The sequence below is a fragment of the Sphingobium sp. S6 genome, assembly GCF_905120495.1.
GTDB classification, from domain to species: domain Bacteria; phylum Pseudomonadota; class Alphaproteobacteria; order Sphingomonadales; family Sphingomonadaceae; genus Sphingobium; species Sphingobium agri.
Genome location: NZ_CAJHOG010000011.1, coordinates 1 through 57671 on the forward strand (window position 1 = coordinate 1; position 57671 = coordinate 57671).

46 protein-coding genes, 1 tRNA gene and 1 pseudogene are annotated in these 57671 nt (G+C 55.9%); 30 read left to right on the forward strand and 18 right to left on the reverse strand.

What is annotated here, in order from left to right; translation table 11 throughout:
* From SPHS8_RS17675 to SPHS8_RS17695, 5 genes and pseudogenes are all read left to right on the forward strand, one after another.
* Positions 1–877 (forward strand): annotated as a pseudogene (locus SPHS8_RS17675) (integral membrane-like protein); the annotation flags it as partial.
* A gap of 138 nt (positions 878–1015) precedes the next feature.
* Complete coding sequence (locus SPHS8_RS17680) at positions 1016–1312, forward strand: hypothetical protein (RefSeq protein WP_201516649.1); 297 nt, start codon at positions 1016–1018, stop codon at positions 1310–1312.
* Positions 1313–1400: 88 nt separating this feature from the next.
* Positions 1401–2288, forward strand: coding sequence for a replication initiator protein A (locus SPHS8_RS17685; RefSeq protein ID WP_201516650.1), 888 nt, complete (start codon positions 1401–1403; stop codon positions 2286–2288).
* A 485-nt stretch (positions 2289–2773) separates the two neighbouring features.
* Entirely contained in the window at positions 2774–3622 is an 849-nt protein-coding gene (locus tag SPHS8_RS17690) for a helix-turn-helix domain-containing protein (protein ID WP_201516651.1), read from the forward strand.
* A 731-nt stretch (positions 3623–4353) separates the two neighbouring features.
* Positions 4354–5649 (forward strand): O-acetylhomoserine aminocarboxypropyltransferase/cysteine synthase family protein, encoded by a 1296-nt coding sequence (locus SPHS8_RS17695; RefSeq protein WP_201516652.1) that lies wholly within the window; start codon positions 4354–4356, stop codon positions 5647–5649.
* A 102-nt stretch (positions 5650–5751) separates the two neighbouring features.
* Here SPHS8_RS17695 and SPHS8_RS17700 read toward each other — a convergent pair whose 3' ends face one another.
* Together SPHS8_RS17700 and SPHS8_RS17705 are read right to left on the reverse strand one after the other, a co-directional pair.
* Complete coding sequence (locus tag SPHS8_RS17700) at positions 5752–6072, reverse strand: hypothetical protein (protein ID WP_201516653.1); 321 nt, start codon at positions 6070–6072, stop codon at positions 5752–5754.
* Complete coding sequence (locus SPHS8_RS17705) at positions 6072–6767, reverse strand: ParA family protein (protein ID WP_201516654.1); 696 nt, start codon at positions 6765–6767, stop codon at positions 6072–6074. Before SPHS8_RS17705 ends, SPHS8_RS17700 begins: the two co-directional genes overlap by 1 nt.
* 253 nt (positions 6768–7020) lie before the next feature.
* On the opposite strand from SPHS8_RS17705, the gene SPHS8_RS17710 reads away from it, so the two are divergent.
* The 3 genes from SPHS8_RS17710 (at position 7021) to SPHS8_RS17720 (ending at position 15122) form a co-directional block, all read left to right on the forward strand.
* Complete coding sequence (locus SPHS8_RS17710) at positions 7021–8535, forward strand: glycosyltransferase family 2 protein (protein WP_236575248.1); 1515 nt, start codon at positions 7021–7023, stop codon at positions 8533–8535.
* Positions 8536–8609: 74 nt separating this feature from the next.
* Entirely contained in the window at positions 8610–9317 is a 708-nt protein-coding gene (locus tag SPHS8_RS17715; protein WP_236575249.1) for a DUF5672 family protein, read from the forward strand.
* A gap of 255 nt (positions 9318–9572) precedes the next feature.
* The gene (locus SPHS8_RS17720) at positions 9573–15122 is read left to right on the forward strand and encodes an HAD-IA family hydrolase (protein WP_201516656.1); all 5550 of its coding nucleotides are present in this window, start codon (positions 9573–9575) and stop codon (positions 15120–15122) included.
* A gap of 265 nt (positions 15123–15387) precedes the next feature.
* On the opposite strand, the gene SPHS8_RS17725 is transcribed toward SPHS8_RS17720, so the two are convergent.
* Positions 15388–16257, reverse strand: a complete 870-nt coding sequence (locus tag SPHS8_RS17725) for an FkbM family methyltransferase (RefSeq protein ID WP_201516657.1) — start codon at positions 16255–16257, stop codon at positions 15388–15390.
* 442 nt (positions 16258–16699) lie between these two features.
* Between SPHS8_RS17725 and SPHS8_RS17730 the strand changes: the two genes are divergently transcribed.
* The 5 genes from SPHS8_RS17730 to SPHS8_RS17750 all read left to right on the forward strand — a co-directional run bounded on the left by SPHS8_RS17730 (position 16700) and on the right by SPHS8_RS17750 (position 24164).
* Positions 16700–17653 (forward strand): phytanoyl-CoA dioxygenase family protein, encoded by a 954-nt coding sequence (locus tag SPHS8_RS17730; RefSeq protein WP_201516658.1) that lies wholly within the window; start codon positions 16700–16702, stop codon positions 17651–17653.
* A gap of 28 nt (positions 17654–17681) precedes the next feature.
* Positions 17682–21338 (forward strand): glycosyltransferase, encoded by a 3657-nt coding sequence (locus tag SPHS8_RS17735; protein WP_236575255.1) that lies wholly within the window; start codon positions 17682–17684, stop codon positions 21336–21338.
* A gap of 236 nt (positions 21339–21574) precedes the next feature.
* A complete protein-coding gene (locus SPHS8_RS17740) occupies positions 21575–22738 on the forward strand; it encodes a capsule biosynthesis protein (protein ID WP_201516693.1) in 1164 nt (387 codons plus the stop codon).
* On the forward strand, positions 22738–23520 hold the full coding sequence (locus tag SPHS8_RS17745; protein ID WP_201516660.1) for an ABC transporter permease: 783 nt from the start codon (positions 22738–22740) through the stop codon (positions 23518–23520). Before SPHS8_RS17740 ends, SPHS8_RS17745 begins: the two co-directional genes overlap by 1 nt.
* Complete coding sequence (locus SPHS8_RS17750) at positions 23517–24164, forward strand: ABC transporter ATP-binding protein (protein ID WP_201516661.1); 648 nt, start codon at positions 23517–23519, stop codon at positions 24162–24164. The genes SPHS8_RS17745 and SPHS8_RS17750 overlap by 4 nt, the downstream gene beginning before the upstream one ends.
* A gap of 20 nt (positions 24165–24184) precedes the next feature.
* On the opposite strand, the gene SPHS8_RS17755 is transcribed toward SPHS8_RS17750, so the two are convergent.
* On the reverse strand, positions 24185–24652 hold the full coding sequence (locus tag SPHS8_RS17755) for an adenylyltransferase/cytidyltransferase family protein (protein ID WP_201516662.1): 468 nt from the start codon (positions 24650–24652) through the stop codon (positions 24185–24187).
* 2 nt (positions 24653–24654) lie between these two features.
* Positions 24655–28467: a CDP-glycerol glycerophosphotransferase family protein gene (locus SPHS8_RS17760; protein WP_201516663.1), complete on the reverse strand. Its 3813-nt coding sequence runs from the start codon at positions 28465–28467 to the stop codon at positions 24655–24657.
* A gap of 498 nt (positions 28468–28965) precedes the next feature.
* On the opposite strand from SPHS8_RS17760, the gene SPHS8_RS20520 reads away from it, so the two are divergent.
* The gene (locus SPHS8_RS20520) at positions 28966–29145 is read left to right on the forward strand and encodes a hypothetical protein (RefSeq protein WP_236575250.1); all 180 of its coding nucleotides are present in this window, start codon (positions 28966–28968) and stop codon (positions 29143–29145) included.
* Positions 29146–29151: 6 nt separating this feature from the next.
* On the opposite strand, the gene SPHS8_RS17765 is transcribed toward SPHS8_RS20520, so the two are convergent.
* The 5 genes from SPHS8_RS17765 to SPHS8_RS17785 are packed head-to-tail and all read right to left on the reverse strand — an operon-like array spanning position 29152 to position 38431.
* On the reverse strand, positions 29152–30321 hold the full coding sequence (locus SPHS8_RS17765; RefSeq protein WP_201516664.1) for a DegT/DnrJ/EryC1/StrS family aminotransferase: 1170 nt from the start codon (positions 30319–30321) through the stop codon (positions 29152–29154).
* Positions 30321–31247, reverse strand: coding sequence for a GDP-L-fucose synthase family protein (locus SPHS8_RS17770; protein WP_201516665.1), 927 nt, complete (start codon positions 31245–31247; stop codon positions 30321–30323). Before SPHS8_RS17770 ends, SPHS8_RS17765 begins: the two co-directional genes overlap by 1 nt.
* 1 nt (position 31248) lies before the next feature.
* A complete protein-coding gene (gene gmd, locus SPHS8_RS17775) occupies positions 31249–32367 on the reverse strand; it encodes a GDP-mannose 4,6-dehydratase (RefSeq protein ID WP_201516666.1) in 1119 nt (372 codons plus the stop codon).
* A gap of 47 nt (positions 32368–32414) precedes the next feature.
* Positions 32415–34205, reverse strand: a complete 1791-nt coding sequence (locus tag SPHS8_RS17780) for a discoidin domain-containing protein (RefSeq protein WP_201516667.1) — start codon at positions 34203–34205, stop codon at positions 32415–32417.
* A 44-nt stretch (positions 34206–34249) separates the two neighbouring features.
* A complete protein-coding gene (locus SPHS8_RS17785) occupies positions 34250–38431 on the reverse strand; it encodes a CDP-glycerol glycerophosphotransferase family protein (protein ID WP_201516668.1) in 4182 nt (1393 codons plus the stop codon).
* 268 nt (positions 38432–38699) lie between these two features.
* On the opposite strand from SPHS8_RS17785, the gene SPHS8_RS17790 reads away from it, so the two are divergent.
* The 6 genes from SPHS8_RS17790 to SPHS8_RS17815 all read left to right on the forward strand — a co-directional run bounded on the left by SPHS8_RS17790 (position 38700) and on the right by SPHS8_RS17815 (position 43689).
* The gene (locus SPHS8_RS17790) at positions 38700–39833 is read left to right on the forward strand and encodes a polysaccharide biosynthesis/export family protein (RefSeq protein WP_201516669.1); all 1134 of its coding nucleotides are present in this window, start codon (positions 38700–38702) and stop codon (positions 39831–39833) included.
* Between the two features lie 44 nt (positions 39834–39877).
* Positions 39878–40441, forward strand: a complete 564-nt coding sequence (gene rfbC / locus SPHS8_RS17795; RefSeq protein ID WP_201516670.1) for a dTDP-4-dehydrorhamnose 3,5-epimerase — start codon at positions 39878–39880, stop codon at positions 40439–40441.
* A 4-nt stretch (positions 40442–40445) separates the two neighbouring features.
* Positions 40446–41519, forward strand: a complete 1074-nt coding sequence (gene rfbB / locus SPHS8_RS17800; RefSeq protein ID WP_201516671.1) for a dTDP-glucose 4,6-dehydratase — start codon at positions 40446–40448, stop codon at positions 41517–41519.
* The gene (rfbD, locus tag SPHS8_RS17805) at positions 41516–42406 is read left to right on the forward strand and encodes a dTDP-4-dehydrorhamnose reductase (protein WP_201516672.1); all 891 of its coding nucleotides are present in this window, start codon (positions 41516–41518) and stop codon (positions 42404–42406) included. The genes rfbB and rfbD overlap by 4 nt, the downstream gene beginning before the upstream one ends.
* Before the next feature lie 25 nt (positions 42407–42431).
* Positions 42432–43301 carry a glucose-1-phosphate thymidylyltransferase RfbA gene (rfbA, locus tag SPHS8_RS17810; RefSeq protein ID WP_201516673.1) on the forward strand — a complete coding sequence of 290 codons (870 nt, stop codon included), beginning with the start codon at positions 42432–42434 and terminating at the stop codon, positions 43299–43301.
* Positions 43302–43371: 70 nt separating this feature from the next.
* Positions 43372–43689, forward strand: coding sequence for a hypothetical protein (locus SPHS8_RS17815; RefSeq protein WP_236575251.1), 318 nt, complete (start codon positions 43372–43374; stop codon positions 43687–43689).
* Between the two features lie 379 nt (positions 43690–44068).
* Here SPHS8_RS17815 and SPHS8_RS17820 read toward each other — a convergent pair whose 3' ends face one another.
* The 3 genes from SPHS8_RS17820 to SPHS8_RS17830 form a co-directional block, all read right to left on the reverse strand.
* Positions 44069–45625 (reverse strand): type IV secretory system conjugative DNA transfer family protein, encoded by a 1557-nt coding sequence (locus tag SPHS8_RS17820; protein WP_201516695.1) that lies wholly within the window; start codon positions 45623–45625, stop codon positions 44069–44071.
* A 36-nt stretch (positions 45626–45661) separates the two neighbouring features.
* The gene (locus tag SPHS8_RS17825; RefSeq protein ID WP_201516674.1) at positions 45662–45880 is read right to left on the reverse strand and encodes a conjugal transfer protein TraD; all 219 of its coding nucleotides are present in this window, start codon (positions 45878–45880) and stop codon (positions 45662–45664) included.
* Between the two features lie 94 nt (positions 45881–45974).
* Entirely contained in the window at positions 45975–46223 is a 249-nt protein-coding gene (locus tag SPHS8_RS17830; RefSeq protein WP_100239993.1) for a conjugal transfer protein TraD, read from the reverse strand.
* Between the two features lie 168 nt (positions 46224–46391).
* On the opposite strand from SPHS8_RS17830, the gene traA reads away from it, so the two are divergent.
* Positions 46392–49271, forward strand: coding sequence for a Ti-type conjugative transfer relaxase TraA (gene traA / locus SPHS8_RS17835; RefSeq protein WP_201516675.1), 2880 nt, complete (start codon positions 46392–46394; stop codon positions 49269–49271).
* 8 nt (positions 49272–49279) lie between these two features.
* Positions 49280–49975, forward strand: coding sequence for a DUF6118 family protein (locus tag SPHS8_RS17840; protein ID WP_201516676.1), 696 nt, complete (start codon positions 49280–49282; stop codon positions 49973–49975).
* A gap of 7 nt (positions 49976–49982) precedes the next feature.
* Here SPHS8_RS17840 and SPHS8_RS17845 read toward each other — a convergent pair whose 3' ends face one another.
* Complete coding sequence (locus tag SPHS8_RS17845) at positions 49983–51092, reverse strand: ATP-binding protein (RefSeq protein WP_236575252.1); 1110 nt, start codon at positions 51090–51092, stop codon at positions 49983–49985.
* Positions 51093–51101: 9 nt separating this feature from the next.
* On the opposite strand from SPHS8_RS17845, the gene SPHS8_RS17850 reads away from it, so the two are divergent.
* On the forward strand, positions 51102–51302 hold the full coding sequence (locus SPHS8_RS17850) for a hypothetical protein (protein ID WP_201516698.1): 201 nt from the start codon (positions 51102–51104) through the stop codon (positions 51300–51302).
* On the opposite strand, the gene SPHS8_RS17855 is transcribed toward SPHS8_RS17850, so the two are convergent.
* Both SPHS8_RS17855 and SPHS8_RS17860 read right to left on the reverse strand, forming a co-directional pair.
* Positions 51268–52422 carry a Fic family protein gene (locus tag SPHS8_RS17855; RefSeq protein ID WP_201516678.1) on the reverse strand — a complete coding sequence of 385 codons (1155 nt, stop codon included), beginning with the start codon at positions 52420–52422 and terminating at the stop codon, positions 51268–51270. The two genes, SPHS8_RS17850 and SPHS8_RS17855, sit on opposite strands and share 35 nt — an antisense overlap.
* Positions 52423–52511: 89 nt before the next feature.
* Positions 52512–53459, reverse strand: coding sequence for a tyrosine-type recombinase/integrase (locus SPHS8_RS17860; protein WP_201516679.1), 948 nt, complete (start codon positions 53457–53459; stop codon positions 52512–52514).
* A gap of 203 nt (positions 53460–53662) precedes the next feature.
* Here SPHS8_RS17860 and SPHS8_RS17865 point away from each other — a divergent pair, with 203 nt between their 5' ends.
* From SPHS8_RS17865 to SPHS8_RS17890, 6 genes are all read left to right on the forward strand, one after another.
* Positions 53663–53908: an AbrB/MazE/SpoVT family DNA-binding domain-containing protein gene (locus SPHS8_RS17865; RefSeq protein WP_201516696.1), complete on the forward strand. Its 246-nt coding sequence runs from the start codon at positions 53663–53665 to the stop codon at positions 53906–53908.
* Positions 53905–54315 carry a type II toxin-antitoxin system VapC family toxin gene (locus SPHS8_RS17870; protein ID WP_201516680.1) on the forward strand — a complete coding sequence of 137 codons (411 nt, stop codon included), beginning with the start codon at positions 53905–53907 and terminating at the stop codon, positions 54313–54315. The genes SPHS8_RS17865 and SPHS8_RS17870 overlap by 4 nt, the downstream gene beginning before the upstream one ends.
* Before the next feature lie 138 nt (positions 54316–54453).
* Positions 54454–54696 carry an AbrB/MazE/SpoVT family DNA-binding domain-containing protein gene (locus tag SPHS8_RS17875; protein WP_201516681.1) on the forward strand — a complete coding sequence of 81 codons (243 nt, stop codon included), beginning with the start codon at positions 54454–54456 and terminating at the stop codon, positions 54694–54696.
* Positions 54696–55028, forward strand: coding sequence for an endoribonuclease MazF (gene mazF, locus SPHS8_RS17880; RefSeq protein WP_201516682.1), 333 nt, complete (start codon positions 54696–54698; stop codon positions 55026–55028). Before SPHS8_RS17875 ends, mazF begins: the two co-directional genes overlap by 1 nt.
* 65 nt (positions 55029–55093) lie before the next feature.
* On the forward strand, positions 55094–55609 hold the full coding sequence (locus tag SPHS8_RS17885; protein ID WP_201516683.1) for an MbcA/ParS/Xre antitoxin family protein: 516 nt from the start codon (positions 55094–55096) through the stop codon (positions 55607–55609).
* Complete coding sequence (locus tag SPHS8_RS17890) at positions 55606–56280, forward strand: RES family NAD+ phosphorylase (protein WP_201516684.1); 675 nt, start codon at positions 55606–55608, stop codon at positions 56278–56280. The genes SPHS8_RS17885 and SPHS8_RS17890 overlap by 4 nt, the downstream gene beginning before the upstream one ends.
* 201 nt (positions 56281–56481) lie before the next feature.
* Here the strand turns inward: SPHS8_RS17890 and SPHS8_RS17895 are convergent, their stop codons facing one another.
* Complete coding sequence (locus SPHS8_RS17895; RefSeq protein ID WP_037487070.1) at positions 56482–56775, reverse strand: WGR domain-containing protein; 294 nt, start codon at positions 56773–56775, stop codon at positions 56482–56484.
* Between the two features lie 141 nt (positions 56776–56916).
* On the opposite strand from SPHS8_RS17895, the gene SPHS8_RS17900 reads away from it, so the two are divergent.
* Positions 56917–56990 (forward strand) — tRNA-Gly (locus tag SPHS8_RS17900).
* 165 nt (positions 56991–57155) lie between these two features.
* On the opposite strand, the gene SPHS8_RS17905 is transcribed toward SPHS8_RS17900, so the two are convergent.
* Entirely contained in the window at positions 57156–57371 is a 216-nt protein-coding gene (locus SPHS8_RS17905) for a hypothetical protein (RefSeq protein ID WP_201516685.1), read from the reverse strand.
* Between the last annotated feature and the right edge of the window lie 300 nt (positions 57372–57671).

Consider the following 57671-nt stretch of genomic DNA (forward strand, 5'->3'; position numbering starts at 1 on the left):
GCAGGAAAAGGCGCTGTTTGCGAGCAGAAGCTGCTACGGTTGCAAGCGCCTACACCTAACCATGCAGGATTATATTTCGTCGCAACTGCTATGGGGGCCTTGGTATCAGCCGTCGTCCTGGGCGCTGCTGGCGCCCGGATCGCTGCTTCAGGTGCTTTCGATCCCCGCACTTGTCGTTGGGCTTGCCCTGCTCTCGCTCAGGGCGCGGTCCATCTGGACTCTGATCACTGTTGTAGCTGGCCTGGCGGCTCTCGGCCTTATCCCATTCATCTGGGATATCCCGCCATTCAGCCGGGCCCAATTCCCGTGGCGGCTGCTGGGTATTATCGAGTTCGCCGCCATTACGGCCATGCTTGCCTGTCGTCCCAAAGCAGTCATTATGGGATTAGGAATGGGCCTTGTCATGTTCGCCTACACGAAATGGACGATGCATTCGGCAGAATATCTGACCAAGTCGGTTCCCTATGCCATGATTGCGCGCGATCTGCCCGATGCCGTGGAATATCTGCCTGTGGGGTTTGACACCCGGCTCATACGGGATGTCGATCGGAAGCCGGACCTGAGTGCATGGCACGACATCAAGGAAGGCGACGAACTTGTGGTGGACAAGCCAGGCGAGGTGATGATGCGGCGCGCCGCCTTCCCTATCTGGCGCGTGATGCGAGGCCAAGAGGTGGTGCCCTATCAAGGGCCTGTCATCCGGTTCTACGCCCGCCCTGGGACCTACCGGATAGAACGTGTTTACCTATGGCAGGAATGGGGAGGGCTGATCATCAGCTTGTGCAGCCTCCTCTTGCTGACCCTGGTTTGTCGCAGCCGACCTTATTTCGGCCGTTTCAACAGTCGCGCTAACGCACTGTCTTTCGTCGGCCCATGAAATGATAGCTATCGGGTAGATACCAAAATGGTATCCAAGAAGCCATCATGCAGGGTCACCCGCTGGGGGAATAGTCTCGCGCCGCCCCCTCCCTTCGGGCTGGAGCTTCGATCGCCAGGAAGCGAATGAGCGGCGCTAATGCCGAAAATCTTCCTGAATACCAACATCGCCCTTTACGCCTTCACTGATGACCCTCGATTGGACCTTGCAGAGGCGCTGCTGGCGCGGGGTGCCGAGATGAGCGTGCAGGTTCTAAGTGAATTCACCACTGTCGCGCACCGCGAACTTGGCTTGGAAGTAGGCTTTGCAAGCCATCCATGTGCTTGCCCGGACGATCCATTCTGTGGACCTCGATACGCGCGCTGGCTTGCTGGTAGAGGGCCGCTTGCAGATCATATACTCCTTTGCGTCGGCGGCGGCGGCGCAATCCGGTGAGCCTGCATAAAGAGGGTGCGCGAAAGCCAAATTCGTGCTTTCGAGTAGAAATTGCCAGAGCGGCATAATGGGCAAGGGAACGATCATAATGGGCACCCCGCAAGGCGAACTGTTCAAGCTCGACAGCCCCCTTGTCGGCGAGATCCGCGGTGAGCGGTCGCTGATGGCCTTTCCCTTCTTTGCGCTCAGCAAAAATGCCTGGATGAAGCCCCTCGCCTACGCCACCCCGACCGTGTCGATCGAGGTGCGTCCGAGCGCGCGGGGCGTTGCCACCATCTACGACAAGGAAATCGTCCTCTACATCGCTAGCCTCATGGCGTCGAAAATCGACGAAGGCGCGGCGGTTTCTCAGGATTTCACCTTCACCGCCCACGACCTGTTCAGCGTCACGGGCTCCAATCACAGCGCCCGTTCCTACTCGCGTCTCGCCGATGCACTGGAGCGGCTGCAGGGCACGCAGATCAAGACGAATATCGAGGCTGGAGGCGAAGGCGAAGACGGTTTCTTCTCCTGGTTGTCCGAAGCGCGGCTGCAATATGCACGTTCGGGCAAGGGCGAAAAGCGGCTGAAGGCGGTCAAGGTTCGGCTGTGCGACTGGCTTTTCCGCGCCATCCTGCGCGACCGGCAAGTGCTTGATTATGCGTCGACTTATTTCCAGCTGGGCCCCATTGAGCGCCGCATCTACGAGGTGGCGCGCTCTACCTGCGTCGATGGCGAACCGCTGGAGATGGACCTCCAGACGCTGAAACTTCAGATCGGCTTTCAGAACCCGCTTTCCAATTTCCGCATTGCCATGCGGCAGATCGCGGCGGCGAACGCCATTCCCGACTATGACATCAGCCTGATTGAGGACGCACCGGCAGAGGACGGTCCTCGCAAAGTCGGGCGCAGGCCTGCCAAGGCGCGGGTCATCCTCTCCCGTCGGCCGCAGCCGGGTCCTGAACTGATGATCGAGGGTCAGGTCGAAGAGGCCTGAAAGCCCCCTTTCCTACCGCCGACTTGCAAAGGGCTTTGCTCAGCCCTTCCTGATTCGCGCCTGCATGCTTTTGGTGGGCCAATTTCTACTCGAAAGCACGAATTGGGCCGTCCTAATTCTACTCGAAAGCACGAATCGAGGGGCAATTCCTACTTGAAAGCACGAATCAAACCGGACGAATTTTCGCTTTCCTACTCGAAAGCACGAACCGTAAAGCCTTCCACCGCGCGGATATTGCTGCGAATATGTTGCAGCTGGCCATGGGGGCTGAGCTGAGATGACTGAAGGGGTGGCTGTGACCACATAATAGAAAGCCCGGCACGAAGGCCGGGCATCCATTTGGGTAGTGGAGCGACGTCGCCAAACGTCGTCCGGGTCACAAACAGTCCCTTCTCCCTACGCCAGATCGAACGCCGTTTCAAGGATGCGCGCTTCGCGCCACGGTATCTTTTTGTCTGGTGACGGCCTTCCGCATGGAGGGACGAATGGGAACGCTTGGCTTTGGCGAGGCGATGGTGTCCGCGCTTAGCGCTGTGAAGATGCCGCGCCAAATAGGGTACGCACGGGCGCGATCCGGTGCGCCGCACCCGACAGGCGCGCCGGTGCTGCGCGACAGTGTGGAAGCAGGGACCTTCGAACATGTCTTCTTCGTCGCCCCTGCCAAGGGTGAGACCGATCGCCTGCTGCGCGCTGCCCGCCGCATTCTGGACGCAGGCCGCCAGCTGCGCAGTGAAGCTCGGCGCGATGGGCGCGAACTGACCCCGGCAGAGCGGCTGCTGACGTCGCTTACCGCCGCCAGCGTGCGGGTGTTCGAGGAAATCCTGACCCTCGCCCGCCTCAACAAGGGGCGCGTCTTCCCGAGCTATGATCATCTTACGCAGGCAACCAGCCTGGGCCGCGCCACCGTCGCGCGAGCACTGCGAATCCTGGAGGGGATCGGCTTCCTCGTCCGCCAGCGCCGTTTCAAGCGTGTCGCAGGCGACGGCCCCGGCCCCCGCTATGAGCAGACCTCCAACGCCTATCGCGCCTTCCTGCCCAAGATCGTCCAGGCCTATCTGCCTCGCTGGATGCGCCCAGCCCCCATCCCTGACGACGAGTTGCAGCGCGAAGCCGACCGGATCGAGGAGGTCAGGCATATGCACGCCCGACTGCCAGCCCATGAGCAGGCCGAGGCCGCGCTTAAAGGCCCGCTCGCCAAGGTCCTTGCCCGGCTCGACGCCGCGCTAGAGCGCAAGGAGCGTGAGTCTCAAAAAGAACCTCAACCGCTACTTGATTCATTTATAAAAGAGATCAGCGGAGTTGGCCTTGCCGGCCAACAACCTCATTACATATGAAAACCCAGCTTCACCCTCCTCCCAACCTCCTACAACACCACAATCCGGCAAAGGCCGAACGCACCGCTACGCGGCGCGAATGCTCCCCAGCGGGAGCAAGCGGTTATGGTGTATGCAAAACCCGCCGAAGCGCTGGAGGACAGCTTTTAATGAGGAAGCGCAGATTCGATGGTCAGTAACCAGCGCTACCTTTGGAAACCGCAATCCGGAAAGCATGCGCGCCACCATATGCGGTCGAAACAGACAGAATTCCTTCCTCGCGGGTATAAGGCGGAATGGCTGGCCTTGGGCTTCCATCATGGTATCGGATAGCTATCTGCTGGATAGCCTTTTGGCTCGGCATTCGACGTCTGCCCGTTTAAGCCGGCCCGTGCGAGGCTCCAGCTGGACCGATTAGAACTCATTGCCTTCTCCGCCCGAGATCAAATCTCCCGGCATCAGGAAACTATGAAGCTGCGCAAAGAGGCGGACCTCGGTTGGACTGACGCGACGAACAAGATGATGGGGCCCGATCTCGCTTGGTGCTGGAGGCTAAGAAGCAAGATTACAAACTATATGCGCTCTAAGCGAGCTTGTCGGCCTGCAGAAAGATGCGTTCTACTCAGGATGGGGGTTAGCCAGTCAGCCCCCGCTCCGTCCACGCAGACGGTCCAGGGGAGGGGTAGCGCGGCTTGCTTTCGCTGGCGTTCAAAGCCACCCTTAAGGTTCGTCTTTCATCCCACGGAGTTTGTATGTCTGAAACAAGGCCAAGACCGGAGACGCTCGCCGTGCATGCAGGTTGGCGGGCCGATCCGACGACTGGTTCGGTCGCTGTGCCCATTCACCAGACGACCTCTTACCAGTTTCGCGATGCCGACCATGCAGCATCTCTCTTCGCGCTTCAGGAAATGGGGAACATCTATACCCGGATCATGAATCCCACGACCGATGTTCTGGAAAAGCGCATTGCTGCGCTGGAGGGCGGCGCAGCGGCCCTGGCGGTAGCGTCGGGGCAGGCGGCTTCGGCCTATGCGATCCAGAATCTGGCACGCGCTGGCGACAATATCGTCAGTTCGACGGCTCTTTACGGTGGCACCTACAATCTGTTCGCGAATACGCTCAAGGATCAGGGCATAGACGTGCGCTTCGTCGACCCGTCCGATCCTGATAATTTTCACCGCGCTACCGATGCGCGCACCCGCGCCTATTATGCGGAGACCCTGCCCAATCCCAAGTTGGAGGTGTTCCCGATCGCGGATGTCGCCGCCATCGGGCGGGAGCAGGGTATCCCGCTCATCATGGACAATACGGCAGCGCCGCTGCTGTGTCGGCCGTTCGATCATGGCGCGGCGGTGGTGGTCTATTCTGCGACCAAATATCTGGGTGGTCATGGCACCTCCATCGGCGGCCTGATTGTCGATGGCGGCAATTTTGACTGGACGGCCTTTCCAAACCGGCAGCCGCTGCTCAATACGCCCGATCCCTCCTATCATGGCGCGATCTGGGCGGAGGCGGCGAAGCCGCTTGGTCCCATCGCCTATATTCTGCGGGCAAGGGTCATCCTGTTGCGGGACCTTGGCGCGGCGCTCTCGCCCTTCAACGCCTTCCAGCTGATCCAAGGCATCGAGACCGTCGCCCTGCGCATGGAACGGCATTGCGCCAATGCAGTAAGCGTAGCTGAACATCTGGTGCGGCATCCCGCGGTCACTCGGGTGATCCATCCCTCACAGCAGGAAGGGCGGGCGCGGGAGCTGGCGGATCGTTATCTGACAGGCGGGCAGGGCGGTCTTGTTGGCTTCGAACTGGCGGGCGGTCTCGCCGCAGGACGACGCTTTATCGACGCCTTGCAGCTATTCTATCATGTCGCGAATATCGGTGACGCTCGAAGCCTGGCGATCCATCCCGGCTCTACGACCCACTCGCAGCTGAACGAGGCGGAGCAACTCGCGTCCGGCGTATCACCGGGTTATGTCCGGCTCTCCATAGGGATCGAGCATATCAGCGATATTCTGGCTGACATCGATCAGGCGCTAGCCGCTGCCGCATGAGCTCCCGAGTAGTGATGCCCTCATGACGTCTCTCCTAAACCTGTGTAGCTCATCGGAATAGCTATCGGATATCCATCAGGTATCCAATAGCTATTCCGATATTCAGGCGCCGCTTTTCTGCTTCTCGGCTAAGGCTGCAAGAGCCTGTTCCAGCACCGCACCCAGCGGAAGACCCATATCATCGGCGATGGTATAGAGGGCAGTGATCGTCTCCTCAGTCGCTTTGATATTAATCTGGCGATTGCGTCCTGTGGTGTGACGCCGAGGCTGACGCGCCGGGGCAGGGGAGGGGGCGGCCTGAGCTTTCCGGCTCAGAAACCCGCTCGCCTGCGCAAGTTGATCGATTGCCTCCGCCGCGACAGGGCGAGAAGGGCTTTCCGGCGCGAAATCATCAAGGTCGCCAAAAGGGTTTGCCCTGCTCATCACGCCATCTCCGTCTTGTTTGCAGTTGCATTCCGGCTGTCCCGCAGCCGCTCGATCACTTCGACAGCGAACTGCTCAGCATTGACGATCGCCTTGTCGAGATTGGGCACGTCTTTCTCGTCCAGATCCTCCAGTGTCTTCTGGAAGGAAAAGATCGCCCTAAACGCCTCTCGCTCATGCAGCTGCGTCGTGAACACCGGCACCCCGGCATCGTTGAGGCCCCTCTGAATATGCCCCATGGTACGCGTGCGGATGATCGGACTGGTGCGGGTGAGGAGCACGCCGAAGGGCACGGCGCGTCCCGTCATCTTCTCATGCTGCTTGAGCACCTTGATGGCCCGCCCCGCCTGCTCGGCATCAAGCTGCGATCCTTGCATCGGGATCACTACCAGATCGGCCTGGCTGACGGCGAGCAACACGATCTTGGCGGCGGTACCCTCCAGATCAACGATGACGAATGGGGTCTGCGCGGCGGCTTCCTCGATCCGGTCGAGGATATTGTCCTCGTCCACGTCGGCAATGATGGAGAGGTTTTCCGAAAGATCGGCCCCTTTGCTCCAGGCCTGAATCGGATGATTGGGATCCGCATCGATCACCGTCACCTTGGCGCCACGCGCGACTTCTGAAGCGAGCAAAAGCGCGGCCGTTGTCTTGCCGACGCCGCCCTTGGGACTGACAAATACGACTGTAGGCATAAGCGTTCCCCTTTTCGGATACCATCTAGCTATCTGGTCGCTATCAGGTCAATGGATAGCTATCTGGTAGCTACCGGATAATTCGATCTCATCAGGCTCGCCGTTTTTCCATTTGTTCCTCTTGCCCAATCCGCTATCGCAGCGCCGCATGCAGCCGAGCCGGACAGACCCCTATCCTTTGGAAAAGGCCAGCGCCGGGCTGACCCTGGCTATCCATTTTGATGCTTTCCGCACAGATCCCCGGGCTTATCTGATGGCCATGTGGTGGCGCATACGCCGCAAGAGGCTGCGGTCGCGTGGCCAGATGGCGCGGCTCCTGGGGACGTCGCCAAGAGCCTATGATATGTGGCTGATGTTGCGGGATGACGTCATTTCTACTGCAAACAGCAGCGGCGAAAAGCCGCCGATCCTTGCCTTGATTGATGTGAAAGCAGGGCTGGTAGAGGAGACCCTGGAAAATCTGGAAGCGGAAGGCTTGCCAGCGTTGTTGATTGGCACGGCCGACGTGCCGGATCTGGCGACGGCGGCACGACAGATTGATTGGAGCGCCGCGCTCTGGTTGATGCCGATCGTAGCCGGCGACAGGCTCGCGCGGGGGGCGGCAAGTGCTTACCGCGCTGCAATCGCCGGGGCGAAGGCCGGGATCATCTATGCCGATGACGACCTGATCAGCAAGGATGGCCGACGCACCGCGCCGCACTTCAAGCCTGACTGGAACAGCGAGCTATACCAGCATTTCGATTATCTGTCAGGAGCCTGCATTATTTGGGCCTTGCGCAATGATCTCGAAGCGCTTTCCGGCACTTCTGATTGGCCCCGCCGTTTGGTGGAACGGGCCTTAGGAGAGGGGACCCCGCTACATATCAGCAAGATCCTGCATCATCGCCAACAGCGCCCCCGCCCTCAACTACCGGCTGCTCCCGCCAGTCGAGCAAATCCCCTGCCGTCAATCAGCGTCGTCATACCGACGCGCAATCGCGTGGATCTGCTGAAAACATGTCTGAACGGCCTCGCGGCCACCGACTATCCTGACCTGGAAGTCATCATCGTCGATAATGACAGCGACGATCCGCAGACGCTTGAGTTTCTCGCTGGCCTTGATCCTGCGGGTCATCGCGTTTTGCGGCATGGGGGGGCGTTCAATTACTCCGCCATCAACAATCGTGCCGTGGAAGAAGCGCGCGGCCGTCTGCTGTGCCTGCTGAATAATGATATCGAGGTGATAGAGCCGAACTGGCTGGCGACCATGGCGGCCCAAGCCATGCGTGACGATGTCGGCGCGGTTGGCGCGCGGCTGCTCTATCCCGATGGGCGTATCCAGCATGCCGGGGTCGTCATCGGCATGGGGAACGCGGCGGGGCACGCGCACCGCTTCCTTCAGCCCGATGAAGAGGGCTATTTCCAACGTCATGCGCTGCCGCAATTCGTCTCGGCGGTGACGGCGGCCTGTCTGGTCGTGACGCGCGATCGTTTTAATGCCGTCGGCGGCCTTGATGAGCGCAATTTCTCGGTTGCTTTCAACGATGTGGATCTGTGCCTGCGGTTGAACCAGCGGGGGTGGCAATCGCTCTACGAACCGCGCGCAACGCTCATACATCATGAGTCAGTTTCCCGTGGTTTTGATCGGGACCCTTTGGGCGCCGCGAGGCTGGCCGGCGAGTTGGACGCGCTGAAACGGCTATGGGGTACAGGGGAGGTGGTCGATCCCTTCCATCATCCTGAGCTGAGCCGCGCAAGCGAGCGCTTCGTGGTAAGGCTAGAAGCGTGACAGACCGACCCAAGCAGGAGGCTGCCCGGCGAGCGCTGCCGCAGGTTACCTTGTGCGCCGCGACGTCGGTCAATGTGAAGGCGACACTGCGCGCGCTGGAGGCGAGCCTGGCGCAGGTCGATTTTGCGGCCTGTAAACTCTTCACGGATGCGCCTGTGCACCATGGGCACCCGGATATTTCCGTCATCCCCATCCCGCGGCTTAACTCTGCGGCCGCCTATTCGGATTTCATGCTCTCGCAGTTGGTTGACCATGTGGAGACATCATATTGCCTGGTAGTGCAGTGGGACGGCCATGTGATTAACGCGGATCGGTGGCGTGCCGAATTTCTCGACTATGACTATATCGGGGCGAGCTGGCCGCAATTTGATGACGGGCATGATGTCGGCAATGGCGGCTTCTCCTTGCGTAGCCGGCGATTGATGGAGGCCTGTAGGGACGGCCAGTTCGTGCCTTTTCACCCCGAGGATATTGCGATCGGCCGGGCAAATCGCAGCTGGTTGGAGGGCCGGGGGGTGCGCTTCGCACCCCGGGCGCTGGCAGACTTGTTCGCCACTGAACGGAGCGGGAGCCTGGGACAGAGTTTTGGCTATCACGGCGTCTGGCATATGCCCCGTGGGATCGGGGTTGATGCCTTCTGGCGAATTTATCGGGATCTGGACGACAAAACGACCGTGAAACATGATTTTGCTAGCATCCTGAAGGACGTTGGACAGGGCTCCGGTGGTTCGTGGCGTGTGGCAAGAATGATATTTGACCGTGTGAAACAAAGCATGCCTTAGGCGAGCAGCGTTGATTGAACATGCCCCACCTGTTCGCCAGCAAGGCGTGGTAAGCCGTGACCAATGTCTCCCCCAGTTTGCCGCTGATCGAGTCTCCGCTTCTTCCTATGCTGAAGGCATCGCAGGGACTGACCTCGGAAGGGAGAAGATCGCTAAGCGAGATAATCTGGCAAACCTACACAAATCTGTCTAGCTGATGAAGCATACACACAATCTGAACTTCAAGCGACAAGCCTCCGAAAGTGACGTTCGAACATGGAAAAGATTGGTGCAATTGGCGATTTTTATGATCACGCGCATAACAGCCGGTACATCTCATTCGATTTGTTCGATACGCTCATCCGCCGCAAGTTTTTGGCAGTAAATGAAGTTCATGACCTGGTCAGCGCATATGCGCTGACCTTGATGGGGCTCCGTTCCCGATATCGGCCACAAGATGTGACGATGCTGCGGTACCGGATGGCAACGGCCCTAAAAGGGCGGACGGATATAGAGATCCAAGAGCCCACCATTGAGATGGTATGGGATCATTGGCTCGCGCATCACCAAATGATGGGTGATGAAAAAGCCCGGCGTGATATGGTGCGGCGCATTGTTCACTTCGAGCATTCGATTGAAATGGCTAACTTAGCCTTGGTCGAGGGAGCAAAAGAGCTTCTAGAGCGGCTCCGTGGGGAAAAGCGCACCCTTATTGTTATCTCCGATATGTATTTTGAAATGACAGATATGGAGGCAATTCTCAAAAAGCTCCAGATACTGCATTTATTTGACCATATCTATGTATCCGCAGATGCCAATCTCACCAAGCAGAGGGGTGATTTGTTCTCAAAGGTTATTAGAGATTTAAAGATAAATCCCGACGATATGTTGCATGTCGGTGATAATCTCGCGTGTGATATAGAAATGGCTGCACAATTAGGAATTAGAGCAGTTCACGTCGAGCAGCACCCTCTTCTTCGATTGGCGCGTCCGGACTATGGAATGCGAAATAATATTGAAGAGGATATATCAGATATCGTCAAGACACATATTTTCTCTGTTTTATTTAATGCCCATAATCGACGAGATGATCACATTTATTTTATGGCACGCGATGGGCTAGCTATAAGTAGTTTTTTTGAAGAGTGGAAATCTCCACTAAGAGACAATTTTCTACCTTCCCCCGGTCACAGTGACATGTACCTCAATCGGGTGCTTACAATATGGGCAAATGTTGATTTTTCAGTTGATTGGCTCCCTCACGCTGTTGGTATTGCGTTTTGGTTGAAAGAGGGAACTGCAACAGCAAGTGAGATTTCTCATTTGCTGGGCATTGAAGAATGCCCTCAAGAGCTAGGTGAACATCCTCTAACCTCCATTAATGATACGTTCCGAGTGGCGAACGCCTATCGAGAAGCGGGGCTAGAAGACAAAATTAAGTCTTCCATTATTAAAAAGCGTCTTGATATAGAGCGATACCTAGAAGGACTTGATTTCTATAATTATAAATCTGTTGCAATATCCGATCTAGGTTATTCTGGCACTGTTTCGCGAGCACTGAATTCATTCTTAGTTCAGCGTTGTGCGGAGGGCGGATCATTTGTGCCCCCGATGATGTTTCTTCACCTCATTGCGACATACCACAATTTTGAGGTTAATCGCCCTTACGCCTTACCTTTTTGCGAAATGTCAGATGAGGTTCTATTTCCAATAGAAAAGCTACCTGATTCTTTATCTGGATCTTATGCATGGCTTGAATATTTCTTCAAGCATCCAACTCTTCTGCCGATCCTTAACTTTGTTGAAGGAGGGAATGGAGGTCTTTCTCCCCAGCTGTGTGAGGCTGCCCAACCCGAATTCGAATTTCCTTCTGAAAAGTTGTTAAGGTACGCGACGCACGCCGATCAAGACATTGTGTTGATGTGGATGGCGGCGACCAACAATTTCAATTTTTTGGTCGATCCCTTGATCGAAAGATTTAGTCAGCCAGACGCTGACACTCTATCTCAGATGCGGGAGCAGATTTACGAACTTGATCCCATCGCGGGCACGACCCGCTCACCCATTCTTGAGGTTGAGAACGCACTCCCCGAGGCCGTAGCTGAGGTCGCACGCAAGAAAGATTACTGGATTGCTGGCTCTGTTGCGGCATCTCAACTTCTCGCGGCGTCGAGGAATGGGCTGCGAGAAGAAGCCCGACATAATAATGCTCCAACTAAGCGGAGCTGGATCCAGCGTTTAAGAAACAATGCTACCGTAGCTATCATGTGGCGTGGGTTCGAAGCGGATTTTTATAGGGGATTTTATCCTGACCTCCGCGTTTTTAAAACAGACGCAGATCTTTGGAAGCACTATGATAATCACGGTCGGGAAGAGCGGCGTTTGCCTTCTCGCGCGGCATTCCTTGCTCGATTAGAGGCGGAATGTGGAACCATTCCCGACGACTTTGATCACAGTATCTATTTACGGCTTAATCCTGATATCGCTCATGTGGCGGATACGCCTGAACGCGCCCTCGATCATTTTGTCCGCATCGGACGATCGGAAGGGAGAAAATATCGGTATGTCTTGGATGACATCAGGCAGGATTTCGAACAGCTTTGTGCTTCAGGCATTGTTATATTCGATTCGAGTGAGCAGCGCCGTGTTGATAAAGGGGAAGGAGTCGTCGATGTCTTTTTGAGCCGCTATGGAATCCGGAGCGGGCCTTGGATTTTTGACATCGACGTTGCGGAGTTCCGCGGCCTTTATAGACACTGGGCAGGGGATGTATCCACGGCAGCAGAGGTTATTGTAGCCCTATGTGAGAAGGGCTTGGATTTCGCTCCGTCGTTTTCATTGAAATCAACATTCGATCCGAAATTTTATCGCTCGCAAATCACAGAACGGCAAGATTTGAGCGATGCCGAATTGTTTCGGCACTATCTTAACGTCGGGAGCCAGAAAGGTGCGGCGCCATCAGAGCAGGCGTGGCTGTTACGTATATGGGGTCATGAGGAATTCCCTACCGCGTTTGATTGGGTCGCTTGGCACAGAACGCAAAAAGGCCATCTCAAGGGTAGCAGCCGCTGCGAAATTCTAGAAGCTTTCATAGCCTCACCTGGAATTTCTAAAGCGACATTCGTGAAGGGGGAAGGGGCACCTCAATTTCTTGAATATCTTGCGACGCATTCGTGGTTGAACCGTCATGATCTCAGCGAAGCCCGCTTCTTCATGAGGGCGGCGATGACCGCAGGCGGTAACCGCGGGTGGCTCGAGCACATGCTCGGAGACATCGAGGATCAGGCTGGCAACAGCGAGCAAGCCCTTATCCATTATCGAAATGGAGTGAGCTCTCCAACACCCAATCGCTGGAGCTACCTCAAGGCGGCTAACCTTATGCTTATGCAAAGGCATTATAGCGCCGCCCTTACCTGCCTAGAGTCAGGTAGGCATGTGTGGCAAGAAGCCGCACCGTGGCGTCAGTACTATGATCGCGCAATGCATATGCGCTCAAATAATTGCGTCAGCCGTATCGTTGCCCGACCTGGGAGTGCGAAGGAATTGGATATCGCGGATCGCTTGATTAGCGATATCTCGTCTCGCATTCCTGAGGGTGCCAAATTTAACGGAGATGCGATAGGCGTTCTTATATTTACCGGGCGTCCGTTATATCGAGGTAGAGATTTCTCTAAGCATCGTCATATAGCGTTACGAAGCCTACAGGAGTTGGATAGCTTAGATTATCTTGGAACCATGCTTCAGTCTCAAGAGGTCGTTTTCCACGAGGTGCCTTTTACGTACGAGGTAGCAAGAGCGATCCTGACTGCGCGCGCGTTGGGCAAGCGGACGATCTTGTGGCTTGGAGACCTTCGCCACTGGAATGATTACGATCTTGATCAATCTATTTGGGGTGAAAACGGGGAGCAAAGCGAGTTTCGTAGATCTTCCTTATGGGAAATGGCGCTAGTCGCACGCTACTGTGATGAAGCGGTAACGACAGTGGGAGGGTGCCTTAATGCTCTCTCTGTAGTAGCGCCTAATACACCGCGACAGTTCCTCCGGTACCAACCGATGAATATTCGAGGCGACCAAAAGCAGCGTAAAGTGGTTATGATACTGCCAAATCAGGGTATGGGTTCGGAAGACCAGAAGGCTTTGGCAAAAGCAATCGCCGAAGTGGCAAAAAGTAATAAAAACCTAGACTTCGTTGTAGATGATCAGCTTATTCTCTGCCGGGAGTTGAAAGAAATTCAGCCGCGGTTGCTTAAGATTGATAACGATCCTTCCATTTCAGTACTGTCAGAGACAATACCGACCATCGATCTCGTGGTCCAGTCGGTGTCATTTGACAAGCCGGAGCCTTACGCAGCATGGATTGACGCCGAAGCTGGCGAAGTGCCTTTTTTGGTCGTCCAGCAAGATAAAGGATCTAAGGTCCTGCCGACAAGGTCGGCGGAGTGCTATGATCATAAAGTACGGTTGGTTGAAGGAGATCTTTCAGCCGCTATGATCGCGGCGTTGGAAGATAATGATAAGATCTGTCAAGGTGCGGTGCCTCCACCAGTTTTGATATCTGATAACGCCCGGAGCGTGGTGCTTACAGAGAGATCCAAATCAAAGATCCTGTTTGTGAACGTTTGGTTTGCTCCGCAGCTAATAGGTGGAGCCACTCGCGTTATGAAAGATAATGTGGATTACTTTATCGATAATCATCGCGATGAATTTGAAATTTCTATATTCTGCACAGATGAATCTAACGACGATTGCGGGCAATTCAGCGTCGATACCTACAGAGGTGTGCCTGTCTTTCGGATAGCGACACCGCAAGAGGAAAATATTTATTGGCGTCCGGAAAACGCTATGGCAGCTGCGAGATTTGCAGAGGTGCTAGATAGCTTTAAGCCTGATCTAGTTCATATACATTGCCTCCAACGACTTGGAGCTACGATTGCAGATGTCTGCGGATCCCGTGACATTCCATATTTAATTACAATGCATGATGCTTGGTGGCTCTCAGACTTCTTCTTCTTGTCCGATAACCTCGGTTTGCCAGTTTCGGTGCATCAGGATTATTTCGCGCAATCAAGATTAAAAAATGTTGGCGTATTGAACTCTGCTCGACGTGCCCAGCAGTTGCGGGAAGCTCTGCTTGGGGCTCGGCGGCGCCTCGCGGTATCACAGAGTTTTCAGCGAATATACGATCAATGCGGTATACCCTGCGACGTCCTGGAAAATGGCGTATCAAGGATATTGCAAAAAGAGCGCCACGCCGAAAGTGGACCTGTTGCTATGTGCCATATAGGCGGTTTGGAGCGCCACAAAGGAGCGTATCTCATTGAGGCTGCGCTCAAGGCGCATCCATTCGCCAATCTTGAGCTGACGATAGTCGACCTTGCAAGAGCGCCAGGACACGACACCCATACGTTTTGGGGGCAAACTCGAGTTACGATCACAGGGAGAATGTCTTCAGAAGATTTGGCGAGCCTTTATGCGCGCTCTAATATCTTGCTGGCACCTTCTACCTGTGAGGAGAGTTTTGGCTTGGTGACCCGAGAGGCCTTGGCTCACGGTCTGTGGGTAGTCGCAAGCGATCGCGGTGCCATGGCGGAGCCCGTAGTCCCTGGTGAGAATGGGTTTGTTGTGTCGGTAAATGATATATCAGATATCGTTAGCGTTTTCATGGCAATAGATCGAGATCATATAAGGTATAAGAAATCACCTGCGAAGTTACCCGCTATGCGAACTGCTGATGATCAGTCGAGGGATCTTGTCGATATCTATCGGAAGGTCATCAACGACATGGAGAATATAAAGACGATTTCTCAAGCATCTACAATCAGGTAGAGATCGGATGAAAAAGGCCGGTGATGAGGACAAATAAGATGTGGAACTGACAATCAGATCATCGGGGTGACCTGTCGCCCTCCCCCGGGGGATTTTCCTCCAAGCTTGATTAGAGCCCGGCCGACTTGGCCATCGAACGACAGCGCCGCCAACTGGCTTTGCACATCGGCGGGAGGGGGATGCTGAGCACGGTTAATAACGCCGCTACAATAACGTTCAAGCGACGCTGGATGGTGGCGCAAACTAAACGGAGCGCATGTTCAGTTTAGGGTTCAATAAGAAGGTTGACGTGGTGGGTGATCTCGCCATTCCACACGACTGCCCGATTTAGATGATCATCCAAGATGAATATCTTGTAGCCGTCGAAGTGCTGCACAACGGCGTCAGCGGTTTGGGGGATAACTTCTATGATGAAGGATGTCGCCCGCCGGGCGATGAGGTCCTTCGCCCCCTCCATTACATCAATTTCGGCGCCCTCAACATCGATTTTCACAAGATCGGGTATGAGCCCGGACTGCTCAATGTAAGAGTCGAGCGTGATGCGCTCGCATAGTTCCCGAAAGTGAACTGCGAAATGACTCGCCCCTTCAACGTAGCTTGCACCAGAGCTGATACGGGTCGCATTCTCATAGTGCATGAATTCAATCGTCCCCGCTTGGTTGGAGAGAGCGACCTTTTCAACCTTCACGCGATCGACGATCCCATTGGCATTGAGATTCTCAAAGACCCTGGCGCAGGCTCGAAAAGTGGGTTCGAAAGCTACCACTTCCCTTGGCTGTTCATCTGCGAAACAGCTTAGAAGGGAAAAGATGCCCGTGTTAGCGCCGATGTCAAAAACAACCTTGGCGCTTTTTACCCGTCTTACCCACTCACGAATTGTAGTCCGTTCGTAACCATTGCGGCCGTACCACAAATAAAATTCTGCAATAATGTCATCATTATTTGTATACATGAAGAATGGTTTGGTGTCGTCATTCTGAATTTCTACGTGTCCGTAAAATGGCTTCTCCGTTCGGGCGTGATAAAAATCCATATCGTAAACATCCGGCGCTGCAGACGCTTTCAATCTCCGAAAGTCAGCAATCTTGTCTTTGAAATGAGGATCAAGCACGCCAAGTGGCTGAAGCAGATTCATTGGAATCTCCGATTTATTGATGACTTCATGGCTAAATCCAATCGAAAGCGCAAGCGATGTTGGATGGGAGAGATAGCGGCTGCCCTTGTAGGCCTTCGCGCGCCGCTATTACCGCCCCGACATGCTGTCTACCTCAATCCGCCTTATCCGGCAGCGAGGGGCGGGGGGACTATGCCGTGGGTATGTTAGATGTCACCGGTCATTCATTCTCAGCGAAAGTGGGCTTTAAAAATTCTCCGGTTGGTGGCCCCTTCACCTTCATGCTACCGGGCCACCCGTAAGACATGACTTCGCCAGCATCCTGAAGGATGTTGGCCAGGGTCCCGGTGGTTCGTGGCGTGTGGCAAGAATGCTATTTGACCGTGTGAAACAAAGCGTGGTCTAGGTCAGCGGCAATGATTAAGCAAACCCCACCTTGTTTGCCAGAAAGGCTTAGTACGCCGTGACCAATGTCCTCCCCGGTTTGCCGCTGATCGAGTCTCCGCTTTTTCCTATGCTCAAGGCATCGCAGGGACTGACCCAGGAAGAGGAGGAGATCGCCAGTAGCCTCTACGAAAAGGGCTATGCGGTGTTCGACTTTCCGGATGTGGACCTTGATGCTCGGATTGAGCGAATTAAGCGTAGCCTTGCCCCTCGTTACGGGATCGATTTCGATGATCCACAAAGCAACAAAACCCTGGGTGAGCGGCGCGTCCAGGATGCCTGGAGCTTTGACGAAGATGTTCGCGCGATTGCCTCGAACGAGGCGGTGCTGGATCTGCTAAGCAAGCTTTATGGCCGCCACGCTTTTCCGTTTCAGACGCTGAACTTTCCGGTCGGTACGCAACAGGACGCCCATTCGGACTCAGTCCATTTTTCCAGTCTGCCTGAGCGGTTCATGTGCGGTGTCTGGCTGGCAATGGAGGATGTTGATCCGGACGCGGGACCGTTATTTTATCATCCCGGATCGCATCGCTGGCCGATTATGTCGAATGCGCTGATTGGGCGCCGGGGCTACGGAGGAGATCTGAGTTCGGCGCAGGATCCTTACGGGCCCGCATGGCGCGCGTTGTGTGAAGCGCACGGTACGCAGGAGGAAACTTTTCTGGCGCGAAAGGGGCAGGCGCTGATCTGGTGCGCAAACCTGCTTCATGGCGGTAGCCATCAGGTAGACCCGCGGCTCACTCGCTGGTCACAGGTGACGCATTATTATTTCGATGACTGCATCTATTATACGCCCGCCTTTTCCGATGAAGTGCTTGGCCGCTTGCAACTGCGCGATCTTGTAGCGATCAGCGACGGCATGCCACGTCTGAACAAATATTTGGGTGAGATAGTAGAAAATCCTACTCGAAAGATAGAGCTACCTGCGCGTCAAACTTTCCGACGAAGATTAGTAAAGAAGATGAGGGGCTAAATATATTTAGTTATTTTTGCTGGTGAAGATGCTTTTTTCGGGGGATATCACTTTGAGGATAGCACGTAAATTTATTTATAAGTTTGCGGTAAGCAAATATGCAAAGGGGTTTGACGCCAAGTTCTATCTATCTCATTATGATGATTTAAAGATGATTAGAGGAAAGGGGCAGGCACTCAAGCACTACATCAAGCACGGAAAGAAAGAAGGAAGGTTCCCAAACGAGTCTGATTATATCAAAGGAATGTCTCTTGCTGATTCCAGTATCAAGAGAGAATTCGATGTTGCTGCTTATAAATTCTATAATAAGGATCTGTCTTATAGGTTTGATAATGATGAAGACCTATTTTTCCACTATGTAAAACATGGAAAGAAAGAAGGTAGAATTTGTCGGTTTCCCGAAAATGGAAACGGACAAGCGTTAATTCCTGACGAAGAAAAATGGAAGTCTGCGTTTGTTGCGGCAGATTTTATTTCTTGGTGCGGTCAAGACATCGATGATATTCCTTTATCTCGTGAGGAGGCGATAGATTTATTCTGCTCAGTAGGAATAGAAAAAATATGGCCTATCAACTTTGATTATATTTTTGACGTAGATTTTGTACGCAAAAATGAGATGCTGCCGTCTCACAACCAAAAATCTGATGCGGAATTGTACAGAGCCTGGCTCGCCGAAGGATTTCCAGCAAATGTCGCTCCCAATGAGGGAATGTTCCTGGCCTCCTATCTGGGTGGGCTGCCTTATCCTCTTTCTTTCGATTGGCAGGCTTTTATCCGTCGGAGCGGACTGCCGCGGGCTACTACTCGAAGCCGAGCCCTGATAGCGCTTTTCAATGCTTCGGCGCACAAGATAATTCTTAACATCGATCTTATGGGGTTAGATGCGTCTTGGCTTTTGGACCGCATCGCGCGGCGAGCATTGGTTCTTGGCGACCATCGTAAAGCCGTTGCTTTATTTACCCGGTCCACGATGCTCGCTCCTGCAGCCGAACCATTGTGCCTCCTGGGCGATGCACATCGTGAGTTGGGTGCCATCCCCGATGCGCTAGAAGCCTATACCGCCTCGATCGCCATCGGCCGAGCACCGATTGGCTCCTTCCTTCATGCCGCTAGCATCCATGCCTCGCGGGAAAAGTTTTCAGAAGCCTTCGACGTGCTGCGCAAGGCATGGCCGACATGGCGACAGAAAGTTGAGTTCGGTCGCAAGCTTCATGAAATTATCCAGCTTTATTTCGATCATCAGAGTGCTCGAGCGCACGCGCTATATCGGGAAATCGCAGAAGGGAAATCCGGTCTCGTGAAACGGGAAGCGGTGGATGAGCTTCTCACCGACACATTGAATGAAATTCAGGCAATTTACACAGAATTAGACTGCCTTCCTGCTCCTGTTGGAGGGGATAAGAATGGCTATGTGGCGATTTTAGCCAATGACGATCTGCGGCAATGCACACACTATCGCATCGAGCAGAAGGCGCTACAGTTCGAAAGAGCTGGTATTCCTGTCAAAATATTTTCGCATTATGACGCTCAGGAATTCATAGACAAATTGGTCGGCGCGAGAGCTGCGATATTCTATCGTGTCGCAGCAGTGCCGGGCATATTACGTGCTATTCTATGTGCGAATAAGTTAGGGCTGAATACATATTATGAAGTAGATGATCTAATATTTGACTCTGGCTTTTACCCTGATCCATTTCAATCCTTCGAGGGGCAGGTTTCCATCGCCGAATATGCAGGGTTACAGTTTGGCGTGCCGCTGTTCCGTTATGCAATGTCGATGAGCAAAGGGAGCATTGCCTCAACGCCGGCTTTGGCCGAGCAGATGCAGCTTGTTACGTCTACTGATGCTAACATCATTATTCGCAACGGACTGGATAAGCGCAATATTCCAGCAATTACAATGGGAGCTAACCCGATCCGTAATGAAAGCGGGCGTGTGCGGATCTTTTATGGATCGGGTACCAAAGCGCATAATGCCGACTTCAACAGGTTGGTTGCACCCTCGCTTTTGAATCTAATGGAGCGGTACCCGCATGTAGACCTAGTGATAGTCGGTCACCTCAAGCTAAATTCGGATCTGGCTGCTATGGGTGATCGTATCATCACCTACGCGTTTATTCCCGATGTTACTGCCTATTGGTCGGTGCTTGCCGGTTGCGACATCAATCTTGCCGTTTTGGAACCTGGAAAAGTCGCCGATTGCAAGAGTGAAATCAAATGGATGGAAGCTGCCGTTCTGCAAATCCCTTCGATCCTCAGCGGGACGCGCACCTATCGCGAGGTCGTAGAGGACGGTATTGACGGCTTGGTCGCAAACTCTCCGGAAGACTGGCAATCTGCCTTGGAGCGGTTGATAACGGACTCGGAACTGCGTGCGACCATCGGGGCAGAAGCGCGGCGAAAGGTTTTGCGAGACTATGATCTTGAGGTGTCGGCTCAGACACTCAAGGAGGCATTCGGCGGTTCCAGTGCGGATAAGGTACAGGGTCCCGAAAAAAGGCTCCGGATCCTCATCTGTCATGTCTTCTTTGCTCCTCAAAGCTATGGTGGAGCAACCCGGGTGGTCGAGGATAACGTCCGCATTTTCAAGGACCAATATCCAGGTTTGGAAATCGGGATATTCTGCTCGGAGGATGGGGGCACATCCCCTGGTCGTTTGAACATGAGCTCCGAGGATGGCGTTCCGGTTTATCGCCTTTCGACGCCGCAGGAAGCCGATATGGATTGGCGACCGTTCAATGAGGATCATGCCGAACCCTTTGAACGCGTTCTGGATCATTTCCAGCCAGACATCATACATTTCCATTGCATCCAGCGTCTGACTGCCACGATCGTCGAAGTGGCTCTGCGCCGAGGAATTCCCTACCTTGTCACATTGCACGATGCATGGTGGGTGTCCGATCACCAGTTTCTGGTGGACAAGGACGGCCTGCTACAGCTGCCAAGTACCGATATCTTGGGGACGGCCGCCGGCGGTTCCGATCGCCTCCAGTCCATCGCACGGCGTCAGCGCCTGGCATCCTTGCTTCAGAAATCAGCGGTCAATTTGGCTGTTTCAGCCCCGTTCGCCAAAGTTTATGCAGACGCAGGCATCACCGGGCTCCGGGTAGTCGAAAATGGGACCCCTCCCCTTGAAGAAGTGGTGCGTTCACCGCGGCAGGACGGCCGCGTTGCGCTCGGACATGTGGGAGGCAGATCCGCGCATAAGGGCGCGTCGCTGATTGAAGCAACTTTGCGACGCGGCAACTTTCATAATGTGCATCTGACGATGGTTGATGGGACGCTGGAGCCTGCGCAGTCAGTGAATACGATCTGGGGTGCAACTCCCGTGACGCTGACGGCTCCGTTCCCGCAGTCGCAGGTCGGGCAGCTATATGGTCAACTTGATGTGTTGCTTGCGCCATCTACCTGGCCGGAGAGCTTCGGTCTTGTCACGCGGGAAGCTCTCCGCAGTGGCTTGTGGGTGGTGGCCTCAAATCGGGGCGCAATCGGCGAGGAAATCGAAGATGACCTGAACGGGTATGTCATTGATGTCACCACCACCCGGGATTTTCGCCGGGTAATAGAGAAGATCGATGCTGATCCTAATAGATATCGTTCTTTGCCACCCCGTCGCTCAAAGGAAGTGCGTAGCATGGCTGATCAAGCGGTCGAACTATATAGTATATATAGATCAATATTTTAGAGTGATCCGTCCGATTCCTATCGGGTCTTCATCGTGAAACGAGAAAGGGCCAAGGGACGGGAACCCCCAAATGGTCGTATCGCCTATGAGGGTGGACGCCGGTTGCCACAGTATCCGTCTAGGATGGCTCGCCCGTCCCTGGTCTTTAGCGTTGCGGCAGTCCACTCTTGTCCGAGGAGGGGTAACCGCTTAATGCCGCAACCGGCCTCTTTGGCCGGAGGAAGTCAGCGTTGGATATGCATTACGATACTCAGCTCCAGCTTCAGGCTGAAGAGGCAACACGGCCAAACAAGATCGTTGAGCGCCTGAAACGTTGGCGTTGGTTTGGCTTGTTCGTGATTGTTCCATCTCTGCTGGCGACGATCTATTTCGGATTGATCGCATCGGACGTGTATGTCTCGGAATCTCGCTTCATCATCAAATCACCGGACCGCAAGTCGGGTTCGATCTCCTCGCTCGCCGGTCTGATACAGACCACAGGGCTATCTCCTGGCCAGGAGCAGACTAAGGAGATTATGGATTATCTTCGCTCGCGTGATGCGTTGCGGGATCTGAGCAAGCGTGTGGATGTTAGGGGGATTTTCATGTCCCCTGCAGCTGACCGGATAAGCCGATTTCCACTGTTGTTTCATAAAGATAACTTTGAAAATCTTTATGATTATTACGGATCCATGATGGAGACCCGTCTCGATCATGAGAGCGGGATGGCGGTGTTGAAGGTTAGCACCTTTGAACCAGCTCAAGCCCAAGTTCTGAATGAGAACCTGCTGCAGTTGAGCGAGGGGCTCGTCAATCGGCTGAACGAGAGAGCGAATACTAAAACGATCCAAGAGGCCACGGATCGCGTTGCAGCGGCTGAATCTCGGGTTCGCAAAGCGCGCGTTGAGTTAGGCCAGTACAGGAATAGATCCGAACTGCTCGATCCTAAGCAGCAAGGAATGGGCGTGCTGGAGGTTTCCAACCATTTGATCGCGCAACAGGCCGCTCTCCGCGCCCAGCTTGCTGAAGTTCAGCGGGTTACGCCAGGCCACCCCTCTATTCCCGCCCTGCGCCAGCGCATCGCCGCGCTATCTGAACAAATCGCGTCTCAGACGGGCCGCGCTGTGGGTACCCCGACAGGCATCGCTTCAAAGTTGAGTGGATATGAAAATCTGGCGGTCGAACAAGAATTTGCTACCCAGATGCTGACTGCAGCCAATGCCTCGCTTGAACAGGCTCGAGCCGATGCTTTGAAGCAGCACTATTACCTCGAGCGCGTTGTTCAACCAAACAAGCCTGACGATGCGCTCCTGCCGGCACGGCTCAAGGAAATCCTAACGGTCATTTTCACCAGTCTGTGTCTCTATCTGATTGGATGGATGTTGGTTGTCGGCATTCTCGAGCACGCACCGGAAGACTGATGAAACGCCTGAAAGACGGATTGCGCATTCAGATGCTCGTTGTGAAGGCGCTGATGATCCGCGAACTCACCACACGCTTTGGACGTGAAAATATCGGCTTTCTGTGGCTCATGGCAGAGCCGCTCATGTTCGCTGGGCTAGTCGGGGTCGTCTGGACCTTCATGAAGGGTACCGAACTGCATGGTATAAGCGTGGTTGCCTTTGTGATCAGCGGCTATATTCCATTAACATTATTTCGCCATTCGGTCAGTAAATCGGCGAACATATTTGTCGCAAATGGCGCACTTCTATACCATCGCCAAATTAAGATTCTGGATTTTATTTTCGTTCGTGTGCTGATTGAGGTGATTGGTTCAATGATGGCTTTCGTCTTCATTGCCGCCGTTTTGGGATATTTTGAACTTTTTCCTATGCCACACGACTTGGGATATCTGCTGGCGGGTTGGGGCATCTATTCCCTGTTCGTTTTATCCATCTGCACTGTTATTGCGCCATTGTCCGAGGTCTCTGAATTAGTCGAAAAGTTTATCCCGGTTACCACCTACATTGCCATTCCATTTTCGGGTACATTCAATCTTGTCGCTTGGCTCGCCCCTGATGCGCGTTCCTTTCTAATGTGGTCGCCCATGGTGAGTGGGGTGGAACTGATGCGGTATGGCCTGTTTGGTTCTGTGGTGCAGCCTTATTACGACGTTTCCAAGGCACTCACCGTTTCGGTATGTTTCCTTGTTATAGGTCTCATCATGTGCCGCCGGATACGCCGGACACTGGTGATCGGATGATCGTTTGTCAGGATGTCCACAAGCGCTACCGGAGCGGGCACAAGGTCAAGACCGTCCTTCGGGGCGTGAACTTCACCATCAATCCACAGGACCGGATCGGCCTTCTGGGACGGAACGGAGCGGGCAAGACGACCCTGATCAAGCTGATCGGAGGGGTGGAAATGCCAACCTCCGGCAAGGTCGTTCGTTCGATGCGCTGTTCCTGGCCATTGGGGTTCAATGGCGGGTTTCAGGGCAGTATGACGGGTTATGACAATGCCCGTTTCATCGCACGCATCTATAACAAGCCATATAATGAAATGCGCGATTTCATTGAGGAATTTACCGAACTGGGGCGCCAGTTGCGGATGCCGGTCAAAACCTATTCGTCAGGCATGCGCGCCCGACTAGCCTTCGCGCTCACATTGGCGATCGAGTTCGAATGCTACCTGATCGACGAAGTCATCATGGTCGGCGACCGTAACTTCCAGCAGAAATGCCAAGCCGAGTTTTTTGAAAAACGGCAGGACCGGGCGCTGCTTCTCGCTTCGCATAGTGCGGACTTTATCGAGCGCTACTGCAACCGCGCGATCATCCTTCATGATGGTATCGCGACGGTCTATGAGGATGTGCAGGAAGCGCTCCGGGTTTACGCGGCGCTGTAAGCTTTCGAGAACAATTCAGGTCAGGCTGAGCGAGAACCGGCAGCCGCAACCCGATCAATCTGTTCGTCTGATCCAGCACTGATGGGCGAAGTGGACGGCTGAGCGGCGCGCATCAAATCCTTTATCTCGGTTGTGGAAATGCCGTCGGTTCGCGGCAGATACACTACCTTCACCAAGTCGGAAAGATCGTCGAATTTCCCCGCCCAATCATGGCCCATTCCAAATATGTCGGCCTTTTCCCTTATTACATCTTGCCGTTTTTGTTCCCAATTATCTTCGGGAAAGACGTCAGAGACATACCGGCACGACAGAAGAATTTCCCGCCGATGCGCATATGGCACAACCGTCTTCTTCCCTTTCAAGTTATTGAACTCGTCAGTTGAACAGCCGACGACGAGCCTATCTCCTAAATCGCGTAAACGCTTCAACAGGCGAACATGACCAAAATGGAAAAGGTCAAATGTCCCATATGTAATAACTGTTACCATTATTAGGCCCCTTTGATGTTTGCGTTACTGCTATCATTAAGAACATTTTGAAGGTATAGATGAGCTATATTTCGGGAGGAAAAATCATTTAACGCCGTATCGCGAGCCGCCGACCCTATGCGCTCCCGCAACCGGGCATCCTTCGCCAACTTCACGGCGGACCGAGCCCAGTCGTCGGGCGTTCGCGCGACTAGGATATTATTTTCATCCTGCATGCGGGTCGTGCTCGACGCCCACGGCGGAGAGGCGATGGTGGGAACCGAATGCAATCCGGCCTCAAAAAAGCCCAGCTCGCATTGGTGAAGCGCGTCTGCCGGGCGAGGCGCAAGACAGATGTCCATTTCCTCGAGCAGCTCGTGGAATGCGTCATGGCTCAAATGAGGGTGGCGGACCCATCCTTCGGGCAAAACCGCCGACCCTGCTGCCTCATTAGGCATGCCAACTATGTGAAATTCCACGTCCTCGACCTCTGAACGGATCCCGCTTTCGAGGGTGCGCAGCATTTGAAGGTCGGAGCCATGATCCAGATTATCCGCGCGATAGCAGAAGCGGATCACGTCGTTCCGGTACTTCGGCCTGCCCTTCAAATAGCGAGCGATGGTGGCGGCGCTCAGCGAATAAGGGACATGGCTTGCCGGGCAGCCCCTCCTTTCCAGCAGGTCGACCAAGGCCGGTGTTGCAGCTGTGATGTGCGTTGCAGATTCAATGAGTTTCCTGAGATTTGCCGACTGCAGCCGCATTGCCGGCTGTCGTTCAGGATTTATTTTGTAGAATGCGGCCTGTTTAAGTAGTTCGGCATCGACTGAAACGTCGGCGATATCGACGACGACCTTCTTGCCGGACCGTCGAAAACCCTCGGCGAGATCCAGCATCTGATCGGTAATGACAGCGCCGCAGAATATCAGGACGTCTGCCTGGGCCGCTTGATCTATGGTCAGGTTCTCGCCGGCAATGATCCGGCTATTCCAGCCCATATTATCCAGGTCAGACGCCAGATTGAATATGCGGTAGCGTGCTGAGGCATCGGATTCGGGATCAAACGCCCACAATATATTATTCTTGAACGCAGCATCATGGCAGGAATCATTGATATCGAAGATTGTCGAGCTGCCCGTGTTTGTAGTGAGAACTCGCTCGATGACGCGAGTTGAATTTTGATCATCATGATGTTCGATGAACAATCGTCTTTTATGATTGTACATGGCGACATCGAAATCGCTCATGCCCTTCATGGCGTCTTCTATGGAGGAATATAGTTCGTCAAATGTCCTGGCGACCTTCCCTGGGAAAGACCATTCAAGATCGTAGAAAAGGCCCCTTTCGCTATTGGCATAGCGATCATAGTCATAGGCGAAGCTGACGACAGGCCTTCCAGTTAGAAGGAAGTCGATAAAAATGCTGGAATAATCCGTCGCGACAACGGCGGCTTCCCGCAGGATGATTTCTACCGACGGGAACAGGGTTTCGGGCAGGGCCAGGAAATCCTCGCCATAGAGGCGGCTTGAATATTGGCGCGCGCGATCGGCCATATGTTCGCGTATGCCCATCACATAGCCGTTGCGCTTTAGCAATGAAGCCAGCGCGTCCCGCTCTTCAGGGGAGAAGGCGTAATATCCATCCTGTTGGTCGTGACGGAATGTGGGCGCGAAAAGGATCAGCTTCCTGCCATTCAACAGGACGCGCAGCAGTTCCAGCTGTTCTGTCAGGTCATCAGGTAAAAGTCTTTCCTGCTTCATGATAAGATCATGACGCGGCAAACCGGTGACCCAGATGTCATTGACGGTAAGCGGCCAATAGGCGGACGCCATGGCGTTCCGATCGATCTGCGACGCGGCGATGACGGATGTGAGGAGCTTATTTTGTTCCGCCACCACCTTGAGGCGGTGCTGGTTGTCCAATGACGCATATCCAATGCGTTTGAGCGGAATTCCGTGCCAAAGATTATGAAAGCGATGAAGATTCGGCGACAGCCGAACCCCCAGATTCGATTCAACCCCATGCTTCAAAAAGATATGGCGAGCGCGCAGGAGGTAGAATTGCCCTTCCCGGCTATTAAGTGGTAAAATAACGACGTTGACGCCGTCGACATTGACCGGCTTTGAACGCGTGAGGATAATCTTTTTTATAGAAGGATCATTCTTAACCTCTTCAAACAGAGCCCTGATATTGTCACCGAATAAATGATTATATGCGCATACCGGAAATGCCCACCAATCATCATATTTCGGGGCTTGTCCGTCTAATTCTTTTAATTCCTCATTTGAAAAAGGCGGGTTTATATTCAGCAATTCGATATCCTGGTTAAGGAATATCTTCGAGTTGTCGCCTGTGCGCCGCAGATTTTGGTCATAAACAGAAAGATCTTTGGAAATACCTGCTGTTTGGACCTTCTCTTTCCAGTCGCCCAGATTCGGCAACTGATAGTGATTTTCCACAAGATGATATTTTTTAAGGAGCGGGAACCCCTGACTAATCAGGGAGAAGGCCGTTTCGGTGAAAACGGGCTGATGCGGATAAACCTTCCTGATGAAGGTATCGAAATCATATCCTTGTGAAATGAGCAGCCGGGTCAGGCCGATTTCATATTTCCGTATGACATGCAGCTTTTCGCTCTCCTGGACAACGCCATTCAGGGCATCGCGGACGCGCTGATCTGAAAAGGCCGGCTTGCGCAGTGCCAGGAAATAGGAGCCGACCAGGAAATCATAGATGGGCTGATGCTCGAAGCGCGCCAGCCAATCGCTCTTTATCGTGTCGAGGTCGATTGTCTCGGGTAGCGCCTGCGTGGCGAATGTCGTTGCAATGCCCTTGGTCGCCTGAAGCCCCCACCAGTCGCAGTCGCGGTCGTCCATTTCGAAGAAGACGTCCTGAAGCGGGCGCATGAGGAAGCAGCTGTCATTAACCAGGATCAGCTCGTCATAGCAGTCGATACGGTCCCACCCGACCAGCTGCTGGGCGAGCATGGACCAGGAACCGAAGTCATAGCATCCATGCCGCTGCGTCCATGCGCCCTTCGTCAGATTTTCGAGCTTCGCCAGTTCATTAGGCGCGATATGGCAGTCGGCCAGATAATAGACATCCGCGTGCTGCGCCAAATCAGTAATATATTCGACGACGACCGGGTCGATCAGCCCGTCCGGATCATAGCCGGCGAACAGGCAGATGCGCTTCGGCTTGCCCACCCGCCTGCGATAGCTTGTGGCAGGGCGGAATGAAATTGGGAGTGCCGGGCGCGTCAAATGCCCCTTTTTTACGCCGGTGGCGACATAATGGAACAGGGGATCGATGGTCCATTTGCTGCCCAGATAGACCTGCGCATACCAGATCAAGTCGAAGGAGGCGCTTGGGTTGCGCCATTGGCGCCACCCGTGGGTTATGTAATGGTCAATCGGCGAAAGGCCTGAGGCGCCAACCTCTGGATTATTATCGAGATAATAGGACGGATCGAAGAAGCCGCTTTCCTGAACAGCCAGCCTATGAGAGGTCCACCTCTTCGCGGCTTTCCCGATCTGGATGTAATGGGCCAGCGGGTTCATCCCTGACGGAGCGACGTCAGGATAGGCCTCAATGTAGAACTGGGTGTTGAAATGTGCGGAAGGGTTGCGAAGCTCGGCCGCGCCATGATCGATATAATGGCGGACTGGATCCGCCCCGGCTTCGGCAACGTCGGGATATTGCGTCAGATAATAATCTGTATCAAATAATTGCGATATAGAGATGATGGAGTGGGCACTCTCACGATAGCGAATAATATTAGAAACGCCGATCCCGAATTTCTTCAGCCCTGTCCCCAACCTTTTGTAGCTATTTTGCATCACGTCCCTGCTTGTAATGCTTGAACCTCCTTTCCGAAGGCCTAGTCAAATTAGAGAGTTGATAGCCGAGTGCAGGCATGTCATGCAACTGTAACAATCTGATATGCTTGATTGGATTCTTGCCCGCCCCTCCGGGACGTCTCTCATTGTGATGTAGGGGCTGCCCCCCTCGAAGGAGCAGACGAATGAGGAAGAGCCGTTTCACCGAGGACAGACCATCGGCATGATCGAGGAGCAGGATGTGGGGCCCCCTACGGCGCCGCAAGCAGTGCCGCAGCCTAGCAACGTTCTATAAGCGATGCGGCGGTGGAGGTGTCAGATACTCGCCGGCTTCGTCAGTTGGAGGACGAGAACGGCAAATTGATGCGCCGGTTGGCTGACAGCGTACTCGACAACCTGATCCTGGAGAATTCGCCGGAAAGGTCGACGAAGCCAGGATCGAGAGGACGGAGCGAGACCGCCCTCACACATCCCCAGGGTTCATGACGCCTGCCGAATTTGCTTCATCGGCCGGAGTTAACCCCGGCCGATGAGGCGCCGGATCTCTCGTTCTGGTTGGCGGAAGATTCGGAACAGGGTCACAGCACGACCGAACTTCGGCTCGGCGAACGCGAACAGAACCGCGAAACCCTCAATTGGGGCAACGCCGATCCAGCCCTGAAAATTAAAGATCTATGACCTAGTCTAGAGGGCCGCGAGAACTTCGGCTGCTTCGGGAATAGGGTAATGATGATTACCGACGAACAGGCCGTTCGCATCGATAAATTCTGCACCTTCTAAAGACCCGTGGACCGTATGCGGAATATGTTGCATCACCGGGTTCTTGGCAAAATTGCCTGCCACGATTGGGCGGCATTCGAAGCCTAGATTTACTAGCTTTTCAACGACAGTGGAACGGCTGATATCAATATCCGGCCTCAACAGCAGTGAAAAGCCAAACCAACTACTTTCACCAATTTCGTGCTGAAGCGTAAACAATGGGTGGTTTGCAAGCTTATCTATGAATGTAGCAGCATTGGCCCGGCGTCCTTCTATTATATTCGGTAGCTTCTTAAGTTGAGCTTGCCCGAGTGCACCCGACATTTCCAATGGCCGCAGATTGTACCCAGGGAGAACGAATTTAAAGCTCTCCTCGAACGCATCGTCAGACTTTGTACCAGTTACGTGATTTGTCTTGGGTAAGTGACGAGTCCAACCGTGTGACCGCATCGAGAGCATGATATGGTAGAGTTCTTCATCGTCAGTCACCACCATGCCGCCCTCCATCGTGGAGATGTGGTGCGAGAAGAAACAGGAAAAGCTGCCTACAGTACCGAAAGTTCCAGCTTGCCGCCCCTTGAAAGTCGCACCCATTGCTTCACAGTTATCTTCGAGAAGCACAATCTTACGATCCCCAACAATCTTTCCGATTCGATCAAAATCATTGGGATTTCCGAGCAAATTAACAATCATGATGGCGCGAGTATTATCCGTTACTGCACTCTCTAAGGCATCAAGATCATAGTTCAATGTATTACGATCAACATCAACAAATTTTTGTACTAGGCCATATTGCGCAAGCGGATAATATGTAGTCGACCAACTAACAGACGGAACAATAACTTCATCACCAGGATTAAGGAGAAAATCAGAGTTTTTACTGTAAAATAGTGCGCCAGTCATCAACAAATTTGCCGAGGATCCGGAGTTCACCATTACAGCATGCTTTACACCAAAGAATTCGGCGAATTGCCTTTCAAAATTCTGCACCTCGGGACCCATTGAGAACATTCCGGATTCAATGACTCGCTGGAGGGCGTCTTGCTCGGCTTGATCCCAAGATGAGGTCGCCAAAGGGAAGCGGTGAGAATTCATTAGGAGATTCTTTCTTTATAATATTGGTATACCTTGGCGATGCCGCTCTCGAGAGAGGTTTCCGCGCGCCATCCCCACGCTGTTTGACGGGTCGTGTCGCACAGCTTTTGTGTCATCCCGACCGGCTTACTTAGGTCATGGATGAAGCTGCCCTCCCACCCAATTACTCGAGCAACGATTGCATAATAGTCGTTGATCGAGTGGTCGGCTCCGACGCCGACGTTCATCAAGTCCGGGGTAGTCTCTAAGTTAGCTGCGGCCTTGAAAACAGCATCGGCTAGATCGCCTGAGTACATGAACTCGCGCCGAGCCTTTCCGTCGCCCCATATTTCGACGCTTTTCTCATCTCTTTCCCGTGCCTGGTGGACCTTGTGGATGATTGCTGGCAGCAAATGTGAATTTTGCGGATCAAATTTGTCGTATTCGCCGTAAAGGTTACATGGGATCAGCGTCTTATAAAGGAAGGCAGGATCTTCCCGCCGAATATATTCGCAAAGTCGCAAGGCAACGATCTTAGCAAGCGCGTAACCCTCGTTTGTCGGCTCCAATTCGCTCGTCAGTATCATTTTTTCATTAAGGGGGTTAGGGGCATTGCGAGGATAGATGCAGGTAGATCCCAAGTTGATCAGCCGCTTCACTCCCGCCGCGCGAGCGCCCATGACAACATTGCGCCCGATCATGACATTCTGATCAAGGAAATCGACCGGCGCTGCAATATTGGCGCGTATGCCTCCAACCTTTCCTGCACAGTGCACAACCAGATCAGGTTGCCTCTCGGTAATATAGTCGGCCACTTGCGTGCTGTTACGAAGGTCGAGTTCTTGGCTAGTCGGCGCCAGTATCTCCCACTCAGCAGCCATCGGATGGACCTGTATGTGCCGGCCTACCATGCCAGAGCCGCCGGTAATGAAGAGCTTGCCCGCCATTTCAGTTCTCGCGTGCCATCACGGATGCATAGCCGTGGTTCACCAGCAGCCTGGCTTGCTGCGCGGCCTTGAGATCCTCCTGCACCATCTCTGCGCACATCTCCTGCACGGTAATCTGAGGTTCCCATCCAAGTTTTGCTTTGGCACGGCCCGGATCGCCGAGCAACGTTTCCACTTCGGCCGGGCGGAAATAGCGCGGATCGATGCGCATGATCACGTCGCCTGGCTTAAGCGCCGGCGCGGCGTCACCGGTAATGCTTTCGACGATTGCAACCTCCTCCGGGCCCTGGCCTTGAAAGGACACGGAGATCCCCAGCTCAGCGGCAGCCCACAGGATGAACTGGCGGACCGAGTATTGCTTGCCCGTAGCGATCACAAAGTCCTCGGGCTGGTCCTGCTGAAGCATCATCCACTGCATTCGGACATAATCCTTAGCATGTCCCCAATCGCGCAGCGCATCGATGTTGCCCATGTACAGACAGGGCTCTAGTCCTTGAGCGATGTTAGCCAGGCCTCGCGTGATCTTCCGGGTGACGAAAGTCTCGCCACGGCGGGGACTTTCGTGATTGAAGAGAATGCCGTTACACGCGTACATGCCGTAAGATTCGCGATAGTTCACACAAATCCAGTAGGCATAAAGTTTGGCTACTGCATAGGGTGAGCGCGGGTAAAAGGGCGTGCTCTCCCTTTGTGGGGTTTCCTGAACGAGGCCGTAGAGTTCTGATGTCGATGCCTGATAGAAGCGCGTCTTCTTTTCAAGGCCCAGGAAGCGAATGGCCTCAAGCAACCGCAAAGTGCCGATTGCGTCCACGTCGGCGGTGTATTCGGGCGCTTCGAAGCTGACGGCCACATGGCTTTGGGCGCCGAGATTGTACACCTCGTCGGGACGAATCTCAGCCAGAATTCGTGTCAGGTTAGACGTGTCTGAAAGATCGCCATAATGTAGCTTGAAGCGTGCATCATCGCGGTGGGGATCTTCATATATGTGATCAATCCGCTGCGTATTGAACGAGGATGCGCGGCGCTTGATGCCGTGAACCTCATACCCTTTCTCCAGCAGAAATTCTGCAAGGTATGAACCATCCTGACCGGTGATCCCGGTAATAAGAGCGCGCTTCATTATGCAAGGGTCCTCGTGCAATTTCGCTGTAAATGAGAGCCGCTGTATCACGGCCGATTTTCGAGATGAGCCAGTACTGCTTCAAACAATTTTTGTTTCAGGTGAGAGCATCCGGCTTTGTATCGTTCCAAATAGGCTGTAGCGCCGGTTTCGTCGCCTTTGGAGAAGGACAGTTCCGCCATAAGTGCGCAATGCATAAAGCTGCCCGACAGCGCCGCGCGCTCGAAATGCGGAAAATATTCCTGCAGGTTATAGGCGTTTAGGGTTTTGGCAGTGAAAATACGAAAAATCTCTTTAAGGGATCCCGTGGCGTGGCGGTCGAGAAACAAGGTTTCCAAGACTTGCTGGCTTTCCAATAAATCATCATTCATCACGAACAGGCTAGACAATATCAAAGGATAAAGTTCGTTCTCTGGATCAAATATCTTAGCATTGTTAAGGGCATCAATGCTATTATGTAGTTCTCTCTTGTTTCGCCCGTAATAATATGCGTGCCAATACCCGAATGAAGTCTGCAATGAGTTATATTTATCACGATTATTTTGCAAATCTTCGATGGATATCCGATGCTGTTGCTCGGCATCAAAGATCTCGTTCGGCGAGATAAGGCGGCCTCCGCCAATCCAAGAAGCCTGTCGCGCGAAACCACTGGATCCGCTCAAGATTTTCTTAAATCGTGATAGAAGAACGAGATCATACATCGCCTTCTGGTGCCGTTCCATGGAAGCGGTTTTGTCGGCATTGAGTTTGGATGAGTTTACCGCAAAACATACTTGGGAAAGATACTCAATTTGTTCTTTGTCTTCTCCGAAAATATATACGCTGTCACCCTCAGCAGAAAATTTGCGGATCATTGCTTTGGCGATGGGTATGGTCATTCCCTTATACGTATAATGAACATATTTCCGATAATCTTTATAGAAGATGTCGCCGCTTCTAAGGTGGATAGCTACCGCCTCGGGTGGAATGGGCGTTGTCTTGGCTAGAAGAATCGCCTCATTGACTTCCTCGGAAAATCCTATTCTTTTGAAAGCATCGCTGGGGCTCGCGTCATGTAAAATGTCCGCCGCGCCCGAAATGTGATCTGAAAGGGAAGTGCGAGGACCGGCGATTCCCCCGTGGCTGCACAATGCCCATTCCACCGCCGCCAACGACTGCTTCTGATTGTCGAACTCCCATGCTCCTCGGGTATCCGCTAAGGGGACATGGTGCTTCGCGATAAAATCCTGCGAAAACATGCGACCAATTGGCATGATCGCGTGAAATGGGTCGTCTGCCAGCCTATCGCTCCATGAAAAAATGAAGTCGGTTTGGAAAATATCGCTCAACCGGATTGCATTGATCAGAGCGTTAAGGCGCTCACCTAAGCCATCCGTCCTTCGGCCGACAAAAACAGGCTTGTCAAACTTCGCATATACACGTGCGTTCACTTCGATGTGGTGGAGGTGAAAATATGTTTTCTCCGCCAATCGGAGTCGTACGTAACGCGCCTGAAGCATTCCACTGCACGGAATTTCAAAGCATTCCGACCAATAAACTAAACCGCTGTGCAGCACTATCCAGCTGACTCCATCGCGGGAAGCTTCCACGATGATCGTTCGAGCCAGATATTGATGACTGCCCTTCCTATTAAAAATCCTTAAATTTTCAATGCGATAGGCATCATGCAGGTCAATCTCAAGATAGGGGAAATCGTCTCCCGAAGTATGAAACGAAAAAGTTCTATCATTATCTTTGAGTACGTCAGTACTGTCCCGGGGCGTAGACCATCGGGACTGACTTCCAATTTTGGCTGTCTTTCCCGGCGCGACATTAATGATCTTGTATGATTGTATCATGGATATGCGATCTTGTGTCGTCCTGAATGGCGCTGAGCCAAGGTTTAGTGCGTTGATGCCTCGCGACGCCGAGACGTGTCGATCCGGGCCATTGAATGCCCCGGCCCATCTTCCTTTTCGGAAAGCACGACATTGCGGAAACTCGTGACAGCGCGAGCTTGATATTCTGATGCGCTGAAAGAGTATGGTCTCACGCCTTTTTCGAGGAAAGCAAGCATGCCTCTGCGCAAGCCGTCCTCGCTGTTCTCGACCAGTTCCCCATATTCATCACCCAGTACATCGCGACTGGTGACGATATCGGTCGCGATGATTGGCTTGCCCAATACCAGCGCTTCAATCAGAACCAAGCCTTGCCCTTCATGGTCAGAGGAGAGCACGAGGCAATCAGATGCTTTCAGCGCGGGAAATGGATTTATCCTTGCGCCAGCTAGTTTCACGCTGTCGCTGATTCCCAGCTTCTCCACAAGCAAAGCGAGTTCCTGACGTAATGGCCCGTCACCGAGAATAACCAATTTTGCGTCGGGGCGTTGTTCCCGTACTTTTGCGAACGCCCGAACGAGCTTGGCCTGCCCTTTTTCAGGCGACATTCTGGCTAGACACAAAAAGGTAGTTCTGCCTCCAAACCAAGGCTTGAGTTCGTCATCTATGGGCAATTCCGACATAGTGACGATACTGCCTGCATCTATTGTATTCTCGCAAAACACAAATTTTGAATGATCTATATCCAATTCGCCTCGAAGTTTGTCAGAATTAACCTCGCAAATCGAACGAGATACAGAAACCAAACTGTCATAGTGGTTGTATAACCGGAATATTCTCTCAAGGTGCGGAAGCCTTACATCACGTTCTCCGATCATATCGTTGTGTAGATACATGATCTTTCGGACATGTGCCGGCGCGGCAGCAGCAATGTGAGCAACCATTGAGTTGTAACCCTCAAAGTTCACAAACGTGTCGTGTTTGGCGTCTCCGAATACACGTCTGTATTCCCGTCCATAGGCACGGAGGTAAATCGCCCACATCTCCTCACTTGCGGGGATACGCTGGGCGCTTAATCGCGCGACAATATCGGTTTCTTCCGGATTCAGTACCATTGCACCTAGCTGGGCGACGCATTTGACACTATCGGGCATCGATCTAAAATTTTTGATGCGTACGGAATCAATCCTTATCTTCGCTGGATCAAATAGCGTCGTAATTTGAATGTTTTCGCCTTCAAGGCTACGGAGCAGGCTCAGATATGACGATGTAACTCCATTAATAGGGAACATCCCGTTATACATCACGATAGATTTGCGAGAGTCATTGTAGCAGTCGACCACATATTTGTCTGAGCACGAAAAAAAGAATTCCACTGCACGCTTAGTAGAATTTCCGTCCTCAAAGGGGCAGAATTGGGTGAGTGCCTGTTGATATGAAGGGTCGTCTTTGACGGATTGTCCCAGTCCCTGGCGGACCGCTTCTCGAACTTCCTCCATGATCTTGCATAAGGTTCCGGGAAGATCGGCTATATCGAAATAAAATCCTTGCCCTGCGCCATATTCTTCTAGGTCATAGGCATAGTATACGATGGGGCGCCCGGTAGGCAGGAAATCAAAAAGAATACTTGAATAGTCTGTTACCAAAACATCTGCAATAGATAGCAAATCGCAGCTATCGATCCGCTGCCTCGCCACGGCAACGGGAATATCTAGTCCGGAAATCGCAGATTCCATCAAATGATGGCCGCGGAATACCAACTGATAATCCTCACTGACCATGGCAGATACATCGGCAATAACCCGATCGGTGTCGGTTTGCGGTTTGCCTTGGACGCCCCGCCATGTCGGTGCGTAGAGCACAACAGGTTTGTCGGCTCGAAGCCCTAGTTCCTTCAGAAGCTGCCGCCTACGATTCTCATCTGGATTGGCTACCTGATCAATGCGGGGATAGCCTGTTTCCGCCACCTTTCCTGCATATATCCCATCAACGTCATAGCGTCTCATCATAACGTCGCTGGTATGGCGATTTGGATTCAACAAGTGCGTGGCATGGACGAAGTTCCTAGTCACGTTGCCATGCGTCATGAACTCTCTTTTTACGTCTCTGCCGAGCGCTTTTAGTGGAGTGCCATGCCAGGTGTTGAGGTATTTTTGTTCCTCCCGACGGATAAACCAGTAGGGGAAGGTAACATTGTTGATAAGATACTCGGCCGTAGCCAAGTAACGACGGTAGGAATCGCAGTCGCGGGGAATGAAAATTACGTTATCTCTACCGGCATATTCTTCAGGGATACCTAACGGATCGTTTATGGCCCAGATATGCGTCCATCCCGAAAATTCTGGTCGATCTATGACGTAGCGGAAAATGGCATAGGGGTTGCACCCAATAGCTCCTCCTAACCAGCTATCGTACAGTATCGTATTCCTTCGAATTGGCAGCGTTTCCAGATATTCGCAATATTCGATGCGAGCCTTGGCGCCCTTGCTGGCTTCATACTTGGTGATATCTACGCCGTATGCGCGCTTCAGTATCCGTGAATTGCGGAATGCTTCGCAGGCTTCGTTGTATCTGCCGAGCCGCGCCAGCAATCCGCCTAGGTCGCGATGCCATGCGGGCCGGTGATCGGGGCTTAGGTCCAGCGCCAACCGGTAGGTCTGTACTGCCGGTTCCAGCTGACCCTGCATTTCCAACAGTTTTGCTTGCGCGTGAGCGTGGCTGGCCCGCCTGTGGATGGCCGGTACCTTGCCCTCGCGCGAAACTCCGGCTGCATACTGGCCGACTGCCCCCGCCAATCCCTCGACAATGCGAAGAACGTCAGCGTTAGCTGATGCGGCGTCTGCTCGCGCTTGCGGAAGCCACTGGGCGTAAAAGGCCGGCCCCGAAGCCTTGTAGGCTTCCCACAAGGGCTTGCTGGTTAGCAGATAGGCAGAGCATGCCTCGATATAGGCGCTGGCCTTTTCAAACACATAGCCGCAGCGATAGTACCAGTAGGCACGGTGCTCTGTGTCCATGTCCGCGCCTGTTCGGTAGGCGCCAGCGGATTCCTGCCATTTCTCCTGCCGCTCCAGCACGAAGCCGAGCCGGTAATGCCAGTAGGGGCGATCAAATTGCTGAGATATAGCGACGGAATAAGCGTGTTGCGCCTTGGCCCACTCGTAGCAGCGATCATAGGCGAAACCCAGCTTGAACCATAGCTCGGGATTGATGGGGTTCTCCGCCGCAGTGGCGGCATAGGCGTCCGCAGCATCCTTGTACAATCCGCGAGCCTGGTGAAATACGCCGACCCCGAATTTGGCCGAATTGAGTTTCTTGTCTCGCTTTTGGGCGGCGTCATAGGCCGCCTTGGCCTGTCCCTGTTCTCCTGCCCGTTCCAGCGCATAGCCATGGCGATAGTGCCAGTCAGCCGATCCGTCCTTGATCGCAAGGGCTTCGGCAAATGCGGAGGCGGCTTCTGCATGGCGCCCCATCCTTTCGAGCGCGTCGCCCAGGCGAAACGGCAGATCCGCATTGTCAGGCGCCTGCTTCGCTGCGTCCCTGAGGATGTCGGCAACCTGCCAGGTCCGGCCCTGCCGCTCGACAGCGTTCGCCAGCGCCAATCGGTAATTCAGGACATCCGGGCGTTGCAATATCAGAGCGTGATATGCGTCTTCCGCAGAAGACCACAAGCTGTTCTGAACCGCATATTCACCGATGATGCACAGCGCGCTTTCATGGAGTTTATGCCTGGTGAGGACCGATCGGCAAGCCTCCGCGAACAGCGGGACTTCTTCTGCGGTCAGGGGGGCCTGTGCCCGCACCAGGACGTCTTCCCCGGCAGAACGATATTGCGCGCAGTGGCGCTGCATCGGGTTCTGGAGGTAGGATGTGTCCTTGTTCTCCATCACCCAGTGCCAGACAAAATCATAGGATTTGGGTGAAGGGCTGCGCAGTTCCTGCCAGCCATGCTGTGCAAAATGGAGTAGCGGGTTCAAACCTGCGCGGGCGACGTCCGGATTTTTGGTGAGGTAGAAAGCCGTGTCGAACCAAGGGCTAGGAGCGAAGCGCTTGGCAGCTCCCTCCAGAATATAATGATCAAGAGGGTTCATGCCCTCGGGCAACTGCCCGTGGTATTTTTCCTGATAAAATTCGGCGTTGAACAGTCCCGATTGGTGAAGCGTGTTGCGGATGTTCGCCATGCGGCGATCAGCTTTCGGGGCAGCTACTTTTCTGAATGCGCGAACCGAAGAAAATGCCGCGTATTTCATAATCCCCCTGAACCTATAACCATGGGCAAGCGTCGCGCAGCGCATACACCGTTTGGGATGGGCGGCAAATGCTTCCCGAGGATGAAAATAGTGAGGAGGCCAAGGTTATCAGGGCCAATATCGGAAGGAGTGAGGCATCGGTTAGGTACCCGCACCAGAAGCCTCGGCGTGCAATCAGCACAATCGTAAGTGGGCCTATTGTCCATTCCTGAAGGCCGATGCTAAGGCGTGCCCCCGTCGTTGTCGCAAGCCTTCGAGATCATGAGCGATGCAAGTTAAGAACACCATATATCTAGCTCTGCTCGCCGGACTCGCGGGATGTGCCTCACTGCCTTCAAATGGCCCTACAGGGGGGCAGGTCAGGAAAACGGCGATCGCTCCGGATGATGGAGCACCGATCCAGCTGGTTCAGATTAGAACAATTACGGAGGTGCCAAACCCGGACGCGGTTGTGGCACCGGCAGCCTTGCTGCCCGAGCTTGCGCCACCGCCGACCGACAGGATCGGTCCTGGCGATGTTCTTGACATCAACATCTATGAAGCAGGCGTCACATTATTCTCCAATGGCAGCAGTGCCGGAGGATTGAATCAGATAGCAGCGAGCCCGGGCGTTCAGGTTCAGAAGCTACCGCCAACTCGCGTTGATGATCTGGGTGACATCACCATTCCTTACGCTGGCGTGCTTCATGTGGCGGGGATCACCACGGGGGAGGTTGAGGCGATGATCCGCAATTCGCTATCCCGCCTGTCGCAAAACCCGCAGGTGATCGTGACCCTAAGTCAGGCCATCACCAATTCGATTATCGTCGGGGGAGACGTAGCAAGACCGGGTCGTCTCGTATTGCAGACGAACCGGGAGACGCTGTCTGACGTGATCGCTCTTGCGGGCGGTTATCGTGGAGAAGCCAAGGATTTGTTGCTCCGGATTGTCCGGGGTGGACAAAGCGTCGATATTCGGATCAATGATCTTATCGAAAATCCCAAGCTGGACATAAGGGCCTACCCCGGTGATCGACTGATGTTGATCGATGACCCTCGTACTTTTTCCATTCTAGGGGCTTCCGGACGGGTTGAACAGGTTCCATTCCGTCGTTCGACGGTTTCTCTTGCAGAAGCGATAGCTACCGCAGGTGGCGCTAATCCCAATATTGGCAATCCTGCCGCGATCTTCGTGTTCCGCTATGTCCGGGATGAGCAGGGCAATGAGGTTCCGAAAGTTTATCATCTCAACATGATGAAAACCGGATCTTATTTCCTTGCCCAGCGCTTCTCTATGCGGGACAAGGATGTTCTTTACTTCGGCAATGCGGCTGCCAACCAGCCCAGCAAGCTTATTCAGTTGATCAGCCAATTATTTTCTCCGGTCTTGACCGTTACCGCTGCCGTGCAGGCGGTGAAATAGCGTTGGGGTCAATGGCAGAGAGCCGCCTCGAATGAAGTGAGCAGGTGGAAACGAAATCCTTTAATATCGCTGGCCTCAAGCTCCTGACCCCCCGTCATATCGGGGACGAACGCGGCTTTTTTGCAGAAACCTTTCGCGCGGACCTGTTTACCCAGCACTGCGGGAATTGGACGTTCGTTCAAGATAATGAATCCCGTAGCGTGCGCCCGGGCACAATCCGCGGTCTGCATTTCCAGAGCGAACCGTACGCCCAGGGCAAACTGGTCCGCTGCACTGCCGGCGCTCTGTTTGATGTTGCCGTCGATATCCGTCAGGGCTCACCCACTTTTGGACAATGGGCGGCCGAGACGCTGACTCCAGACAATGGCAAGCAGCTCTGGATTCCGCCGGGCTTTGCGCATGGCTTCTGCTCGCTCGAACCCAACACGGTCATCTGCTACAAGGTGACCGGCTATTACAGCGCTGAATGCGACAAGGGGCTTCGCTGGGATGATCCGGCGATTAGCATAGACTGGCCCAAGGTCGCTGATCCCCATACGCTTTCGCCGAAGGATAGACAGCAGCCGCTGCTCGCGGAGCTTCCAGCCTATTTCACTTGGGGGAAATGACGCCATGCGCGTGATCGTTACCGGCGGTGCCGGCTTCATCGGTTCGGCCCTCGTCCGCTATTTGGCGCTGGAGAAAGACTATGAGGTCCTCACCATCGACGCCCTGACCTATGCCGGGTGCGAGGCTTCTCTCAAGGACGTTAAGGAGAAGGGCAACCACCGCTTTCTCAAAGCTAACATTTGTGATCGCGCTGTGATGGATGAGGTGATCGCGACCTTCCGGCCCGACCGCATCATGCATCTGGCGGCGGAAAGCCATGTCGACCGGTCGATCACCGGAGCGGCCGATTTCATTCAGACCAATGTCGTGGGCAGTTTCACCCTGCTGGAGGCGGCGCGCAGCTATTGGAACGGGCTTTCCGAGGCAGCGAAGGACGCTTTCCGCTTCCTCCACGTCTCGACGGATGAGGTCTATGGCTCGCTGGGCGAGGAGGGGCTGTTTGAAGAAACGACCCCTTACGACCCCAGCTCGCCCTATTCGGCGTCCAAGGCCGCGTCCGACCACCTCGCCAAGGCTTGGCAGCGCACTTATGGCCTGCCGGTGGTCGTGTCGAACTGCTCGAACAATTACGGCCCCTATCATTTCCCCGAAAAGCTGATCCCGCTCACCATTCTGAATGCGCTCGCGGGCCGTGCGCTGCCGGTCTATGGCAAGGGCGAGAATGTGCGCGACTGGCTCTATGTCGATGATCATGCCCGCGCGCTCGACCTCATCATCGAGAAGGGCGTGCCGGGAGAGACTTATAATGTCGGCGGCCGTAACGAACGGCGCAATATCGACGTGGTGCGGCGGATTTGCGCGGTGCTGGACGAGTTGGTTCCTTCCGATTCCCCGCGCGAAGAACTGATCGAGTTCGTCACTGACCGCCCTGGCCATGATGCGCGCTACGCAATTGATGCGACCAGGCTGGAGACCGAGCTGGGCTGGCGGGCGCAGGAAAATTTCGACAGCGGCATCGAAAAGACGGTGCGCTGGTATCTCGACAATGAATGGTGGTGGAAGCCGTTACGGGACCGTTATAACGGCCAAAGGCTGGGGCTGAACGCCGCCCCCGCGCCTGCCGGAGCGGCTGCGTGAGGATTGCAGTCACCGGCAAGGCGGGACAGGTCGTCACCAGCCTGATCGAGCGCGGAGCCGCCGCCGGGCATGAGGTGATCGCACTGGGCCGACCTGAACTGGACCTCGCCGATCCGGCGTCCGTCGCCCGTGCACTTGAGACTGCTGCCCCTGACGCCATCGTCTCTGCCGCTGCTTATACCGCAGTCGACAAGGCGGAGAGCGAAGGCGACCTCGCGCATGCTGTAAATGGTGCGGGTGCGGGCGCAGTGGCGGAAGCCGCGAGGATGTTGGGTGTGCCACTGGTCCATGTTTCGACCGACTATGTTTTCGACGGCACGCTGGATCGGCCGTATGTCGAGAGCGATCCGACAGGACCAACGAGCGTTTATGGCGCTTCCAAGCTGGCGGGCGAGCAGGCGGTGCTGGCCGCTCATGGCGGCAATAGCGCGGTCCTGCGCGTGGCGTGGGTCTACAGCCCGTTCGGCGCGAACTTTGTGAAGACGATGCTGCGCTTGGCGGGTGACCGGGATGAGGTGTCCGTGGTCGCCGATCAACTCGGCAATCCGACCAGCGCGACCGACATCGCCGATAGCATTATCCGCGTTGCTACCAATATGGTATCCAGTAGCTATCCGGAACTGCGCGGCGTCTTCCATATGACCGCAAGCGGGGAAGCTAGCTGGGCGGATTTCGCCGAGGCTATCTTCGCCGCTTCGGCTGCGCAGGGCGGCGCATCCGCCCGGGTCAAGCGGATCACCTCCGCTGACTATCCCACCCCGGCCAAGCGGCCTGCTAATTCACGGCTCGATTGCAGCCTGATTGCCAAGGTTCATGGCGTGGCCTTGCCGGACTGGCGCCAATCGCTGGAAAGCGTGATGGCCCGCCTGCACGCTGAATCGGCCTGAGCTGATTACCTGAAGGGGACGACATATGAAGGGTATCATCCTTGCCGGTGGCAGCGGCACCCGCCTTTACCCGATGACGCTGGCGACCTCGAAGCAGCTGATGTCGGTCTATGACAAGCCGATGATCTATTATCCGCTGAGCACGCTGATGCTGGCGGGCATCCGCGAGGTGCTGATCATCTCCACCCCGCGCGACCTGCCGGCGTTTCAGGCTCTGCTGGGCGATGGATCGCAATGGGGCATGAGCTTCGAGTATGCCGAGCAGCCGAGCCCCGATGGGCTGGCGCAGGCCTATATTATCGGCGCGGATTTCGTGGCAGGGCAGCAGTCGGCGCTGATCCTGGGTGATAACATTTATTATGGCCATGGCCTGCCTGAGCTGCTCGCTAGCGCCTCCTCCCGCAAGGAAGGGGCGAGCGTCTTTGCGTATCATGTGAATGACCCTGAGCGGTACGGCGTGGTGAGCTTCGATGAAGCCAAAAGGGCGATCAGCATCGAGGAAAAGCCGGTGCAGCCCCAGTCCAACTGGGCGGTGACCGGCCTCTATTTCTATGACGAACAGGTGGTGGGCATCGCCGCCAATCTTGAGCCTTCGTCACGTGGAGAGCTGGAGATCACCGACGTCAATCGTGCCTATCTCGAGCGCGGGCAGCTCAATGTAGAGATTATGGGCCGCGGCTTTGCCTGGTTGGATACGGGGACGCCTGACAGCATGCTTGATGCGGCCGATTTCGTTCGCGTTCTGGAAAAGCGCCAGGGCTTCAAGATCGCCAGCCCCGAAGAAATCGCCTTCCGACAAGGGTTTATCGGCGTAGCGGAACTGGAACGGGCGATCGGCAAGCTCGGCAAGTCGGATTATGGCCGCTATTTGCAGGGTATATTATCCGGGGCCTGAGAACCTTCCCCCTGTATTTGGGGAAAGGCAGATCAATGCGCCCGCTGTCATTGTCTTGCATATGCTACCCTTGACCGAAGCATTCACCCCTGCGACCTTCTTCGGCATGACGCCGCTAGAACGCGCCGCTCGCGCGCTGTGCAAACTCGATGGCCATGCCGAGGACGGCGAGCGCGAGGGCAAACCCTTGTGGCGCAGCTATCTGCCGCAGGCTCAAGCCGTGTTGGATGCGATCCAGGAGCCGAGCCTGCACATGACGGAGGCGGGCGCTGCAGTTATCCGATATGTTGGTCCAGAGGAATCGCAATCAGGCTATCAGGGTGATGCGGCGAATGTTTGGCGCTTCATGATCGACGCGATGCGTGAGGATGTTTCGCCGAAGTTTTGATCGAATCGACAAATTAAATCGCGAGTGATAACCCCTAGGGCGCCAACACGATCGCTGTTTGCGATCCCAAGAGCTTGCCGATCAGAGGGCCGAACTGGGCCGCTCGGAGATGGTCTATGATCATCTCGGGACGCTTCATGTCGTAACGGGTTTAGCCGCCGTTCCCACAGCAAAGCAGGCGATTAAGCGGTATGCGATCCTTCATTTTTGTCCGTGCCCTAAAATTCCGCAGATACGGCAATCTCCCGGAAATAAGGCATTCGATGAAGGTCAAGCGGCTTCGCGTTGATCTCTGGCAGGGTACCCTGTGCAATCGATGGCTATACCGAAGAGCGCTCGCTCCGAGTGATGGGCTGCTACAAGCGGATGGGATCGGGCCCTAGATGGGATCTGCCAGACCAGCAAATTCGCGTCCATCGTAATATCGGATCTTCTCCACGAGCAACGGAGGCTGCCCCTGGAGCATCAGCAATTGGTCGGTGGGCCGCATCCGCATGATTTCGTCGGGGTTCATGAGGTTGCGGGCGCTGATTTGCGTGCTGGCCGACCGGGTGAGCTTGCCGCCATCGATCATGTTGGCCCTGGAATAACCCGCCGTCTGATATTCGAGGGTTTCTTGTCCCAGCGTCTTTGAAAGCAGTTCGGCCGTGGCGAGGTCGTTCACCCCGAACGCCTGAAACACCCCAGCGTTGGACAGGAAGGTGCCCGTGCGCTCGCCATAGAGGGCACGCAGCTGGTGCATGTCCTGCAAGATCGGCCAGAGCTGCAACCCGTATCCGGCCATCAGCCCCATGGCGCGCTCGACCGGCTCCAGCTTGCCCAAGGCAGCGAACTCATCGAGCAGGAACAGAACGGGCCGCGCCGGTTTAACGGGCGAGCGCGCCATGTCGGTGAGCGCCTGGCCGATCAGCAGGCGTAGCCAGCGAGAATAGGCGTCGAGCCGGTCAGGGGGGAGGCACAGAAACACCGTGGACACCCCTTCCTTCAACTCTGCGAAGGTGAAGTCCGATGCCGCTGTGCTGGCGACGATCCGGGGGCTGTCGAGAAAATGGGTGTGCCGCTGGGCCGAGGACAACACCCCTGCGGCCTCGCGATCGGACTTGCCGAGCTGGCGGTTGGCGGCACGGGCGATCAGGCCACCCGCGCCGCGGCTGTCCTGCATGAGGGTGAGCAGATCGGCGAACGCCTTGGGGGCGAGCGTCAGATAGTCCCGCACGGTCGCCAGGGTGCGATGCTCGCGCTCTTCATGGACCACGGCATAGAGGATCAGCCCGACGATCAGCGCCTTGGCTTCCTCATTCCAATGGGCATCGCCGCCTTGTCCCGCTGGATCATGCACCAGGGCATCAGCCAGCGTCATCGCATCTTCGGCCAGGTCGAGGCTGGCGGGGTCGAGTCGGTCGAGCGGATTGTATCGGGCAGGGGGTTGCCCGGAAACCTCGAACGGGTCGAGACACCAGACCGTGCCCTTGGTGGCGCGCGCCCTGGCGGTAACGCGGGCATTCTCCCCCTTGGGATCAATGCAGATCACCGAGCGGTCGAGGGTGAGCAGATTGGGGATGATGGTGCCCACGCCCTTGCCGCTGCGTGTCGGGGCCATGGTCAGCAGATGGGCCGGACCATCATAGCGCAGCAGCTTGCCGGATTTCGCCGATCGCCCGATGAGCAGATCACCCCCGTTGGTTTCAAGGCCGCGCACATCGGCCCGCGATCCGAAGGAAGCAGAGCCGAGCAGATCGTTGCGGCGCATCCCCTGGTTGAACTTCCAGACCGCGACCCCGAAGACGACCAGCGCGGCCCAGGCAATGGTACTGGCGATGGATTCCGGGAGCAGTTTGCCGAGCAGCCATTGCGTGCCGATCAGGACGGCAATGCCGCCGACGACCGCGAAACCGCCGCTGATACCCCGTTCACCCCCGACCAGCGGCACCGCCATCATTCCTTCTCCTTCAATCGCTTGAGCAGAGGGCCATCAGCATGGCGCGCTCAGTTCCGCTTCCGCATCGAATGCGCGGTGGCCGCGCCGCTTCCAGAGCGCCATAATGTTTCCATCCTCATGTGCTTTGGCGGCCAGATCGAGCAGCGCGCCGTATAGTGTCGCACGATCATCGTCTGTAAGATCGACGAGGCCCGCTTTTTGAACAAGGCCGCCTAGTTCAATCAGGTGACGGGTACGCTCCCTGCGTTGCATCACCCACCCCCGCGTATCAGTGCGGCGCTGGGCGGCTTCAGCCCGGCGAACGGCGCGCTGCGTTCGCACCATTGTCTTGTCGGTTGCCGCAATCTCATGCCCGAGCCTTCTTCCGCCGCTGTTGAAAGAAAGCTTCGCCCCTCGCGCGCCACGCCTCCCTTGTTTCCGCATCGGGCGCTTCTACCGCCGCAATGAGGGCACCGGCGAGCACATCAAGATCAAGCATATCGGCCCCAGTCACCGTTACGAGCTGGCCGAGTTGCTCGACCTTTTTCGCCTTCAAGGAGCGGGCCTTGTCATTCAGCGCCTTCAGCTCCGCATCATAGTCGCGCACCTTGCGCATTGCTCTTCCCCTAACCAATTGAAAGCACGAGACTATCAGCACCTCGCTTGGAAGGAATCGATGGAACCTGAAAATGCGGTGAAGTCACTCAAGCGAACGACAGAGAGTGTGAGTGCGCGCTTATACGTCGTTGCCGACGTGCTGCTAAGCTGCGAGAATCATTGAGCAATGGCGATCTACCATTTCTCAGCCAAGGTGATCAGCCGCGCCAATGGGTCGAGCGCGGTGGCTTCGGCCGCCTATCGTTCAGCATCCGAATTGCAGGATGAGCGGCTTGGTCGTGCCCATGATTTCTCAAACAAAGCGGGGGTGGTTCATTCCGAAGTGCTGCTGCCCAAAGGAGCACCGGAGCGCCTGACTGATCGCGCAACCTTGTGGAACGAAGTCGAGACAGGGGAGAAGCGCAAGGACGCGCAACTGGCCCGTGAGGTGGAGTTCGCCATCCCGCGCGAAATGAACCAGGCGCAGGGCGTTCAGCTGGCGCAAGATTTCGTCGAAAAGCAGTTCGTCAAACGCGGCATGGTCGCAGACCTCAATGTGCATTGGGACATCGGCAAGGATGGGCAGCCCAAGCCCCATGCACATGTGATGCTGTCGATGCGCGAGGTGGGGCCTGACGGCTTCGGCAAGAAGGTGCGCGAGTGGAACGGCACGGAACTGCTGAAGGAGTGGCGGGAGGCATGGGAAGACCATGTGAACGAGCGCCTTGCCGAACTGGATATCGATGCGCGGATTGATCATCGGACGCTGGCGGCGCAGGGGATCGACCTTGAGCCGCAGCACAAGATCGGTCCTGCGGGATCGCGGCGGCTCGAACGTGGCGAGGTCGCTGAACGGGCGGAAGATCATGTCCGGATTGCGCGGGAGAATGGCGAGAAAATCATCGCCAACCCCTCCATCGCCTTGGACGCTGTGACGCGACAACAAGCAACCTTCACGACACGCGATCTCGCCATGTTCGTGCACCGGCATAGCGACGGGAAGGCGCAGTTCGATGAGGCTCTGAGAGCGGTGCGATTTAGCCCCGAACTGGTGGCATTGGGGGTCGATGGGAAGGGGAATGACCGCTTCACGTCCCGTGACATGATGGCGGCTGAGCAGCGGTTGGAATCGGCGGCCGATCGGCTCGGAGGCCAGGCCCAGCATGGCCTTGCCGATCGGCATCGCGACGATGCGTCGGCGGCCGCTGAAGCTCGGGGGCTCGTCCTCTCCACGGAACAGCGCGGAGCGCTGGAGCATATCACCGGAAGGGAGGGGCTGGCGTCGGTCGTCGGCTATGCCGGTACCGGAAAATCGGCGATGCTGGGCGTGGCGCGCGAGGCTTGGGAGGGTGCGGGCTATCAGGTCTACGGCGTGGCACTGTCGGGCATTGCGGCGGAAAATCTGGAGAGCGGTTCGGGCATCGCTTCCCGCACGATCGCTGCACTTGAATATCAGTGGGAACAGGGGCGCGAGCAGCTTTCGCCGCGTGACGTGCTGGTGATCGATGAGGCGGGAATGATCGGTACGCGCCAAATGGAGCGGGTGCTGTCTCATGCCGCCGACGCCGGGGCCAAGGTGGTGCTAGTCGGCGACCCCGAGCAGTTGCAGGCGATCGAGGCGGGCGCGGCATTCCGCAGCCTTGCCGAGCGTCATGGCTGGGCCGAGATTGGCGAGATACGTCGGCAGCGCGATCCATGGCAGCGAGACGCGACCAAGGCGCTGGCGACGGGCCGGACAGGCGAGGCAGTCCATGCCTATGAGCAGGGCGGCATGGTCCATGCGGCGGAAACGCGTGAGCAGGCGAGGGCTGAGCTGATCGACCGCTGGGATGCACAGCGGCGCACCGATCCCGACCAGAGCCGGATCATCCTCACCCACACCAATGCCGAGGTGCGCGACCTCAATCTCGCCGCGCGTGAGCGGCTGCGCGATGCTGGCGAACTGGGCGCGGATGTGGGCGTAGCGGCCGAGCGGGGTGCGCGCGACTTTGCCAGCGGCGACCGCATCATGTTCCTGAAGAATGAGCGCGGGCTGGGCGTGAAAAATGGCACGCTGGGGCGGATCGAAACGGTGTCGCCGGAGCGCATGGCGGTACGGCTCGACGACGGGCGCAGGCTGGCGTTCTACTTCAAAGATTACGCCCATGTCGATCATGGCTATGCCGCCACCATCCACAAGTCGCAGGGCGTGACGGTCGATCGGACGCATGTGCTCGCGACCCCCGGCATGGACCGCCATTCGGCCTATGTGGCGCTGTCGCGGCATCGCGACGGGGTGCAGCTCCATTATGGCCGCGACGATTTTGCCGACCAGCGCCAGCTTGTGCGCACGCTTGGCCGTGAGCGGGCCAAGGATATGGCATCGGACTATGCCCGTGATGCCGACGGGGCGCGCCGCGCCTTTGCTGGCCTGCGCGGGCTGTCGGGCGAGATCCGGTTGCCGGATAGTCCCAAGGTTGGTTCACGCCCTGGCATGTTCGACGGTTTGCGGCTGTCGCGTGCTTCCTCACTGACGACGGAGCCAGCTGCCGCTGACCGGACGCTGGCGCGCGCGGTGGAGCGTGTGGCCCGAGCCACAGGAGCCATTTCCCAGGCGCAGGAAAAGGGCGCTCCCGTGTTGAAGCATCAGAAAGTCGCGCTGGAACAGGCGCGCACTGCGCTCGATCAGGTACAGCCCAATGCGTCACGCGACATGAGCGCGGCGATCGAGCGCAATCCGGGCCTTGCCCGCGAAGCAGCATCGGGGCGCAGCGGCCCGATGCTCGCCGCCATGGCGCAGGAGGCGCGCTTGCGGGCCGATCCGCATCTGCGTGCCGCGCAGTTCGTGGAACGCTGGCAGGGGCTTCAGGCAGAGTATCGCACTGGCGACCGGACAGGCCGCGAAAGGGCCGGTGAGGCTATGGCCGGCATGGCAAAAAGCCTGGAGCGCGACCCGCAAATGGAGGCGGTGCTGCGCGGGCGGGCGCGCGAGCTTGGACTTGAGATGGGCATGGACCGTGGGCGTGACCTCGGCCGCCAGCTGACCCAAGGATTGGGGCTGGGCCGGGATCGCGGCCTCGAACGATAGGAGGAAGAATGGACCAGTATCGCGAGGTCGAGCAGGACGACCCGGTCGCGGCGTTTGAGCAGCTGCGCGGCGAGGTGGCGTTGCTGCGCCGGGCGGTGGAAGGGCTGACGGCCGCGCGCGAGTCCATCGACATTCCCGATTATGAGCCGACCCTGGCCCGCACCGAGAAGCTGCTGGGCATACTGGTGACGCAGGTCGATGCTATGCACAAAAGCCCCGCCATGACGCTGACGCCGGAGACGATCGGGAGCCGACTGAACACCTCCGTCAAGGAAGCGGTGAACGCGGTGCAGGGTCAGGCGCTGGCGTCGAAAGCGGCGCTGGATGGCGCGGTCGGCGATCTGCGCAGGCTGGCAGGCTCGGTGCGTCAGGCGAAAGAGCAGATGCGTTGGTTACTCATTTCCGGTGTCGTTGGACTGGCATTGGGCCTGTTGCTCTATGCTGCGCTGGCGGGGCCGATTGCGCGAATGATGCCCGCAAGCTGGCACTGGCCCGAGCGCATGGCCGCGCGGATGCTAGGCAAAGACACAATCTGGAATGCAGGACAGCATCTCATGGCCAGTGTCTCGCAACCGAGTTGGGATGCCATCGCCGAGGCCGCCAATCTCGTCCGTGACAATCACGAAACGATCGAGAGGTGCCGCAAAGCCGCCGTCAAGGCGGAGAAGGCCGTGCGCTGCACAATCGAGGTGAAGGGCGAGTAGGTCCCTCTTACTGATCATGCCCAAGAGCATGCGCGGCCATCGACAGCGACATCACCTCGATGCCATTTCCCAGCGGGAAAGTCTCGGATCCGGGATAAATCAGGATACGGCGGTCGGGACTCAGATCTTCGCAGGCCGAGTGGAAGCCGCGTTCGACCTTGGGCGAGAGGCTGCGCTTGACTTCGAACACCCATAGGCGGCCATCGGGGTGCCGAAGGAGCAGGTCGATCTCCGCGCCGACGGATGTGCGGTAAAAATAGGCTTCCGTCCCCTCCGGCGCCGCGGCCACCAGGCTTTCAATTACAAAGCCTTCCCAACTCGCGCCTGCAACGGGGTGGCCAAGGACCGCTTCCCGATCCGTCAGGCCGAGCAAAGTATGAACAAGCCCGCTGTCCCGGACATAGACACGGGGCGACTTCACTAGGCGCTTGGCGCCGTTGCTGTGCCAGGGGGCAAGTCGGCGGACGAGCAATAGATCGACAAGCAGGTCGAGATAATTGGCGACCGTCTGGGACGTGACCCCGAGGCTGCGGGCGAATTCCGAAGCATTGAGCAGGCCGGATTGATGATGAGCCAGCATTGTCCAGAAGCGGCGCAATGTTTCTGCCGGGATTCGCGGACCTATCGCCGGGATGTCCCGTTCGAGATAGGTTCGTATGAAATCCTGCCGCCAGCGTTGGCTCGATCGGTCCGATCCTGCCAGATAGCTGTCGGGAAACCCGCCTCTGATCCAGAGCCGTTCGACATCCGGCCCCGCTATTTCCAGCGCGTCCAGCGGCCCCATTTCCAGATAGCTGATCCGTCCGGCCAAACTTTCACTCGACTGAGCAAGAAGGTCCATGGATGCCGACCCCAGGAGCAGAAATCGCCCCGCTCGCAATCCCTTGCGTCGCCCGCGGTCGATAAGGCCGCGCAAAAGCCCGAAAAGTTCGGGCACCCTATGCACCTCATCAAGAATGACGAGCTTGTCCTCATGGGCGGAAAGGTAGAGTTCGGGTTCGGTCAATTTTGCCCTGTCAGCCTCAGACTCCAGGTCGAGATAGAGCGATGACCGGGCTTCGCCGACCTCTTGCGCCAGCGTTGTCTTGCCGACCTGCCTTGGGCCGAGCAGCGCCACTGCAGGGCTATGGGCAAGGCGATCAACCAACTGTGTTTTGATATGACGCTCAATCATCCTTGCAATATTCAATCTTTAATTGAAATTTGCAAGGATGATGCGGAGCTCCGTTCGCGGCGCTTTAGGGCTCTTAAAGGCAAGATCGCCATCGATGAAAGTTTCGACGAGCCGTTCCTCAATGAGGAACTTGGTGGTTGGGATCTGGCTTGAGGTTCCCAGATGCATTCGTGCTGATCACGAGATGATAGCGGGCATAACGGCGCTCACCAGTCCGCTGTAGCGCACCCAGTTCGACGAGTTCAGCCAGATCGCGGGTGGCGGTTGCCGATGTGGCGTCGGTGATCGTGCGATAATTATGTGCACTCAAGCCGCCAATGAAGCCGTCAGGCCCTTCGGCTATCATGCGGATGAGCGCCTTTTCCTGTCGCGCATTGATCTTGCCGCGCAGTCGCTCAAGCAGGCGGGTCTTCTCGATCAGGAAACGGATGCTCGCGATGGTGCGGGCCTGCGCTTCCAGAACGATGCTGGCAAACCAATATAACCAGTCATCAATCTGGTTGCTCTGACTGGCTCGTTGCAGCTCGGCATAATAGGCCTTCCTGTGTCGATTGATGGTAGCAGAGAGTGCTGTCAGCGTGGGCGCTTCTAAGCTTTGAGCTAGAGCCTTCTCGGCAATGGCGCGGCCCAGGCGACCGTTACCGTCCTCGAACGGATGGATCGTCTCGAACCAGAGATGCGCAATGCCCGCGCGCGTGATCGCTGGGAGGGGAGCAGAGCCTTGCGGGGAACTATCGTTGAACCAAGCGATAAACTGCGCCATCTCCCCTGACACCCGATCCGATGGCGGGGCTTCGAAATGGACGCGCGGTGCGTGGAGCGCGCCGGACACGATCTCCATGGCGTCGGCATGGGTGCGATAGGCGCCGATATCGACCAGATCGCGACGGCCGTTCATCAGCATGCTATGCCATTCAAACAGAAGCTGATCGCCTAACGGCTCGGCATAGCGTCTATAGAGATCCACCATAAGCTCTGCTGCCCCGGCTTCCGCGGGGTTTGAGCGGCGCTTGGCCGAAGCAAAGCCAAGCTGTCGCGCAATGGAGGTCTGGACGCTCGCGCGGTCCAGCACTTCTCCCTCAATGGCCGAGCTATCGACCATTTCCTGGGAAATCAGCTCGATCGCTATGCCTTGGCGCGCCTCGCCGTCGAGATGGTGCAGCGATCCAACGATAACGCCAGCCCCTTTTATGAAACGCTCTTCTGCGGCACGCAGGGACGCCTGCTCGAAGCTGAACTGGGGCCAGTCGGACAGTTGCCAACTCCATATCATGATCGATAAAACACCTTCTATCGATCATGATATGGCATAAAATGATTGATAGAAAGGAGCCCTTTCAATCAAAGCCTGATCGCCTCTCATTAAATCCGCACCCGCTCGACCTCGGCAAGGCTGATCTCATCCCTTCGCCGGTCGTAGATCTGTGTGGTGCGGGTCGAACTGTGATTAGCCATGGCGGCGGCGTTTTCCAGCGTTCCGCCATTCTTGAGATAAGTGGTGATTCCGGTTGCGCGGAAGCTGTGATTGCCGATGCGGGTTGCGATGCCCGCGACCTTGGCGCGGCGGCGGACCATGGCGTGGGCGTCGGGCTGGGATAACGGGGTTTCGCTCAGCCGCTTCGTCTCGCGGCTGATGGTGCGAAAAAGGGGCGCCTTGGGTTCGACCAACTCGCAGCTTTCGATATAGGCCAGGAGATATTCCTCCAGCTGGTGGTGGCAGGGCATTTCGTGCCGCTTGCCACCCTTTTCATGCAGGCGCAGCCAGTGGCGGCGGCCTTGCACGAACACATCCTCCCGCTTCATGGCGAGCGCCGCGCCGACGCGCGCGAAGCTATAGACCATGAGGCCGATCAGCGCCCGATCGCGCAAGCCTGCTTGTGTCGAAATGTCGATCGCGTCGAGTAGCGCGCGGGCTTCCTCCGCCTCCAACACGGGAGTGCGTCCGGTGCGCGCGCTATGGGCGGGGCCGCGCACGCTCGACGCTGGATTGAAGGGGATGATCTGGCCGACCACCAGCCAGTCGAACAGGTTACGCACCGCGGCGAGGCGCAGCTTGACCGTGGGCGCGGACAGAGACTGGCCAAGCTCCTCGACCCAGGCCGCGACATGGAGCGGCGCAATGTCGCCCAGGTCGCGCACGCCATGGCCGAAGCACCAGTTGAGGAAGTCGCTTGCAGCTCGCGCATAAGCGCGCCGCGTGTTGAGGTTGCGGATGTTCGCCGCGAAAAATTCAAGGAAGCGCATCTGCGTGGCTTGTGAAGCCTCGGCGATGATCACCGGCGCGAAGGAAAGAGAGATGAGGCCGGTCATCAACGGCGCTTGGCGAAGGGTTTCATGGCAGCGAGACCTAACTGCACGTCAGCCCTTGATAAAGAACATTATCAAAGGATGATGTACATTTATGCGCAAGCTGGCAAATCACGTCATTGAATCAGGATAATGACATAAAAGGCAAAGAGAGGCATAAACAGAAAAGAGAGCAAATTTGGTGGTTAGGGGTTTGGGTAGAAATTATGACCATACAGGTAAATGTCACCGCAAATGGCCGCATGAGCCTTCCAGCTGATGTCAGGAAACGTTTGGGCCTTACAGGCGGCGGGGCGCTGATCGTGGAGGAAACGCCTGATGGGGTCATTCTGCGCACTGTTGCCCAATCCGTCGCCCATGCGCGTGCGCTGGCCCGCAAATATACTGCAGACAAGCCGGAAGCATCGGTCGACAGCTTTCTTGCTAATCGTCGCGCGGAAAGCGGCGAATGACGGCGATCGTTCTGGACGCCTCGGCCTTGCTCGCCATGCTGCGCGATGAGCCGGGCGGTGACAAGGTGGCGGGTGCACTCATTGGCTCACGCATGTGCACTGTGAATCTCGCCGAGGTGATAAGCCACTTTGTGCATAATGGCATGCCGCCTCAGGAAGCGGACGCGATGTTGCGGCCCCTGCCCGTCACCTGGGTGGAGGCGGATGCGGAGCTCGCGAAAATCGCAGGCCATCTGCGCGCCGCAACGTCCGAAGCAGGATTGTCGCTCGGTGATCGCTTCTGTCTGGCCTTGGCTATTCGTGACAGTCTGCCAGCCTGGACGGCAGACCGACAGTGGGCCTCAGTCGCCGAGACAATCGGCGCCAAGGTGAAGATCGTTCGTTCTCTTAAACGATCAAGCCAATGATCCAGCGGAGCGCCTTATTCTGCTTCTGCTGATCCGTTCGTGTGAACTCGCACGAGCAGCACCCTTAAGCATGTAGAGACAAATGTTTACACGCGAAATGTTGGGGCGTATCGTAAATGTCGATACATGGAGGTAGGAATGCGAGTTCAGGTCAAGAAGTGGGGCAACAGCGCTTCCGTTCGTATTCCGGCATCGATCATGGCTGCGACGGCGCTCCACATTGATCAGGAGGTCGATATACGAGAGGAAGAAGGGCGAATTGTAATCGAGCCTGTCCTATCACCAGCCTATGACTTGGACGCCCTTCTGGCTCGAATGACGCCAGATACTTTTCCCGAACCTGTCGAGTTCGGTTCACCTGTCGGAAATGAATTCTGGTAATGGCCGCTTATGTGCCGGATATCGGCGATATCGTTTGGCTGGAATTCGATCCGCAGGCTGGCCATGAACAGGCGGGCCATCGCCCGGCGCTTGTACTGTCGCCGGCGAAATACAACGGTTTGAGAGGAATGATGATCTGCTGTCCGATGACAACGCGGATCAAAGGATATCCCTTTGAAGTTGTTGAGAGCCGCGACCCTCCCAGCGTCGTCCTCGCCGATCAGGTGAAGCGTCTGGACTGGCGTGCTCGTCGAGCGACCAAAAAAGGCAAAGTGTCCAAGGCCACACTGGCTGATACTCAAGCTAAAATCCGTGCCCTCCTCGTCCTATAGAGATATCATTCAAATTTGAATGATTTTCCTCCAGATGTGGACTATATCCAGATCTGGAGGGAGCTATGCCGCACTTATCGCATGACGTAAGCTCGACCGAGCCTGTTCTAGACCTTTCTCGTTTCGAGCCGTCGAACCGGCGCCGCCTCAGCGCCCCTGCCCTGCGCACCTTCCTCGCGATTGCCGATCTCTGGGGATTGAACGAGGAACAGCGACGGCTGATGCTGGGCTATCCGTCGCGCTCTACCTTCCATAGCTGGTGCAAGCAGGCGCGGGAGCATGGGTCCATTACGCTCGATGTCGATGTGCTGACGCGCATCTCCGCTGTGCTTGGCATTCATCAGGCGCTTGCCGTGCTTTTCAGCGAAGAGCGTAACGGCGTTGCCTGGCTGCGTCAGCCGCATGACGCGCGCGTTTTCGGGGGCAGGCCGCCGCTCACGCTCGCCACCAATGGGACGCAGGATGGTTTGATGACGGTTCGCCGCTTCCTGGATGCGGCGCGGGGCGGCCTTTATATGCCCCCCACTGCGGCAGAGGCCGACTTCGCACCTTATGAGGATGATGAGATCCTCTTTCAGTGACGGAGATATTCGCCGCAGCGCCGTACCCAAGCTATCGACTTATTCCCTCGCGCTTTCCGCCGATCGGGCTTTTCGACACGGTTGCAACAGCCGCCGATGCTCAGGCTGTCATGGAACTGGCCGGTTGGACCAACGACCGTATGACCGCCGATCGGCTGCACCGCTTACCGGAGGCTCACTGGGTCTATGGTCGGCCCAATAGCAGCGTCATCATGGCAGCATTTCTACATACCGCGCCCAACGGCATGCGCTTCAACGGGCCGGAACTGGGCGCATGGTATGCTTCCAAGGAAATTGAAACGGCTGCCGCTGAGGTCGGGCACCATCTTCGCCGCGAAGCCATCGCCCGCGATGTGCCAGGCATGAGCCGAACCTACAGGGCTTATTCGGCAAAGCTGGTGGGTGAGGATTATCGCGACATAAGAGGGCTACAGGGCGATCATCCTGATCTTTACCGTCCCGATAGCTATGCCGCCGCGCAGCTCTTTGGCGAACAGGTCCGATCCGAAGGAAAAGCAGGCATCATCTTTGACAGCGTGCGGCGTCGAGGGGGCACCAACATGGTGGCCTTCATTCCGCCCCAGGTCACGAATGTCATGCAGACCGACCATTTTGAGATCAGCGTGGAAGCCCGCGCGCGGGCCATCAACGTCCGCCGCTTGCGTCTTTAGAGGGCCTGCCCTCGTTCAGTCCGGCGACAGGCGAGCCGAAAATCGACCCGATCTGCTTTTTTTCGAGCCACACCATTTCAGGGATGCAGCGTATGGATAGCTTTCCGATATCCAGATAGTATCGTGAAGCTCATGCATAGAGGCGCGGGAATTCCACACTGGAGGGGCAGGCCTTTTTAGGCCCCCGGCGCGTTCACCGGATCAGGAGCTTTCAGCCCGCCGCGCCATAAGTCGGTACTCGACCCCAATCCGCTTTCTCGATCCGCGCCGTTTTCTAATGATCGCCCGGACATGGTGCCGCGCGGAGGGCGCGTCCGGGAAGCTGCGCCTTTGCCGCTGTCCCTTGGCGCCGATCCGTCCCCAGCAGGTTTCGACCACATAGCCGCCGAACAGGTCGACGCTCATCCAGATGCTATAGTCGCGCGCGATGTTATGGGCCAGGTCCAAGGCGCGCAGGTGGATCAGGCGGGAAGGAAATGCGTGCTCCATCGCCATAGGATAGGCATAAGCGCCCTACCCGTCTTACGACTTGTCTGACTCAGTGCCGGTCCATTGATTCACTGCCCCGATCAATGAACCGCAGCAGTTGGATATTGCAGAGCCCCGGAAAAGATGGCAGGGCGCATGGCCTGACGGGCGGGTATAGCTCAATGGTAGAGCACTAGCCTTCCAAGCTTGTGATGCGGGTTCGATCCCCGCTACCCGCTCCAGTCTGAATCCGGGTTTCCAATCCGACAGCTTCCGCCTCGATCGGCAAGTCGCTGCGACGCTGGCTATTTCACGATTGATGAAGCTGCCGCCGGGATCGGCGACAAGGCGTGTAGCTGTCGAATGCACCCGCCATGATCATTTTGGCCGATCGGTTTAGTCAGATTTTAGCCGAACCTCGCACTTCTTGCGCGGGTGCCTGTGTCAGACGTGGGATCATGCCAGCCCAGGCTGAGTGTCGGTCGCGCCGCCTCGCGCATATAGGCTTCGGATACTGTGAAAGCGACCGCGCCATCGGTATCGCGCGTAAGCGTCCCGATCTTCACTGGCCCAAGCTTTGCATCGAGCAGGTGAACACCAAGGATCGCGGGAGTCTTCGCCATCTAGCGATCCTCCTCTTCGTCCTCACCAAGATCGACGAACAGCTCGTCGAACGTCGAGCGCACCGGTTGATTGAGGTCGATGCCCGCGTGCCTTCGACCTGATCACGAATGGCGCTGGCTTGAGGGCCTGGCACCAAGAGGGGCACCAGATCGAGCGCATCGCAGATTTCGGCGAATAGGGTCAGGCGGTTGCGGCCTTGGCGTCCACCGATCAGATCACGTTCCAGTTCAGAAATGCGTGCGATCGCGACCAAGCCGCTGCGCCAAACCCAGTTGGCTCATCGAGCGCCGCTCGCGCCA

Bases quoted from the DNA above. Each gene is read 5' to 3' on its own strand.
- SPHS8_RS17790 (WP_201516669.1), top strand. From the start codon at position 38,700: ATGCAAGTTAAGAACACCATATATCTAGCTCTGCTCGCCGGACTCGCG.
- SPHS8_RS17680 (WP_201516649.1), top strand. From the start codon at position 1,016: ATGCCGAAAATCTTCCTGAATACCAACATCGCCCTTTACGCCTTCACT.
- SPHS8_RS17765 (WP_201516664.1), bottom strand. From the start codon at position 30,321: ATGAATTCTCACCGCTTCCCTTTGGCGACCTCATCTTGGGATCAAGCC.
- SPHS8_RS17905 (WP_201516685.1), bottom strand. From the start codon at position 57,371: ATGGCGAAGACTCCCGCGATCCTTGGTGTTCACCTGCTCGATGCAAAG.
- SPHS8_RS17860 (WP_201516679.1), bottom strand. From the start codon at position 53,459: ATGACCGGCCTCATCTCTCTTTCCTTCGCGCCGGTGATCATCGCCGAG.
- SPHS8_RS17725 (WP_201516657.1), bottom strand. From the start codon at position 16,257: ATGAATCTGCTTCAGCCACTTGGCGTGCTTGATCCTCATTTCAAAGAC.
- SPHS8_RS17750 (WP_201516661.1), top strand. From the start codon at position 23,517: ATGATCGTTTGTCAGGATGTCCACAAGCGCTACCGGAGCGGGCACAAG.
- SPHS8_RS17760 (WP_201516663.1), bottom strand. From the start codon at position 28,467: ATGCAAAATAGCTACAAAAGGTTGGGGACAGGGCTGAAGAAATTCGGG.
- SPHS8_RS17830 (WP_100239993.1), bottom strand. From the start codon at position 46,223: ATGCGCAAGGTGCGCGACTATGATGCGGAGCTGAAGGCGCTGAATGAC.
- gmd (WP_201516666.1), bottom strand. From the start codon at position 32,367: ATGAAGCGCGCTCTTATTACCGGGATCACCGGTCAGGATGGTTCATAC.
- SPHS8_RS17735 (WP_236575255.1), top strand. From the start codon at position 17,682: ATGCTTTTTTCGGGGGATATCACTTTGAGGATAGCACGTAAATTTATT.
- SPHS8_RS17740 (WP_201516693.1), top strand. From the start codon at position 21,575: ATGCATTACGATACTCAGCTCCAGCTTCAGGCTGAAGAGGCAACACGG.
- traA (WP_201516675.1), top strand. From the start codon at position 46,392: ATGGCGATCTACCATTTCTCAGCCAAGGTGATCAGCCGCGCCAATGGG.
- SPHS8_RS17850 (WP_201516698.1), top strand. From the start codon at position 51,102: ATGGGCAAGGCGATCAACCAACTGTGTTTTGATATGACGCTCAATCAT.
- SPHS8_RS17840 (WP_201516676.1), top strand. From the start codon at position 49,280: ATGGACCAGTATCGCGAGGTCGAGCAGGACGACCCGGTCGCGGCGTTT.
- SPHS8_RS17690 (WP_201516651.1), top strand. From the start codon at position 2,774: ATGGGAACGCTTGGCTTTGGCGAGGCGATGGTGTCCGCGCTTAGCGCT.
- SPHS8_RS17705 (WP_201516654.1), bottom strand. From the start codon at position 6,767: ATGCCTACAGTCGTATTTGTCAGTCCCAAGGGCGGCGTCGGCAAGACA.
- SPHS8_RS17820 (WP_201516695.1), bottom strand. From the start codon at position 45,625: ATGGCGGTGCCGCTGGTCGGGGGTGAACGGGGTATCAGCGGCGGTTTC.
- SPHS8_RS17825 (WP_201516674.1), bottom strand. From the start codon at position 45,880: ATGCAACGCAGGGAGCGTACCCGTCACCTGATTGAACTAGGCGGCCTT.
- SPHS8_RS17895 (WP_037487070.1), bottom strand. From the start codon at position 56,775: ATGGCGATGGAGCACGCATTTCCTTCCCGCCTGATCCACCTGCGCGCC.
- SPHS8_RS17710 (WP_236575248.1), top strand. From the start codon at position 7,021: ATGGCCATGTGGTGGCGCATACGCCGCAAGAGGCTGCGGTCGCGTGGC.
- SPHS8_RS17870 (WP_201516680.1), top strand. From the start codon at position 53,905: ATGACGGCGATCGTTCTGGACGCCTCGGCCTTGCTCGCCATGCTGCGC.
- SPHS8_RS17855 (WP_201516678.1), bottom strand. From the start codon at position 52,422: ATGATATGGAGTTGGCAACTGTCCGACTGGCCCCAGTTCAGCTTCGAG.
- SPHS8_RS17700 (WP_201516653.1), bottom strand. From the start codon at position 6,072: ATGAGCAGGGCAAACCCTTTTGGCGACCTTGATGATTTCGCGCCGGAA.
- SPHS8_RS17865 (WP_201516696.1), top strand. From the start codon at position 53,663: ATGACCATACAGGTAAATGTCACCGCAAATGGCCGCATGAGCCTTCCA.
- SPHS8_RS17785 (WP_201516668.1), bottom strand. From the start codon at position 38,431: ATGAAATACGCGGCATTTTCTTCGGTTCGCGCATTCAGAAAAGTAGCT.
- mazF (WP_201516682.1), top strand. From the start codon at position 54,696: ATGGCCGCTTATGTGCCGGATATCGGCGATATCGTTTGGCTGGAATTC.
- rfbB (WP_201516671.1), top strand. From the start codon at position 40,446: ATGCGCGTGATCGTTACCGGCGGTGCCGGCTTCATCGGTTCGGCCCTC.
- SPHS8_RS17755 (WP_201516662.1), bottom strand. From the start codon at position 24,652: ATGGTAACAGTTATTACATATGGGACATTTGACCTTTTCCATTTTGGT.
- SPHS8_RS17685 (WP_201516650.1), top strand. From the start codon at position 1,401: ATGGGCACCCCGCAAGGCGAACTGTTCAAGCTCGACAGCCCCCTTGTC.
- SPHS8_RS17875 (WP_201516681.1), top strand. From the start codon at position 54,454: ATGCGAGTTCAGGTCAAGAAGTGGGGCAACAGCGCTTCCGTTCGTATT.
- SPHS8_RS17720 (WP_201516656.1), top strand. From the start codon at position 9,573: ATGGAAAAGATTGGTGCAATTGGCGATTTTTATGATCACGCGCATAAC.
- SPHS8_RS17885 (WP_201516683.1), top strand. From the start codon at position 55,094: ATGCCGCACTTATCGCATGACGTAAGCTCGACCGAGCCTGTTCTAGAC.
- SPHS8_RS17745 (WP_201516660.1), top strand. From the start codon at position 22,738: ATGAAACGCCTGAAAGACGGATTGCGCATTCAGATGCTCGTTGTGAAG.
- rfbA (WP_201516673.1), top strand. From the start codon at position 42,432: ATGAAGGGTATCATCCTTGCCGGTGGCAGCGGCACCCGCCTTTACCCG.
- SPHS8_RS17780 (WP_201516667.1), bottom strand. From the start codon at position 34,205: ATGATACAATCATACAAGATCATTAATGTCGCGCCGGGAAAGACAGCC.
- SPHS8_RS17770 (WP_201516665.1), bottom strand. From the start codon at position 31,247: ATGGCGGGCAAGCTCTTCATTACCGGCGGCTCTGGCATGGTAGGCCGG.
- SPHS8_RS17695 (WP_201516652.1), top strand. From the start codon at position 4,354: ATGTCTGAAACAAGGCCAAGACCGGAGACGCTCGCCGTGCATGCAGGT.